The following is a 57,286-nucleotide window of genomic DNA, read 5'->3' as shown; positions in this document are numbered from 1 at the left end:
TTGACCGTCGCCATCGGTGCCGTGGTCTTTGCCGCGTCATCGCAGGCCGCGGGTCTGGCGCTGGGTGACCTGCCCAGCCTTCTGGAACAGCGCGAGCGCATGCCGGCGGAGTTCCGCGCGCATCTGTTCGGTAATCCGCTGACCGTGCGCGTTGAGCTCGATGGGCGCTACCTGGGCGATGCCGAGGTGTTGCTGCATGAAGACAATCGCATGCAGCTGATCGGCTTTGGCGAAAGCCATGACAGTCCCTGGCCACAGACCGAACGCGCACGCTGGACCGAACAGCTGTCCGAGCCGATGGCGCTGGGCGTATGCAGCGCCCACTGCCGCGGCCTGGCCGCGGTGCATTACAGCCTGTCCAATTCATTGCTTACCCTGCTGACCCCTGCGGGGACACGGCAGGACGCCCGCCATATCGCATTGCCCGCGCACGGCAGCCAGGGCCTGATCGTGCGTAACAGTCTGGCCGTGTACACCGGCCAGGACCAACCCACCAGTGCGCGCTACAGCGCCGAGCTGAATGGCAGCATCGGCCACTGGAGCACGGTCGGCAGCTACCAGTACTACGCGCAACCGGATCGCAGCGAGCACTACCTGAGCGCGTTGTACGCACAGCGCGAACTGGGCGACCACTTCGTGCGTGCCGGCTATTTCCTGCCCACCTTTGAAGGCATCATCCGCCAGCCGCGCGCGCCTGGCAGCCAGAACGAGACCGCGCTGGGCCTGATGCTGGGTTCATCGGATGTGCTGCTGGCCGATACCCGCAGCGCCAGCGCCTACCCGGTGTATGTCACTGCCAGCCGCGACGGCGTGGTGGAGATCCTTCGCGATGGCAACCTGCTGTCCACCCAGGCGGTCACCCCGGGTATCCAGGAAATCGATACACGGCGCCTGCCTGGCGGCATCTACGACGTGGAACTGCGCGTGCTCGAAGAGGGCCGCGAGGTGTCGCGCGAAACCGCCTCCATCCACAAGCCGAGCCGCTGGCGCGATCCCACGCGACGTTGGCGCTACAGCGCGTTCGCCGGCCAGCAGCGCGGGCTGCTTGACAGCGGAAGCGCACCCCAGGAAGGCAAGGTTGCCGCCGGTGCCGTAGTCAACTACCTGCTGCATCCGCGCGCGGTGGCCGGCGTTACCGTGCAGCAGATCGGCGAGCGCCGCGCTGCGGGGCTGTCGATGGACTGGCAGGCCAGCGATCGCTTGAATACCTACACCAACTTCTACACCTCCCGCGATGCCGGGCGCGGGGTCGATCTGCAGGCGCTGTATCGCTATCGCAGCGGATCGGTGGTAGCCAACCACGCGCGAAGCTGGGCCGAACAACGTCAGCGCGTCGTGCCTGGCGCGGGTGCAGCGCCGCAGTGGGAGACCCGGGGCGGTTGGCAGGACACCTCGGCCGTGTCCATCACCCACCGTTTCAGCCATCGCGACAACGCCAACCTGCGCGTGGCACGCAGTTCGGGATTCACCCGCGGCACCGGCATCGACGTGTCGTACGGTCGCCGCGAAACCCTGTTCGGCAAGCACGACGTCAACTGGCGGATCTCGGCCTACGACCGCCCCGGCAGCCGCTACACCCAGTATCGCCGCCAGCGCGGGATCGATCTGACCCTCAGCGTGTCGTTGGGCAGTGATCGCCGCAGCTACAGCGGTAGCCTGGGCAGCCGCACCGGCGACGGCGGCCAGCGCGAGACCTACGCGACTGCGACGGCCACCCAGCGTGTGGATGGGGCGCTTGTGCAGAGCGTGAACGGCACGGTCAGCGCCGAGCGCGGTGGCATCGGTGCCGGTGCCGGCGCCCATCTGCAGAGCCCGTTGCTGGAAGGCGACGTGCAGGTGTACCGGGATGCCGACAGCGGCAGGTTCAGTGGCACTGCCAATCTCGACAGTACGCTGGTGCTGGGGGCCGGGCACGCGGCGATGCTCGGCCAGGGTCGCAGTGGCGGCGTGGATACCGGCGTCATCGTGGATGTGCGCAGTGACTACCCGGATGTCGCACTCCGCGCCGATGACAATCACGGCGGTGGCGTCGTGCTGCGGCCGGGCCGCAACTTCGTCCCCACCACCGCCTATCGGGCGGGCCACATCCAGGTCGATTTCGAGGGGCGCCACGCGCCTGCCGCCACCCTGCAGCCGGCCACGCTCAGCTACCACCTCAACAAGGGCGGCGTCATGCATGCCACGGTGGACGTGCTGCGCACCTTCACTGTCATGGGCCAGGTACTGGATGCCGATGGCAACGGCGTACGCGGCGTGCAGGTGATCAACCACGCCGGGCGCAGCGTCAGCCAGGAAGATGGCTTCTTCACCCTGGAACTGAGCGCACGTGCGCCGGTCGTGGAGCTGCGTTACCCGAGTCTGGTCAGCTGCGTGCTGACCATGGAAGAAGCGCAGCACCCTCGCGAGGGCGATGTGCTGATGGTGGGCAGCATTGGGTGCCCGAGCCCGCTGGCGGGCCCGTGAACCGATTCCCAAGGAGATCCTGTGATCGCTATTGAACGCTCCACCGCCGGCTCCGGCGCATGCGGGCCCATCGTGTGGCTGCTGGCGCTGATGATGGGCGTGCTTGTGCCCGCGCAAGCGGCCGAGTTGAACATCACCGCCGAATTCCGTCCCTCTGCACTGGACCCCGCGCATAACCGGTTCGTCAATACAACGCCCCAGTCCGGTTTCTGTGGGTCGCATCCGCAGTACTGCAGGCCCGGTGATTTCACGATCAACACCGGGATGACCGTAGCCCAGCGGCGTCTGTTCGGGGGTGGGACTGATCCGCGCGAGAAATGGTACGTGGCGGCCGATGGGAACTGGCAGGATGTGACCGTCCGCAACGCGAACAATCACGAGCTGAAGGCGCGGATCCGGCTGTTCCTCGTGGGCCTGCAATGGAACGTGGGCAATGACGGCTCTAACCCCGGCAGCTATGGCGCCGCAAGCGGCGGCTGTCGGGGTCGAAGAGGTGTTGGTTCAAATACCCTCTATCGATACGCTTGGGACGTGGCGGAAAACAATGTCGTCTGCGTCCGCTCCCCCAGAGCGGCGACTGATCGCATGGCGCGGTTGACCTTTTCCATCGGCTATTACCTTGAAACACCCAACCCGCTGCAGGCGCAGGATGGCCAGTACACCGGCAGTGTCACCTACACCGTGGGCAATGGGCAGCAGATTGATCTGGGCCAGGGCGACTATTCGGATTCCGAACTGACGTTGCAGTTGCTGCTGAACGTGGTCCACGACTTCAGGGTACAGTTTCCGGCCGACTCGCCAAGCGTACAGCTGGCACCAGAGGGGGGCTGGTCGCGCTGGATCGACCATGGGCTGCCGCCCGCGCGCTTGCGTCAGGAACTGCCCTTCCATCTGACGACCTCGATGGACTTCAGCACGAAGCTGCTGTGCGAGCATCCGGCGGGCACCGGCTGTGGCATCCGCAACCACGCGGATAACGCGGTGGTGCCGGTGGATGTCGACGTGACCATTCCCGGCATGACCAACCTCCGCGATGGCCGTCCGGCGCAGTTCACCGCGCTGTCGTCGAACGACGCACAAGCACCGCGCTTCACCCCGGACGGCTACCTGATGCAGCGGCGGTCGACGCTGCGTTTTACCGCCGAACGCGGGGCGGTGACGGAGATGCTGCGGACGCCCGGCTCACACTGGTCCGGTGACATGACCGTGGTGTTCGACGCCAACCCCTGAGCGCAGCACGCGTCGCACACGCTGGGCGTGCCGCGCGCAGCGCGGGATTCATCGCCCACATCAACGCAGGTCCTTATGCGGGCGGCAGCACCTTGCCCGGGTTTAGGATGCCGTCCGGATCCAGCGCGTGCTTGATCGCCCGCATCGCCGCCAGCGTGGCCGGGGAGAAGGCCTGGGCCATGAAATCGCGCTTGGCCAATCCGATGCCATGCTCGCCGGACAACGTGCCGCCGAGCGCCAAGGTCAGTTCAAAGATCTTCGGCAGCGCGGCATGCGCGCGTGCGTTTTCGTCGGCGTCGTCGGGGTGGTACAGGATGTTGACGTGCAGGTTGCCGTTGCCGGCATGGCCGAAGGTGACGATGGTGAGCGTGTACTCGCGCGCCAGCGCCTGCACGCCGGCCACCAGGTCGGGGATGCGCGATACCGGCACCACCACGTCTTCGTTGATCTTGCCCGGGGCGATGCTGCGCAGCGCGGGCGACAGCGCCTTGCGCGCGGCCCACAGTTTCTCGCGTGCGGCCCCTTCCATCGCCACGTCCAGCGCCAGCAGGCCGTCGCCCTCGGCGGCGGTGGCCAGTGCCTGCAGCAGGTAGGGCAGCGTGTCGTGGTCGCCGTCGGCTTCCACCAGCAGCATCGCGCCGGCCTCGGGCACGTCGGCGCCATTGCGACGCAGCAGCGCCAGGCTGCGCGCGTCCATGAATTCCAGCCGCGTGGGCACCACCGGTTGTGCCATCAGGCGCGACACGGCTGCGGCGGCGGCATCGGCATCGCGGTACAGCACGCGCAGCCCGGCCTGGGCGACCGGCAGCGGGGTGAGCTTGAGCGTGGCTTCCACGATCAGCGCCAGCGTACCTTCGCTGCCCACCAGCAGGTGGGTGAGGTCGTAGCCGGTGGCGTCCTTGGTGTAGGCGCCGCCGCAGTGGATGAGGTCGCCTGCGCCGGTGACCGCCACCAGGCCGAGCACGTTGTCGCGGCTGGTGCCGTACTTCACCGCGCGCGGGCCGCCGGCATTGCACGCCAGGTTGCCGCCGATGCTGCAGATGTCGGCGCTGGACGGGTCCGGTGCCCAGAACAGGCCGTGCGGCATCAACGCCTGCTGCAGGTCGCCGTTGAGCACGCCCGGTTCGACCACCGCGCAGCGGTTGCCGGGCTGGATCTCGAGGATGCGCGCCATGCGCGCGAACGACAGCACGATGCTGCCGTTGACCGGCACCGCCGCGCCGGTGGTGCCGGTGCCCGCGCCGCGCGCCACCAGGGCGACGTGGTGCGTGCGGCAGGCGCGGACCAGCGCTACCACCTGCTCGCGGTCACGCGGAAACGCCACGCCGAGCGGCAACTGGTTGCGCCAGGAGTTGTCCTGCGCATGGGCGGCCAGCACCGCGTCATCGGTGCGCCACCCATCGTCGCCCAGCAGGGCATGCACGGTGGACAGGAAGGCAGTGGGCAGGGCGGGGGTGGTCGGCATCAGGCATTCCGGGAATTCACAGGGGCGCGTTGGATCAGCCGCCAGCCGATCACGGCGGCGGCCAGCGGCAACCACACCCAACGCAGTTCAGACACAACAGTGGCCAGCCCGCGCGCGCTGAAGAACTGCCCGGCGAACGGCGACACGCGGATCGGGCGCCACGGCGCGAACAACCGCTCGCCACTCCATGGCCACCACAGGGCAACCCCGAGACCGCCGGAGGTGAACGCGTCCAGCAGCGGGTGCGACAGCGCACTGATGCCAACAAACGCGGCGGCCTGCACCGCACTGGCGCGCAGGCGCGTATGCAGCAGGGCAGCGAGCACGGCCAGCACCGCGGCAAACACGATCGAATGACTGGCCCCACGGTGGCCGAAGCTGTCGGCATAGGGAATGTGCAGCGCGAAGGCCAGCACATCGGCATCGGGCAGCATCGCCGCGACCACGCCAGCGGCCAGCAACGGCGCGGAGATGCGACCGCGATCGGACGCACACCACAGCGCCAACGGAATCGCCGCATGCGTGAACACACTAGGCACGCGCCACGCCCCCGGCCGCTGGCCGGCGCAAGGCAATGCCGGAATCACCCCGCCGCCCCGTAGAGCCGGGCTCTGCCCGGCTGCACGCCATCCCGGAATCACCCACATCCCACCCACCCGTAGAGCCGGGCTCTGCCCGGCTGCACGCCATCCCAAAATCATCCACATCCCACCGATCCATCAGCAATCCTCCAGCCGGAATGCATCGCGCAGCCAGTTCAACTGCGGCGGTTCCCCCCAGGCATCGATCACATCGAACCGGCAAGGCCGCGTCGCCAGGGCCGGGTGAGACGACAGAAACAGCTGCGCGGCCAGCACCAGCTTGCGCCGTTTGCGCAGGTCCACCGATGCCGCGCCGCCGCCAAACCCGGCACTGGCGCGATACCGCACTTCCACGAATACGGTGGTGTCGCCATCGCGCATGACCAGGTCCAGCTCACCGCCGCGATAGCGCGCGTTGGCGCTGATCGGCTGCAACCCGGCGTTGCACAGGTACGCCTGCGCGGCAGCTTCCACCGCCGCGCCCCGCTGCGCCCGCGCGGTTGGCATGGGGCTTAGTTGGCGCTGGCGATCGGCATCGGCCGGCCGCCGCTGAAGGTCGACCAGGCCGGCACGCGCAGCACATTGCCGTTGCTGTCCAGGAACAGCGTGCCGGTGGCGCCGGGCAGGCCGCCTTCGTTGGCCATCTTGTCCAGGTAGGCGCTGATCTTCCACGCATCGAAGCCGAACGCGAACAGGCGGCCGGCCGCGCCACGCGCCGTGGGCAGGATCTGCCCGGCGGTGCTGGCCGACGGCAGGCTCGGCACGCCACGCACGTTCCACGCTTCGTTGGGATACACGATGCCGTCCAGGGCCATGTCTTCTTCGGCCTTGCCGGCGCCCACGGTCAGCTGCGAGGTGCCCACGCGGGTAGCGCCACCGGCGCCGGCCAGTGCCAGCTGCGGTGCCAATGCGCGCGCCTGCGGGGCCTTCACCGCCAGCAGCACGCCATCGACGGCGCCGGCATTGCGGATCTGCGCGTCGATGTTGCCCACGGTTTCGCCCACGCCGATGCTGGCCACCACCTGGCCGCCACGCTGGGCGAAGCGCTCGCGGAACGCGGCGGCGGCACGGCGGCCGTTGTCGTCATTGCTGTGCACCACCAGCACCTTGCTGCGCTCGCGGCCCCGCAGGTATTCGGCGGCAATGATGCCGTCGTCTTCCGGGGCCAGCGAGAAACCGGCGCTGCCGGCCGGCGGGCTGCTCTTGCCGCGGTTCAGCGCCAGCACCGGCACGGGCAGCTGGGCGCGGCCGAACACCGCGTCCACTTCGTCGCGGCCCAGCGGACCGACCACGAAATCAACCCCGGCATTGACCGCCTTGTCGTAGGCGGCCACGGCACCGGCGGCAGTGCCGGCGGTGTCGATGAACTGGATGTCCGGGCGGCGACGGTTTTCACCGTAGTAGCCACTGAGCAGGCCGTCGCGCACCGGCTGCGCAGCGGTGGCCAGGCGGCCGCTGAGCGGCAGCAGCACGGCCATCTTCACCGGCGGGCGGTAGCCATCGCTCATGGCCGGCGGGCGCTTGCTGGTGTCGAACTGCAGGGCCTGTTCGCGATCGAACGGACGCGGCAGCGGCAGGCCACGCGCGATCAGGGCGCGGCCGGCGAAGTTGTACAGCGGCTCGTTGGCAGGCAGCGCGGCGGCACGGGCGCGCAGGGTGGCATCGTCGAGCGTGCCCAGCACGCTGGCGATGGCCTGCTGGTTGTCGATGCGGGCCTGGCCGGTGAGCGCGGCATGCGCGCGGGCGCGTTCCTGCGCGGCACCGAACAGGTCGCCGGTGGCCTGCAGCGCGTTGGCGCGGGCCAGCTGCCAGCGGGTGCGCAGCTGCGGGGCGACGTTGTCGGCCGATTCCTTCAGCAGCGCCAGGGCCTGCGCCGGTTGCTTGTCGGCCAGGGCCAGTTCGGCGCTGGTGAGGTGGTAGCGCTGCAGACTGGCGCCGTTGAGCTGGCGCGGGGTGATCTGTGCCAGCAGGGTGCGTGCGCGGGCGGTGTCGCCGGCTTCGTGCCAGGCAAACGCGGCGTCGGCCAGTGCGGCCGCGCGGGCGGCGCCCTTGAGGGTGTTGGCCAGCGCTTCCAGCTGCACGGCGGCATCGCGCGGTTTGCCTTGATCGATCAATGCCAGCGCCTGGGCCTGGGCCGGCGATTCGGGCGCGCTGGTCAGGCTCGTCGTGGCGCAGCCGGCAAGCAGCAGCAGCGACAACGACAGGGCGGACATCCGTGCGACGGGCTTGTTCATGATCAGGTCCATTCGATGGGGGCAGCGGCCAGGGCCGGGGAACGGTACGATTCTACCCTTGACCCATGAGTGACGTTGCGATGAGTGCTGTCCCCACGCTGTATGTCGTTGCCACCCCGATCGGCAACCTGGCCGACCTGACGCCCCGCGCGCAGGACGTGCTGCGCTCGGTGGCGGCGATCTGCGCGGAGGACACCCGCCGCAGCGGCCAGCTGCTGGCCCACTTCGGCATCCAGCAACCGCTGGTGGCGCTGCACGACCACAATGAAGAAGCGTTGGCGCAGCGCATCGTGGCCCGCCTGCAGGCTGGCGAATCGCTGGCGCTGGTCAGCGATGCGGGCACCCCGCTGGTGAGCGACCCGGGCTACCGGCTGGTGCGCGCCGCCCGCGAGGCGGGCATCCGGGTGAGCCCGGTGCCGGGCGCCTGCGCGGCCATTGCCGCATTGAGCGTGGCCGGCCTGCCCAGCGACCGCTTCACCTTTGAAGGCTTCCTGCCGGCCAAGGGCTCGGGCCGCCGCGAGCGCCTGCAGGGCCTGGCCGCGGAAACCCGCACGCTGGTGTTCTACGAATCCTCGCACCGCATCACCGAATCGCTGGCCGACATGGTCGCCACCTTCGGCGCCGAGCGCCCCGCCGTGCTGGCGCGCGAACTGACCAAGCTGTTTGAAACCGTGCTCGACGGCACCCTGGCTTCGCTGCTGCAGCAGGTGGAAGCCGACGACAATCAGCGCAAGGGCGAGTTCGTGGTGATGGTGCAGGGCGCCGCCGACGACGAGCAGGCCCAGCTGGCCGCAGGCCGCCGCATGTACGCCAAACTCAGCGAACACCTCCCGCCGTCGACCGCAGCCAAGCTCGCCGCCGAGATAACCGGTGCCCCCAGAAAGGCGTTGTACGGCAGTTGATCGCCCCACGTGGGCGGGGTAGAACCACCCCACGGGTGGCTGCACGCGATGCCAAAACGTAAGGCAGCCACCCATGGGGTGGCTCTACCGGATGTGCAAGCCAAGCGCGCCGCGCAGGCGCGCGGTTCACAGCAGCCGGGCAGAGCCCGGCTCTACGGGCCGTCTTCGATCAAGGGCATGCATCTGCATGACGTCATGTAGCCCCCTTTAGTAAAGGGGGCGCGGCGTACAGCCGCGGGGAATTGGATGCTGGTGGCGCCCGGGGCCCACGGTTTGCGCCGCAAACCGTGGGGCTTCATTGCAGAATGCAATGAAAGGGCGGAGCCGGCCGATAAGCCGGGTTTTGTCGTGGACAGTCATTCCTCTAGGCGCTACGTCACCGCAGCGCTCAAGCAACCTACCCGGACCCGACGCGGGCCACGCCATTAGGTCCCTATTTGGTCTTGCTCCAGGTGGGGTTTGCCGTGCCGGTCTGTTGCCAGACTCGCGGTGCGCTCTTACCGCACCATTTCACCCTTACCGGCTTCCCGAAGGAAACGTAGGCGGTATCTTTCTGTTGCACTTTCCGTCGGCTTGCGCCGCCCAGGCGTTACCTGGCACCTTGCCCTATGGAGCCCGGACTTTCCTCGGCATCCGCAAGGGATGACGCGACTGTCTGGCCGACTCCGCCGCGCGCATTTTCGCACATCCGCCGCGTTACAGGGGCGCCGCAGGCAACACCGCCGCCGCCAACGCCGGCGCGTCCCCCGCGCCCACCGCCAGCCGGGTCTCACCGATGCAACTGCCGTCCGGCCCGAACCGGCGCTCGTGGATGAAGCCCTCGCCGTTGGCATCCAGTGCGATCAGCGTGCTGGCGCGGGTGCCGTACTCCGGGCTGCGGATGAACGCCGCGCTCAGCCAGCGCTCGCGTTCCAGGCCGATGCCGGTGTCGGGCAGGGCGCTGTCGTCGGCCCGGGTTTCATCGGCCAGCGCTGCCCACAGCGGGCCCAGGTCGTCGCTGCCGCTGGCGATCCAGCCCCGCAGGGCGGCGTTCAAGCGTTCCGTCTTGGGCCACGGGGCATCCAGCGGCCCGTTGGACATGCCGTGTACGCCGGGCGCCAACGCCTGCCGGCCCGCCGGGTGGTTGCCCAGGAACTGGCAGCTGTCGCGGTCGGCCAGCAGCAGGTTGAACGGGGCGAAGTCGGCGGCGCGGGCGGCCAGCCCATCGGCGAAGCGGGCGGCCGGGGCGGCGTCACGCAGGTAGTCGGCCACCAGGGCGCCGCGGGAGGGGCCGGTCTGGCGGGCGAGCGGGTCGCGCACGTTGGTCACCACCGCCATGCGGCCGCCGGGTCCGACACCGGCCCAGGTGCCGCCCGAGCGCAGGTCGCGCCCGGCCAGCAGCCCGTGGTCGGGCGCCGGCCAGGCCGCCAGCGCGGCGGTGGGGCGGGCGTGGAACTCGTCGCGGTTGCCGGCCATCAGCAGCTGCCAGCGGGGGTGGGTCTTCCAGGCAAGGGCGAGCAGGCACATGGCCGGCATTGTGCCGGGTTTGCGCAAGGCCCGGCCAATGGCGACGGGCCTTGGCATGAATACGCGCCTATGTTTCACGCCCTCTACACGGGCCTGAACTTCGCCCCAATCTCAAAAAATGAGACGAAACAGCAACTTGTGGATAAGCCTTGAACAAGTCTCTAAACATTGCTGCAAGCCCTTGATGTTCAAAGTGATTTCCCGCTCGCAAAGTTGTTGACAACCCAATCGGCACTGCTAAGGTGGGCAACAGAGGCAAAACCGGGTTTTTTGTGGTTTTTCGTGGTTCAATGTTTCATCCGGGCGAAGGAAAGGTGCACGCGTCGTGTTTCAGGGCGAGACGGCCATCACGGTTGACGATAAAGGACGCATGGCGGTTCCCACCGCGCATCGTGACCTTGTCGCGCGTGTGAGCAACAACCGCCTGGTCCTGACCTACAACCCCTTCGAGTCCGGCTGCCTGTGGCTGTATGCCGAAACCGAGTGGGAACGGGTCCGCGACGACGTCATGGCCAAACCCAACACACAGCGCGTCGTGCGTCTGCTGCAACAGAAGCTGGTCGGCTCGGCCGCGCATCTGGAGCTGGACGGCAACGGCCGCATCAGTATTCCTGCCAGCCACCGCGGTGCCGTTGGCATTGAAAAGAAGGCGGTTCTGCTCGGCATGGGCGACAAATTCGAATTGTGGAGCGAGCAGGCACATCGCGCGTTGATCCAGCAGACGTTGTCTGACGGGGATCTGGGCGATGGGTTGCTCGACCTGAAGTTGTGAGCCGGGGTGCCCGGATGCGCGGAGCAGCGCAGACCGGTCACCTTCCGGTGTCGCAGTCGCCGGCGGGGCACCTGCCGGTTCTGTACACACAGGTCCTGGACGGCCTGAGGGTGATCGAAAACGGTACGTATCTCGATGGCACGTTTGGTCGTGGCGGTCACGCCCGCGGCGTGCTCGAGCAACTCGGTCCCGGAGGCCGGCTGCTGGTCATGGACAAGGATCCCGAAGCGATTGCGGTAGCCGAGCGCGATTTCGCGCCGGACCCGCGCGTCTCGATCTTCCGGGGCAGCTTCGCCGACCTGCTGCATTGGGACGCCGCCGCCGACGGCCTGGACGGGGTGCTGTTCGACCTGGGCGTGTCCTCGCCGCAGCTGGACGTGGCCGAGCGTGGTTTCAGCTTCGGCAAGGACGGCCCGCTGGACATGCGCATGGACCCGGACAGCGGCGAAAGCGCGGCGCAGTGGCTCAACCGTGTTGAAGAGCGCGAGCTGATGGACGTGCTGTGGACCTACGGCGAAGAGCGCCAGGGCCGCCGCATCGCCAAGGCCATCGTGGCCCGCCGCGACAAGCAGCCCTTCACCCGCACCGCCGAACTGGCCGAGCTGATCGCCTCGGTGATGCCGCGTGGCAAGGACAAGATCCACCCGGCCACGCGCAGCTTCCAGGCCATCCGCATCCACATCAACCGCGAACTGGCCGACCTTGAAGCGGGCCTGGATGCGGCGATGGCGCGGCTCAAGCCGGGTGGCCGGCTGGCGGTGATCAGCTTCCATTCGCTGGAAGACCGCATCGTCAAGCAGTTCATGAACCGCCATGCCAAGGCCCCGCCGAGCAATCGCCGGCTGCCCGAGCTGGCCGCGTTCGTGCCGACCCTGGACCTGCACGGCGGCGCCATCAAGGCCGAGGACGACGAGCTGGCGGTCAACCCGCGCTCGCGCAGTGCCGTGCTGCGCGTGGCCGAAAAGCGCGAGGTGGCCGGGTGAGTCGCCTGCTGCTCATCGTGCTGCTGGCCTGCACCGTCGCCTCGGCGATCGGGGTGGTGTTCATGCGCCACCGCCACCGCCAGACCTTCATCGAGCTGTCCAAGGTCGAGCGTGCGCGCGATGAGCTCAATATCGAATTCGGCCGCCTGCAGCTGGAGCAGGCGACCCTGGCCGAGGCGACCCGGGTTGACCGGGTGGCCCGCGAGAAGCTGGGCATGAAGTTCCCGGAAGCGGCCGACGTGGTGGTGATCCGGCCATGAACAAATCCGGTCGCAACCGCACCCGCAACAGTTTCAACCTGCGCCAGCGCCTGAAGTGGGTGGGTCTGGCGCTTGGGCTGTGCTCGGTCTCGCTGGTCGGCCGTGCCGCCTACGTGCAGATCATCAACAGCGATTTCTACCAGCGCCAGGGCGAAGCCCGGTACCTGCGCGAGCTGCCGATCAACACCTCGCGCGGCATGATCACCGACCGCAACGGCGAGCCGGTGGCGGTGTCCACCCCGGTCGCCTCGATCTGGGTCAACCCGCAGGAACTGCTGCGCTCGCCCGACCGCATTCCGGAGCTGGCCACCGCGCTGGGCATGCCGCTGGACGAGCTGACCTCCAAGCTGTCGCAGAAGTCGGACAAGGAATTCATGTACCTGCGCCGCCGGATCAACCCGGACGACGCGGAGAAAGTGGTGGCGCTGAAGATCCCGGGCGTGGCCTCGCAGCGCGAGTTCCGCCGCTTCTACCCGCAGGGTGAGGCGATGGCGCACGTGCTGGGCTTCACCAACATCGACGACCGCGGCCAGGAAGGGCTGGAGCTGGCCTTCGACGAATGGCTGCGCGGCAAGGCCGGCGCCAAGCGGGTGATCCGCAACCGCAAGGGCGACACGGTGGAGAGCGATCTGCTGCGCGCCGCCGAGCCGGGCAAGGACCTCACCCTCAGCATCGACCGCCGCATCCAGTTCCTGGCCTTCAAGGAACTGCGCAACGCGCTGATCGCCAATAAGGCGGCCGGCGGCTCGATGGTGATCATGGACGTGGCCACCGGCGAAGTGCTGGCCATGGTCAACCTGCCCACCTACAACCCCAATTCGGTCGGCGGCGCCGCCCCGGACACCCGCCGCAACCGCGCGGTGACCGACCTGGTCGAGCCCGGCTCGACCATGAAGCCGTTGACCATCGCCTCGGCGCTGCAGTCCGGCGTGGTCACCAAGGACACCACGGTGGACACCAACCCGGGCTACATGGCCGTGGGCCGGTTCACCATCAAGGACGTGCCGCGCAACAACGGCGTGCTCAACGTCACCGGCGTGATCACCCGCAGCTCGAACATCGGCGCGGCCAAGATCGCGGCCAAGATGCCCGATCAGGTGTTCTACGACCACGTCCACAGCTTCGGCTATGGCGTTGCCCCGCACAGTGGTTTTCCCGGTGAATCGGCTGGCGTGCTGCCGCGCCCGGCGCGCTGGAGCGGTTCGTCCAAGACCACGATGTCCTACGGCTACGGCCTGAATGTCACCCCGTTGCAGATCGCTACCGCTTACTCGGCGCTGGGCAACGGCGGCCGTCTGATCGCGCCGACCTTCGTCAAGGGCCAGCGCAACGAAGGCAAGCAGATCATTGACGAGAACATCGCCAAGCAGGTGGTGGCGATGATGGAAACCGTGGTCACCCAGGGCGGCGCCAAGCAGGCGGCGGTGCTGGGTTACCACGTAGCCGGCAAGACCGGTACCGCACGCAAGGCCGGCCCCGGCGGCTATGAGCGCGGGCATTACAACGCCCTGTTCGCCGGCGTGGTGCCGGCGACCAACCCGCGCTTTGCCACGGTGATCGTGATCAACGACCCGCAGGCCGGCAAGTACTACGGCGGCCTGGTGTCGGCGCCGGTGTTCCACAACGTGATGGAAGGCGCGCTGCGCCTGATGGACGTGCCGCCGGACGACATCGAGTCGTGGCTGGCCGCCCAGCAGTCCGGAAAGCTGGGGCATACCGCCTCGTCGTTGCCGGTGCCGCCGCCGGAAACGGTGATCGCCCCGGATGCCGCCGCCGAATTCGATGCCGCGCTGCCCAGCGCGCACGCCACGGTGCCGCCCGCGCAGGGAGGCACCCAATGAGCCAGACGATGTTGCTTTCGCAGTTGATTCCCGATGTGGTGCTGAGCCACGACCCGTCCATCACCGGCCTGGTGCTGGACAGCCGCGCCGTGCGCCCGGGCAATGCCTTCGTGGCGATCGCCGGCTTCGGCGCGCATGGCCTGGGCTTCGTCGCACAGGCGCAGGCCAATGGCGCCGGCGCGATCCTGTTCGAGCCGCCAGCACCGGCCGAGCTGCCGGCCCCGGCCGACGCCATCGCCGTGCCCGGCCTGCGTACGCGCATGGGCGCGATGGCCGACCAGTTCCACGGCCATCCGTCGCGTGCGATGACGATGGTGGGCGTGACCGGCACCAACGGCAAAACCTCCACCGTGCAGCTGCTGGCCCAGGCCTGGCACCTGCTCGGCACCGCCAGTGGCAGTATCGGCACGCTGGGCGTGGGCCTGTATGGCCACGTGGTGCCGACCGGCTTCACCACGCCGCTGGTTTTGCAGATGCATGAAGTGCTGGCGCAGCTGCGCGACGACGGCGCACGCGCGGTGGCGATGGAAGTCAGCTCGCACGCGCTGGACCAGGGCCGCGTGGATGCCGTGCACTATGACGTGGCGGTGTTCACCAACCTCACCCGCGATCATCTCGATTACCACGGCGACATGGCGCAGTACGGCGCGGCCAAGGCCAAGCTGTTCCACCGCGATGGCCTCAAGGCCGCGGTGGTCAACCTGGACGACAGCTTCGGCAGCGAACTGCTGCGCACTGTCGATGCCTCGGTACGCCAGATCGGGCTGAGCTCGCGCGGTGCACAGCAGGCAACGCTGCGCGCCGATTCGCTGATGCTGGATGGCCGCGGCATCGCCTTCGATCTGGTGGTCGATGGCGCGCGCTACCCGGTGCAGTCGCCGCTGCTGGGTCGCTTCAATGTGGACAACCTGCTGGCCGTGGCCGGCGCCCTGTATGCGCTGGACAATGCGCCGGCGGACATCGCCGCGCTGCTGTCGCAGCTGCAGCCGATTGCCGGGCGCATGAACCGGCTCGGCGGCGAGCACGGCCTGCCCACCGTGGTGGTCGACTATGCCCACACCCCCGACGCGCTGGAACAGGCGCTGGCCAGCCTGCACGACCACCTGGCCGGGCGCCTGGTCTGCGTGTTCGGCTGCGGCGGCGAGCGTGATACCGGCAAACGGCCGCAGATGGCCGCCATTGCCGAGCGCGGCGCCACCGTGGTGATCGTCACCGACGACAATCCGCGCGGCGAAGACGGCGACGTGATCGTGGCCGACATCGTGGCCGGACTGGCCAATCCCGCCGCCGCCATCGTGCAGCGCGACCGCGCCGCCGCCATCGCCACGGCGATCGGCCTGGCCGGTGCCGGCGACATCGTGCTGATTGCCGGCAAGGGCCACGAGCCCTACCAGGAAGTGCACGGTATCCGGCACGTCTTCGACGACACCGAGGTGGCGGGCCGCGTGCTGGCCGCGCGTGCCGCGCAGGAGGTCGCAGAATGAAGCGCACCCCGCTGTCGCTGATCGCGCATTGGGCCGGTGGCGAGATCCATGGCGACGACACCGCCATCGACGCCATCAGCAAGGACACCCGCACGCTTGCCCCGGGCAGCCTGTACGTGGCGCTGCGTGGCGACCGCTTCGACGGCCATGATTTCGCCGCCGATGCCGTCGCGCGCGGAGCCTCGGCGATGCTGGTCGAGCGCCTGTTGGACGTGGCGCTGCCGCAGATCCTGGTCGCCGACACCCAGCACGCGCTGGGCCGCATTGCCCACGGAATGCAGCGCGACCGCGCCGCCGGTGTGTTCGCCATCACCGGCAGCAACGGCAAGACCAGCGTCAAGACGCTGCTGCTGGCGATCCTGCAGCAGGTGGCACGCGAAGAACACAAGGTGGTGTACGCCAACCCGGGCAATCTCAACAACGAGATCGGCCTGCCGCTGGCGGTGCTGGATGCCCCCGAAGACGCCGATTTCGCCGTCTACGAGATGGGCGCCGGCAAGCCGGGCGACATCGCCTACCTGACCGACATCGTGCGCCCGCGGTACGCGCTGGTGAACAACATCGCCCCGGCCCACCTGGAGCGGATGGGCAGCCTGCAGGGCGTGGCCACCACCAAGGGTGCGATCTACGCAGCGCTGCCGGCCGATGGCGTGGCGGTGATCAACGCCGACGACGCCTTCGGCATCTGGTTCGAGCAGCACATCGTGGGCCAGCCGCCGCGCTGCCGCGTGCTGCGCTACGGCCTGGACCACAGCGCCGACGTGAGCGCGCTGGCGATCCGCCCGAGCGCCACCGGCAGCCAGTTCCTGCTCACGAGTCCGACAGGGAGCGTGGAAATCGCGCTGGCCCTGCCGGGGCGCCACAACATCAGCAACGCGTTGGCCGCCGCCTCGCTGGCGCTGGCCGCCGGCATCGGCCTGGACCAGATCGCGCTGGGCCTGGCCCGCGCCGAACCGGTGCCGGGCCGCCAGGTTGCGCACCAGCTGCCCAACGGCGCGGTGCTGATCGATGACAGTTACAACGCCAACCCCGGCTCGCTGGCCGCGGCGATCGACGCGCTGGCCGGCGGCAAGGATGAAGGCTGGCTGGTGCTGGGCGACATGCGCGAACTGGGCCCGGACGGGCAGGCGCTGCATGCCCAGGCCGGTCGCCGCGCACGCGATGCCGGGATCAAGCGCCTGTACACGCTGGGGCCGCTGAGCGCCGCCGCATCGAGCGCCTTCGGCGACGGCGGCCGGCACTTCCAGGACCACGACACGCTGGCCGCCGCGCTTGCCTCCGACCTGCATGCTGGCGTGCGCTGCCTGGTCAAGGGCTCGCGCGGCAGCGCCATGGACAAAATTGTGAAAGCGCTGTTGGCGCGAGGAGAGGAAACCCCCCATGTTGCTTGAACTGGCCCGATGGTTGCAGCAATTGGAGAGCCTGTTCGGGCTGTTCGGCTATCTGACGCTGCGCGGCATTCTTGCCGCGTTGACCGCGCTGTTCCTGTCGCTGTGGCTGGGCCCGGCGATGATCCGCAAGCTGGCCCAGTTCAAGGGCGGCCAGCCGATCCGCAAGGACGGCCCGCAGACCCACTTCTCCAAGGCCGGCACGCCGACCATGGGTGGCTCGCTGATCCTGCTCACCATCACCTTGTCGGTGCTGCTGTGGGCCGACCTGCGCAACCGCTACGTGTGGGTGGTGCTGGCGGTGATGCTGTGCTTCGGCGCGATCGGCTGGTACGACGACTGGATCAAGATCGTGCGGCGCGACCCGAACGGCCTGAAGTCGCGCTGGAAGTACCTGCTGCAGTCCATCTTCGGCCTGGCCGCCGGCCTGTTCCTGTTCTACACCGCTGACGTCCCCGCCGCGCTGACCTTCTACATCCCGATGTTCAAGTCGGTGGCGCTGCCGCTGGCCGGGATCAGCTTCGTGGCCATTGCCTACTTCTGGATCGTCGGCTTCTCCAACGCGGTGAACCTGACCGACGGCCTGGACGGCCTGGCGATCATGCCGACCGTACTGGTGGCATGCGCGCTGGGCGTGTTCGCCTATGCCTCGGGCAACGTGGTGTTCTCCAACTACCTGCAGATTCCGCAGATTCCCGGGGCCGGTGAACTGGTCATCATCTGCGCGGCCATTGCCGGTGCGGGCCTGGGCTTCCTGTGGTTCAACACCTACCCGGCCATGGTGTTCATGGGCGACATCGGCGCGCTGGCGCTGGGTGCGGTGCTGGGCACCATCGCCGTGATCACCCGCCAGGAGCTGGTGCTGGTGATCATGGGCGGCGTGTTCGTGATTGAAACGCTGTCGGTGATGATCCAGGTCGCCTCATTCAAGCTGACCGGCAAGCGCGTGTTCAAGATGGCGCCCATCCACCACCACTTCGAACTGAAGGGCTGGCCGGAGCCGCGCGTGATCGTGCGCTTCTGGATCATCTCGGTGGTGCTGGTGCTGATCGGCCTGGCCACGTTGAAGGTCCGCTGATGAACGACCTGTCGCGCCAGGCAACCCGCCTTGAAGCCATCGGAGGTCACTTCGACAAGTGGCTGCTGGGCGCGATCATCGCGCTCACCGGGCTGGGCGTGGTGATGGTCGCGTCGAGCTCGATCGCCTTGATGAGCAGTCCGTTCTACTACCTCAACCGCCACCTGATCTTCCTGGCCATCGGCATCGTGCTGGCGGGCATCGCCATGCGCACCGAGCTCAAGAGCATCGAGCAGTACAACCAGGTGCTGCTGCTGGGCTGCTTCGCGCTGCTGGTGGTGGTGTTCGTGCCCGGCCTGGGCAGCAGCGTCAACGGCGCCCGGCGCTGGATCAACCTGGGCATCTCCAAGTTCCAGACGGTCGAAGCGGTCAAGGTGCTCTACATCGTGTGGCTGTCCAGCTACCTGGTGCGCTTCCGCGACGAGGTCAACGCCACCTGGCCGGCGATGCTCAAGCCGCTCGGCGTGGCCGGTGCGCTGGTGGTGCTGCTGCTGCTGCAGCCCGACTTCGGGTCGTCCACGCTGCTGCTGGCCATCACCGCCGGCATGCTGGTGCTGGGCGGGGTCAACATGCCGCGCATGTCCATGCCGGTGATCATCGGCATGGTGGGCATGAGCGCGCTGGCGATCATCGAACCCTACCGCATGCGCCGCATCACCTCCTTCCTGGACCCGTGGGCCGACCAGCAGGGCGACGGCTACCAGCTGTCCAACGCGCTGATGGCCGTGGGCCGCGGCGAGTGGACCGGCGTGGGCCTGGGCAACTCGGTGCAGAAGCTGTACTACCTGCCCGAAGCGCATACCGACTTCATCTTCTCGGTCACCGCCGAGGAGCTGGGCTTCATCGGCACCTGCCTGATCATCGCGCTGTACGCACTGCTGGTGGGTCGCACCTTCTGGCTGGGCATGCGCTGCGTGGAAATGAAGCGCCACTTCTCCGGCTACATCGCCTTCGGCATCGGCCTGTGGATCAGCATGCAGAGCTTCGTCTCGATCGGGGTCAACCTGGGCATCCTGCCGACCAAGGGCCTGACCCTGCCGCTGATTTCCTCCGGTGGCTCCAGCGTGCTGATGACCTGCGTGGCGATGGGGCTGCTGCTGCGCGTGTCCTATGAACTGGATCGCGCCGAGCGCCGCCAGGCGGTGCGCATGGGCGCGGCCGAAGGCGACGAACCGATGGACCCCGAGCCGGGCAGGGGCGCCAGTGCCTCGTCCGTGGCCGCCGCCATGCAGGACACCAAGGCCCATGACGGCAGCCCGCGTGATGGCCTGCCGCGTGACAGCGCCTCGCGTGGCACCAGCCGCATGCAGCAGCGCATCGAACCGACGTTGGGGAGGATGGGATGAACACCCAACCCGCTTCCTCCGAGCGCCCGGTGATGATCATGGCCGGCGGCACCGGCGGCCACATCTTCCCCGGCCTGGCCGTGGCCAAGGTGCTGCGTGCGCGCGGCATTCCGGTGACCTGGCTGGGCAGCGACGGCGGCATGGAAACGCGCCTGGTGCCGCAGCACGACATCCACATCGACACGCTGGCCATCAGCGGCCTGCGCGGCAAGGGCAAGCTGGCCCTGCTCGGCGCGCCGGGCCGCCTGCTGCGCGCGGTGCGCGCGGCCGGCTTCCTGATCCGCGACCGCCAGCCGCGTGCGGTGGTGTCCTTTGGCGGCTTTGCGTCCGGTCCCGGTGGCCTGGCCGCGCGCCTGCACGGGCTGCCGCTGCTGGTGCACGAGCAGAACCGGGCGCCGGGCCTGACCAACCGCGTGCTGTCGCGCTTCGCGCGCCGCGTGCTGACCGGCTTCCCGGGCAGCTTCGCCCAGCGCGAAGAAGCCGTGGGCAACCCGGTACGTGCCGAGATCGCCGCGATCACGCCGCCCGACGTGCGCCTGGCCAACCGCCAGGGGCCGCTGCGCCTGCTGGTGCTCGGCGGCAGTCAGGGCGCGCGCGTGCTCAACAACGCCGTGCCGAAGGCGCTGGCCGCACTGGGCAGCGCTGTCGCCATCGACGTGCGCCACCAGAGCGGCGAGAAGCTGCATGCCGAAGCCGTCAGCGCTTACCAGGCCGCCGGTGTCACCGCGCGCGTGGATGCGTTCATTGCCGACATGGCCGAGGCATTCGCCTGGGCCGATCTGGTGGTGTGCCGTGCCGGCGCCTCGACCCTGGCCGAGCTGTGCGCGGTGGGCGTGGGCAGCGTGCTGGTGCCCTTCGCCGCTGCCGTGGATGACCACCAGACCCGCAACGCGGAGTACCTGGTCGACCGTGGCGCGGCCGTGTTGCTGAAGCAGGATGAAACGCTGGCCACGCACCTGGAAGGCGTGCTGCGCGATTTGTCCGAAAATTCCGCCCGTCGCATGCAGATGGCCAATGCCGCGCGTGCCCTGGCCAAGGTCGATGCCGCAGAGCGCATCGCCGACATCATCCTCGAGGAATCCAAATGAAGACCGCCACGCGCCATCGCGCCTGCCCGACGCGGGGCCGCGCATGATCCGCCGCCTGCACGACACCAACGACCTGGTGCGCGCCTTCCCGCGCGTGCACTTCGTCGGCATCGGCGGCACCGGCATGAGCGGCATCGCCGAAGTGATGCTGACCCTGGGCTATGAAGTGTCCGGGTCGGACAACGCCGACAACACCGCCACCCGCCGCCTGGCCAGCCTGGGCGCGCGCGTGATGCGCGGCCATTCGGCCGCCAACGTGCTGGGCACCGATTGCGTGGTGGTGTCCAGCGCGATCCGCGACGACAACCCCGAGCTGATGGAAGCGCGCAGCCAGCGCATTCCGATCATGCCGCGCGCGGCGATGCTGGCCGAGCTGATGCGCTTCCGCCGCGGCATCGCGGTGGCCGGCACCCACGGCAAGACCACCACCACCAGCCTGACCGCGGCGGTGCTGAGCGAAGGCGGGCTGGACCCGACCTTCGTGATCGGCGGCCAGTTGCTGGCGGCCGGCGCGAACGCCAAGCTCGGCAGCGGCCAGTGGCTGGTGGCCGAAGCCGACGAAAGCGATGGCAGCTTCCTGCGGCTGAACCCGCTGGTCTCGGTGATCACCAACATCGATTCGGACCACCTGGAAAACTACGGCAACGATTTCGCCCGCGTCCAGGCCGCCTTCGCCGAATTCCTGCAGCGCCTGCCGTTCTACGGCCTGGCGGTGCTGTGCATCGACGATCCGGAAGTGGCCGCATTGGCTGCGCAGACGCCGCGCCATGTCATGAGCTACGGCATGAGCAGCAACGCCGACGTGCGCGCCGAGGACGTGGTCCAGGACGGCCCGCGCATGCGCTTCACCCTGCGCCTGCCCGAAGGCAGCAGCTACCCGGTCACGCTGGCCCTGCCGGGTGCGCACAACGTGCTCAACGCGTTGGCCGCCGCCGCCGTGGGCTGGCAGCTGGGCGTCGCCCCGGACGCCATCGCCCGCGCGCTGGAGAGCTTTGCCGGCATCGGCCGCCGCTTCAATGATCTGGGCATCGTCACCACCCACAGCGGTGCGCGGGTACGCCTGATCGACGACTACGGTCACCACCCGCGCGAGTTGGCGGCGGTGTTTGCCGCTGCCCGTGGCGGCTGGCCGGACCAGCGCCTGGTAGTGGCATTCCAGCCGCACCGCTACAGCCGTACCCGCGACCAGTTCGACGCCTTTGCCGCGGTGCTGTCCGAAGTGGATGCGCTGGTGCTGAGCGAGGTCTACCCGGCCGGCGAAGCGCCGATCCCGGGCGCCGACTCGCGTTCGCTGGCGCGCGCCATCCGCGCGCGCGGCCGCAGCGAGCCGGTCGTGGTGGGTCATACCGCCGAACTGTCGCACGTGCTGCCCGACGTGCTGCAGGACGGCGACCTGTTGTTGCTGATGGGTGCCGGCGATATCGGCCACGTGGCCCAGCTGATCGCAACCGAAGGCTTCACGGAGACCCCGGCAGCATGAACCCGATCTTCTTCCCGTCGCTGCGCGTCACCGACCCGGCCGTGTTCGGCCGCGTCGCGGTGCTGCTGGGCGGTACCTCCAGCGAACGCGAGGTGTCGCTCGACTCGGGCCGCAACGTGATCGCCGCGCTGCGCGCGCGCGGCGTCGACGCGGTGGCCGTGGACGGCATCCCGGCGCTGGCGCTGGCGCTGGTTGAAAAGCGTTTCGACCGCGTCTTCAACATCCTGCACGGCCACAACGGCGGCGGTGAGGACGGCATCGTGCAGGGGCTGATGGACGCCTTCGGCGTGCCGTACACCGGCTCCAAGGTGCTCGGCTCTGCGCTGAGCATGGACAAGATCCGCACCAAGCAGGTGTGGTTGTCGCTGGGCCTGCCCACGCCGCGCTACGTCAAGCTGGTGGAGGGCGTGGAAGTGCACGCCGCCGCCGCAGAGCTCGGCCTGCCGGTGGTGGTCAAGCCGGCCAACGAAGGCTCCAGCGTGGGCATCAGCCGGGTCAGCGATGACGCCGGCCTGGACGACGCCGTGGCCCTGGCCGCGCGCTACGACGGCCAGCTGCTGATGGAACAGATGGTGGTGGGCGACGAGCTCACCGTGGCGATCCTGGGCGACCAGGCGCTGCCGTCGATCCGCATCGTGCCCAAGGGCCAGTGGTACGACTACAACGCCAAGTACATCGCCGAGGACACCCAGTACCTGTGCCCCGGCCTGGACGGCGATGACGAAGCCGAGATCCGCCGCATCGCGCTGGCTGCCTTCCAGGCCGCCGGCTGCCACGGCTGGGGCCGGGTGGACGTCATGCGCGACCGCGACAGCGGCCGCTTCTACCTGCTGGAAGTGAACACCGCGCCGGGCATGACCAGTCATTCGCTGGTGCCCAAGGCCGCCGCGCAGGCCGGCATCGGCTTCGAGGAACTGGTCTGGCGCGTGCTGGAACAGACCTTGCCGATCAACCTGCAGGACCTGGACAGGGAGCGTGCCCACGCATGAACGCGGTGCTGCGCATCTTCGTCTGGTTGCTGGCCCTGTCGGTCGTAGCGCTGCCCGTGGTGGCGGTGCTCAACGGCTGGGTCGGTGCCGAACGCTGGCCGTTGGCCAAGCTGCGCGTGCACGCCGAGTTCAAGCGGGTGCCGGCCGAACAGCTGCAGCAGGTGGTGCTGCCGTACGCCAAGGCCGGGTTCTTCGCGGTCAAGCTGCAGGATGCGCAGGACGCCATCGAGCAGCTGCCGTGGGTGGAAAGCGCGCAGGTGCGCAAGCAGTGGCCCGACGTGCTGGAAATCAGCCTGGTCGAGCACAAACCGTTCGCGCGCTGGGGCAACGACCGCCTGCTGTCCGAGCAGGGCAAGCTGTTTGCGACGCCCAAGAAGCTGCAGGACCTGGCACTGCCCGACCTGGATGGTCCGGATAGCCAGACCGAGGAAGTGGTGGCGCTCTACAACGATGCACGGGCGCTGTTCGCGCCGGCCGGGGTGGACGTCAAGCGGGTCAGCATGGACGCACGTGGCAGCTGGTCGCTGCTGCTCAGCAATGGCACCGAAGTGGTGGTGGGCCGCGATGACGCACGTTCGCGCCTGCAGCGTTTCGTGCGCGTGCTGCCGCAGCTGAGCAACCAAGCGGCGCCGATCGAACGCGCCGACCTCCGATATACCAATGGTTTCACGCTGAGCTGGGGTACCCCGGCCGCAACCGCGCCAAAGCCGGCGCAGGACAGGACATGAATCGCAAGGGTGACAAATCACTGATCGTTGGCCTGGATATCGGCACCTCCAAGGTGGTGGCGCTGGTCGGCGAGTATTCGCCGGGCAATCCGATCGAGGTCATCGGCATCGGCTCGCACGAATCGCGCGGGCTCAAGCGCGGCGTGGTGGTGGACATCGAATCCACCGTGCAGTCGATCCAGCGCGCGGTGGAAGAGGCCGAGCTGATGGCCGGCTGCGAGATCCGCTCGGTGTATGCCTCGATCTCGGGCAACCACGTGCAGTGCAAGAACTCCCCCGGCATCGTGCCGATCCGCGACGGTGAAGTGACCTGGGGCGACCTGGACCGGGTACTCGACGCGGCCAAGGCGGTGGCGATCCCGGCCGACCAGAAGATCCTGCATGCGATCCCGCGCGAATACGTGCTGGACGATTCGCAGGAAGGCATCCGCAACCCGGTCGGCATGACCGGCGTGCGCCTGGAGGTGCATGCGCACCTGGTGGTGTGCGCGCAGTCGGCCGCGGCCAACATCTCCAAGTGCGTGCAGCGCTGCGGCCTGCAGGTGGACGACCTGGTGCTGTCTTCGCTGGCCTCCAGCGTCGCGGTGCTCACCGCCGACGAGCGCGAGCTCGGCGTGGTGCTGGTCGACATGGGCGCCGGCACCACCGACCTGGCCGTGTTCGTGCAGGGCGCGATCTGCCATACCGCCTCGCTGCCGATCGCCGGTGACCACGTCACCAACGACATCGCCCACATGCTGCGCACGCCCACCCCGGAAGCGGAGCAGATCAAGGTGCGTTACGCCTGCGCGCTGGCCCAGCTGGCCACCGCCGAGGAAAGCATCCAGGTACCCAGCGTCGGCGATCGTCCGCCGCGCCGGATGCCGCGCCACGCCCTGGCCCAGGCCGTGCAGGGCCGCTATGAAGAAATTTTCGAGATGGTGCAGGCCGAACTGCGTCGCTCCGGTTTCGAGGAACTGGTGCGCGCCGGCATGGTGCTCACCGGCGGTGCCTCGAAGATGGAAGGCGTGGTCGAACTGGCCGAGGAAATGCTGCAGATGCCGGTGCGCGTGGGCATTCCGCAGCACGTCACCGGCCTGGGCGAAGTGGTGGGCAATCCGGTGCACGCCACCGGCGTTGGCCTGCTGCTGATGGGCAGCCAGATCGAACACCCGCGCCGTCCGTCGCTGCCCACCGGGCGCGCGGGCAGCATGTTCAAAAAACTCAAAACCTGGTTCCGCGGCGAATTCTGACGCGGCCCGCGGTAGAGCCGACCGTTGGTCGGCTGCATCACCTGCACCCCCGCACCACTGCAACGCAACGCACCACCGCAACACGGCAGCACCGGCAACACACAACCCACACAGCCGCAACGGCAACATGACGCGCGAAAGGCAGGAGGCCTGACCGCCCATGCCACCGAAAGCGGATACAACGAGGACACGGACATGGCGCATTTCGAACTGATTGAAAAGATGGCACCCAATGCGGTGATCAAGGTGATCGGCGTGGGCGGCGGCGGCGGTAACGCCGTGGCGCACATGGTCAGCACCAGTGTGGACGGCGTGGAATTCATCACCGCCAACACCGACTCGCAGGCCATCAAGAATTGCGGTGCCAAGCTGCAGCTGCAGCTGGGTACCAACGTCACCAAGGGCCTGGGCGCAGGCGCGAACCCGGAAGTCGGCCGCCAGGCCGCGCTGGAAGACCGCGAACGCATCATGGACGCGCTGCAGGGTGCGGACATGGTGTTCATCACCGCCGGCATGGGCGGCGGCACCGGCACCGGTGCAGCACCGGTGGTGGCACAGCTGGCCAAGGAGATGGGCATCCTGACCGTCGCCGTGGTCACCAAGCCGTTCCCGTTCGAAGGCCGTCGCCGCATGCAGGTCGCGCTGAAGGGCATCGAGGAACTGAGCCAGCATTGCGATTCGCTGATCACCATTCCCAACGAAAAGCTGATCACCGTGCTGGGCCGCAACGCCACCATGATCCAGGCCTTCCGCGCCGCCAACGACGTGCTGCAGGGCGCCGTGCAGGGCATCGCCGACCTGATCGTGCGTCCGGGCCTGATCAACGTCGACTTCGCCGACGTGCGCACCGTCATGTCCGAAATGGGCCTGGCAATGATGGGTACCGGCACCGCACGTGGCGATGACCGCGCCCAGGCCGCTGCCGAAGCCGCCATCCAGAACCCGCTGCTGGACGATGTGAACCTGGCTGGTGCCAACGGCATCCTGGTCAACATCACCGCCGGCGCCGACTTCACCATGGCCGAGTTCGACGAGATCGGCCGCACCATCGATGGCTTCGCCTCCGAAGATGCCACCGTGGTCGTGGGTACGGTGCTGGACCCGGACATGCAGGACGAAGTCCGCGTGACCGTGGTGGCCACCGGCCTGAACCGTGTCGTGGCGTCCAAGACCCAGCGTCCGGGCGAGCGCGCACCGATCAAGCTGGTCCGCAACGCCACCACCGGCCAGCCGGAGTTCGGCGAGTTCGACACCGGCGGTGATGCGGTCTCCAAGGCGGTCGGCGGGATGGGCATGGGCATGGGCCTGCGTCGTCCGAGCGCCGATACCCCGGCGTCGTCGGCTCCGTCGTCGTCCGGCCCGGCGGCTGCTGAACTGCCCAACGATTACCTGGACATCCCGGCGTTCCTGCGCCGCCAGGCGGACTGAGGACTGCATGCCGGGGCCTTGTCCTCCCCGGTAGGCGCCTCCATGTCCCTTGCTGCCGGGCCCGGAGTGGCCCGGCAGTCTGCCGCCCGTCTTTCGGTTCAGAAAGGGGTGGTGGTACTGCGTGTTATTCTTGTTTGTCACCGTCGCGCTGACTGCGCGCTCTCCCGGTCCTGCTCCCCATGATTCCGCAACGCACCCTCAAGAACACGATCCGCGCCACCGGCGTTGGCCTGCACAGCGGTGACAAGGTCTACATGACCCTGCGCCCGGCCCCGGTCAACCATGGCATCGTGTTCCGTCGGGTCGATCTGGAGCCGGTCGTGGAAGTGCCCGCACGCGCGGACCTGGTCACCGAAGTCACCCTGTGCACCGGGCTGACCTACCACGAGGCCAAGATCCAGACCGTCGAACACCTGATGTCGGCCCTGGCCGGCCTGGGCGTGGACAACATCATCGTGGAGCTGTCCTCGGCCGAACTGCCGATCATGGATGGTTCCTCCGGGCCATTCGTGTTCCTGCTGCAATCGGCGGGCATCGCCGAACAGGACGCCCCCAAGCGCTTCATCCGCATTCTCAAGACGGTGGAAGTGACCGAAGGCGACAAGGTCGCCCGCTTCGAGCCCTACGAGGGCTACAAGCTCGGTTTCACCATCCAGTTCGATCATCCGATGATCCCGGCCAAGCAGTCGCGCGCCGAGATCGAGTTCTCCACGGCCGCCTACACCAAGGAAATCTCCCGCGCGCGCACCTTCGGGTTCATGCGTGACCTGGAGTACATGCGCGAGCGCAACCTGGGCCTGGGCGGCTCGATGGACAACGCCATCGTGCTCGACGAATTCCGCGTGCTCAACGACGACGGCCTGCGCTACGCCGACGAGTTCGTGCGCCACAAGATCCTCGACGCGATCGGCGACCTGTACCTGGCCGGTGGCCAGGTGCTGGGGGCCTACGAAGGCTTCAAGTCCGGCCATGCCCTCAACAACAAGCTGGTGCGCGCGCTGATGGCCGACGCCACGGCGTGGGAGTGGGTGAGCTATGACGCCGCGGCCGCTACGGCTCCGGTGGTTTATGGGGTGCCGGCTTACGCCTGATCTGGGCTTTACGTGGCAGCCACCCATGGGGTGGCTCTACCTGCCCGGTATCGCATTGATTTCATTGAAAACAGACGGCGCCCAGGGCGCCGTTTTGCGTTTTCAGGGTCACCGCGGGGTGATCTTGATGTCAATGAACCGTGGACGTGCACAGGTCACGGAATTGTGAACCTGATCGAGGTTCTTGCTGAATTTAACGCAATTTTAATAAAAGACTAACGACTGGGCGACGTTCCACGGCTACGATGCTGGCCGGTTCCCTGACAAGTTCACGTGCTCGTGACGCGTCGGGGAAGGGGCCGGATGCCCCGATGCCTTCAGGATTTGGTGAAATCCATGTCCTTCAGGCAGGCCAACGCGTCGCGTAGCCCTTTGTGCGTGGCGGCTGAAACTGCGTGGGGGCCATTCCTGTTATCGATCGCTGGGGAGCGTGGAGGAGGGGCAGCCGCAGTTTTGACGGTCACCTTGGTGACCTTCAGCCCGATGGACCGGGCCGCGTCGATCAACTGTGCTTCGGCAAGCCTCAACTTGGCGTGCCACACGGGGGAATCGACGAGAAAAACGAGGTGCTCGCCGTTTACATTCGCCAGCCGGCAACGGGTGGCCAGTGCAGGCGGTAAATGGGGGCGCAATTGACGGTCCAGTGCGTCCAGCCACAAGGCTCGGCGCAGCGGGTTACCGGCTTTGTCCGCCATCACCGCATCCAGCGCCGGCTTCGGCGTGGATGGGGATCGCGCACTGGATTTCGGCTCAGACATGAAAACTCACTGATGGCATTCAAAAAGATCGTAATCAAAACGCGTGAAGGAAAGGCCAAGACGCCCCTGGCGCGTTTGCGTTTCTACTTCGAAGATTCACCCCGGGCCCTGCTGGGCAGCGTGCTGGGGGTTGGCTGCCTGATCGGCTTCGGTGCCGGCATCGGCGGCAGCATGTTCAATGATTCCCGGCTCCACGCCAAGGTCGCCCAGCAGGAACGCGAGCTGGCGCAGGCCCAGAAAGACGCCCAGACCCAGGTGAACGCGCTGGCAGCGCGGATGGGTGAACTGCAGGCGCAGGCCACCCGTCTCAACGCCCTGGGCGAACGGCTGACCCAGATGGGCAAGCTGGAAGACGGCGAATTCGACTTCAACGAGACCCCCGGCCTCGGTGAAGGCGAGCCCGGCCCGACCCAGGACATCCCGGTCAGCGCGGTCAATGCCGACTTACAGGTGCTGGAGCAGCGCTTTGCTGCTTCAGGCCGCCAGTTGTCGGTGATGGAGTCACTGATGTTCGACCACCAGCTCGAACAGAACGCGGTGCCCGGCCGCATGCCGATCCGCAATACCTACATCACCTCCAACTTCGGCACCCGCAGCGATCCGTTCGGTCGCGGTGCGGCCACCCACAAGGGCATGGACTTCCACGCCAAGGTCGGTGACCCGGTGATGTCGGTGGCCGACGGCGTGGTCAGCTTCGCCGGCGTGAAGGGCGGGTACGGCAACGTGGTCGACGTGGACCACGGCAACGGCTATGTCACCCGCTACGCGCACAACTCGCGCCTGGTGGTGAAGCCGGGCGACCTGGTGCGCGCCGGCCAGGAAGTGGCCAAAGCCGGCTCCACCGGCCGTTCCACCGGTGCCCACGTGCACTTCGAGGTGTGGGAACGCGGCCAGGTGGTCAACCCGCGCAAGTTCCTCGGCGACGGCGGCAATACCCCGGTCGGGCGCGTTTCGCGCGGCTGAACCCGTCTGGTAGTGCCGGCCGCTGGCCGGCACTGCCTGCGAGGTGACCGAATGCGGTTTCCGGCCAGCGGCCGGCACTGCCGCCACGGGGTTGAAACCCCTGACGGCCGACCCAAGCTACAATGGGTATTGCCATAGACAGGGCGCAGTGCGCCCTGTTTCGTTTGCGGCCGACGCATCCCCCGGGGAGGGCGTGGCCGTTGGGGCGTCTCATTCCAACCGGTTCCTTCAATGATCAACAGCCTGCTTACCCGCGTCTTCGGCAGTCGTAATGAACGACAGCTGCGCCAGCTCAACCGCATCGTCGCCAAGGTCAATGCGTTGGAGCCGGAAATCGAAAAGCTCTCCGACGAGCAGCTCAAGGCCAAGACCCCGGAGTTCAAGCAGCGCATTGCTGACGGTGAAGCCCTGGACAAGGTGCTGCCGGAAGCCTTCGCGGTCTGCCGCGAGGCCAGCCGCCGCGTGCTGGGCATGCGCCACTACGACGTGCAGCTGATCGGCGGCATGGTGCTGCACCTGGGCAAGATCGCGGAAATGCGCACCGGTGAAGGCAAGACCCTGGTGGCGACGCTGCCGGTGTACCTCAACGCGCTGGAAGGCAAGGGCGTCCACGTGGTCACCGTGAACGACTACCTGGCTCGCCGTGACTCGGCGCAGATGGGCAAGCTGTACAACTGGCTGGGCCTGAGCGTGGGCGTGGTCTACCCGGGCATGCCGCACGGTGACAAGCGCGAGGCCTACGCCAGCGACATCACCTACGGCACCAACAACGAATTCGGTTTCGACTACCTGCGCGACAACATGGCGCTGTCGCGCGCGGACCGCTACCAGCGCGGCCTGCACTACGCCATCGTCGACGAAGTCGACTCCATCCTGATCGACGAAGCGCGTACCCCGCTGATCATCTCCGGTCCGGCCGACGATTCCCCGGAGCTGTACATCCGGGTCAACCGCGTGGTTCCGGGCCTGATCAAGCAGGAAGCCGAAGACGGCGAAGGCGATTTCTGGGTCGACGAGAAGGGCAAGCAGGTGCACCTGTCCGAAGCGGGCATGGAGCACGCCGAGGCGCTGCTGGTGGAAGCGGGCATCCTCAATGCCGAGACCGAAGGCCTGTACGCCGCGCAGAACCTGACCGTGGTCCATCACCTCAATGCCGCCCTGCGCGCGCATGCCATCTACCAGCGCGACGTGGATTACATCGTGCGCGACGGTGAAGTGGTGATCGTGGACGAATTCACCGGCCGTACCCTGGCCGGCCGCCGCTGGTCCGACGGCCTGCACCAGGCGGTGGAAGCGAAGGAAGGCGTGCCGGTCCAGCGCGAGAACCAGACCCTGGCAAGCATCACCTTCCAGAACCTGTTCCGCATGTACAAGAAGCTGTCCGGCATGACCGGTACGGCCGATACGGAAGCCTACGAATTCCAGAGCATCTACAACCTGGAAGTGGTGGTGATCCCGACCAACCGCCCGACCATCCGCAAGGACGGTTCGGACCAGGTGTTCCTCAACCGTACCGGCAAGTTCAACGCCGTGCTGGCCGACATCCAGGCCTGCAACGAGCGCGGCCAGCCGGTGCTGGTGGGTACCACGTCGATCGAAACCTCGGAGATGCTGTCCGAGCACCTGCGCAAGGCCGGCGTGCACCACGAAGTGCTCAACGCCAAGCAGCATGATCGCGAAGCCACCATCATCGCCAACGCCGGCATGCCCGGTGCGGTGACCATCGCCACCAACATGGCCGGTCGCGGTACCGACATCGTGCTCGGCGGTTCGCTGGAAGCGCAGCTGCACGAGCTGGGCGAAGACGCCACCGACGAACAGCGCGCCCAGGTCAAGGCCGAATGGCAGAAGCGCCATGACGCGGTCAAGGCCGCCGGCGGCCTGCACATCGTGGGCACCGAACGCCACGAATCGCGCCGTATCGATAACCAGCTGCGCGGTCGTTCCGGCCGCCAGGGTGATCCGGGTTCGTCCCGTTTCTACCTGTCGCTGGAAGACAACCTGATGCGCATCTTCGCCTCGGACTGGGTCCAGAAGGCGATGCGCATGATGGGCATGAAGGAAGACGACGTCATCGAAGACCGCCTGGTCAGCCGCCAGATCGAAAAGGCGCAGCGCAAGGTGGAAGCGCACAACTTCGACATCCGCAAGAACCTGCTCGACTTCGACGACGTCAACAACGACCAGCGCAAGGTGATCTACGCCCAGCGCGACGAGCTGCTGGACGCCGAGTCGGTGAAGGACAACGTGGACGGCATCCGCGGCGACGTGATCTACGACATCGTGGCCCGTTTCGTCCCGCCGAACTCGATCGACGAGCAGTGGGACCTGCCGGGCCTGGAAGCCACCCTGGCCGCCGACCTCGGCGTGCAGATGGACGTGGTGGGGCTGGTCAAGCTGCACGAAGAACTGGATGCCGAAGCCATCGCCGAGAAGGTGCAGGCGCGCATTGATGCGCACTTCGCCGAGAAGGAAACCGGCGTGGGCGAAGACACCATGCGCGCGCTGGAAAAGCACGTGATGCTGACCGTGCTCGACCAGAGCTGGAAGGAGCACCTGGCACGCATGGATTACCTGCGCCAGGGCATCTACCTGCGCGGTTACGCGCAGAAGCAGCCCAAGCAGGAATACAAGAAGGAAGCCTTCGAGCTGTTCTCGGAAATGCTCGAGAACGTCAAGCGCGAAGTGGTGACCCTGCTGGCGCGCGTGCGCATCCGCAGCGAAGAAGAAGTGGAAGCGCTGGAGCAGGCCGAGCGCCAGCAGGCCCAGGCGCGCCTGCTGCAGTCGCAGTTCCAGCACCAGGACGCCGGCAGCTACAGCGCCGACGAAGAGGCCGCAGAGGTGGAAGCGGCGCAGAACGGCGTGGCCCAGGTCAACCGCGACGAGCCCAAGGTGGGCCGCAACGACCCGTGCCCCTGCGGTAGTGGCAAGAAGTACAAGCACTGCCACGGTCAGCTCACCTGACCCCCGGACGCCCCGCCAAGTGCGGGGCGTCTGCTATCCGGGGTAGAGCCACGCCAGGCGTGGCTGCACCTCGGCCCGGCACCGGCCGATGCTTTCCGGGATTGCGCCAGCACCGCGGTATTGGGCATGCTCCCCCCATGCCATCCCCCAAACGATCGATCCACGTCGTGGCCGGCGTCATCACTGACGCCCGCGGCCGCATCCTGCTCAACCGTCGTACCGAAGACCGCGACATGGGCGGCCTCTGGGAGTTTCCCGGCGGCAAGCGCGAGCCCGGCGAAAGCTCCGAGCAGGCGCTGGTGCGCGAACTGCGCGAGGAACTGGGGATCGAAGCGGAGGTGGGCGAGTGGATCATGGACGTGCCGCAGATCTACCCCGACAAGCGGCTGCGGCTGGAAGTCCGCCGGATCAGCAGCTGGAAGGGCAGCCCGCGCGGGCGTGAGGGCCAGGCCATCACCTGGGTGACCCCGGACAAGCTGTCGCGCTATTCGATGCCGCCGGCCGACCTGCCGGTGGTGGCCGCGCTGCGCCAGCCCGACCGCTACCTGATCACCCCCGAGCCCGAGGCCGACCACGCCCAGGCCCACCACGAATGGCACCAGCGCCTGGCCCAGGCACTGGCCGCAGGGGTCAGCCGCATCCAGCTGCGCACCCCCGCCAGCCCGGCCCGGGTGGCGCTGGCCGAACAGGCCATCCAGAGCCACCGTGGCCGCGTGCAGTGGCTGCTCAACCGCGACATCGACCTGGCCCAGCGACTGGGCGTCGGCGTGCACCTGGGCAGCGAACAGCTGCTGCAGCTCGACACCCGCCCGCTGCCGGCCGACCAGCTGGTGGCCGCCTCCTGCCATGACCTGGAACAGCTGCAGGCCGCGCAACGGCTGGGCTGCGACTTCGCCGTGCTCGGCCCGGTCCAGCCCAGCGCCAGCCATCCCGGCGGCACGCCGCTGGGCTGGGACGCATTCGAAGCCCTGCGCGAGCAGGTCTCGCTGCCGCTGTATGCGCTCGGTGGCCTGCACCCGGACGACATCGACCAGGCCCGCCGACACGGCGCCCAGGGCATCGCCGCCATCCGCGCGCTCTGGCCCACCTGACCCCGCGGTAGTGCCGGCCGCTGGCCGGCAATTCATGCCACCGGGTAGAGCCCGGCACTTCATGCCGCCTGGCCGCCATGCCTGGCGATTCCCTCTGCCGGGCAGAGCCCGGCGCTACAGGGTGATCCAAAAACACCCGTATTGCCGCCGCAGCCCGAACACCGTGCGCGCCGGCGTCGCCGTGCTGCCCAGCGTCTGCTCCAGCCGCAGCCCCACCGGGCGCGGCCGGCGCGGCGCCACCTCCGCCATCGGCTGCCCATCGCTGCCCAGCACCGGCGCAGCGTCAGGCGCCACCACCGCACTCTCATCGCTGGCCGGATACACCGGCGCGATATCCACCAGCGGCCGCTGCACCACCGATTCCAGCCGCCCGATGATCTGGTTGGCGGTGGCATTGGAGACGTTGTTCCACAGGTAGATGGACGACAGCCGGTTCACGTCCTGCTGGCTGACCGCATCGCGGATCTGCCCGGTCAACTCGCTGAGCCGACGCGCGCATCCGGCGCGGTAGATGCCGGTGTTGCCCACGGTGGGCGTGCGGGCCGGCATCCGCTCGGTGGCGCCAAGCGCGTCGCAGCGGCGGTCGGTGAAGACGGTCTGGCCCTGCGCGTTGGTACACCGGTTCACGCGCTGCGCCTGCGCCGATGCCGGGGCAGGCAGGCACAGCGCGCACAGCAGGAGCGGCAGAAGCAGTTTCATCGCAGCAGAGTAGCCGCGCCGGCGTTATCTGCAAGCGATTTGCGCAGGTGTCAGCCCTTGAGCAGCTTCAACACCTGGGTGGTCGGCTTGGCCAGATTGAGGGTGTAGAAATGCAGCCCCGGCGCGCCGCCGGCCACCAGCCGTTCGCACAGACCGGCGACTACCTCGGCACCGAACGCGCGCACCGATTCGGCATCGTCGCCGTAGGCCTGCATCTTCTTGCCGATCCAACGCGGGATCTCCGCGCCACACTGTTCGGAGAAACGGCGCAGCTGGCTGAAGTTGGAGATCGGCATGATGCCCGGCACGATCGGCACGGTGACCCCGAGCGCGCGCACCGCATCGACGAAATGGAAATACGCATCGGCGTTGAAGAAGTACTGGGTGATCGCGGCATCGGCGCCGGCGTCGATCTTGGTCTTGAAGTGCTTCAGGTCCAGCAGCGCATCGTTGGCCTGCGGGTGCGTCTCCGGGTAGGCGCCCACTTCGATGCGGAACGCATCGCCGTGCTCGGCCCGGATGAAGCTGATCAGGTCCGACGCATAGCGCAGGTCGCCGGGGTGGCCCATGCCCGAGGGCAGGTCGCCGCGCAGGGCGACGATGCGGCGGCACCCGATGGCGCGGTACAGCTTGAGCAGTTCGCGGATTTCCTCGCGGCTGCCGCCCACGCAGGACAGGTGCGGGGCCGCCTCGAACCCGTGGTGCTGCTTGAGGTGGCGCACCGTTTCGGAGGTGTAGCTGAGGGTCGAGCCGCCGGCACCGAACGTACACGACACATACTCCGGCGCGAACGCCTTCAGCTTGGCGGCCGTGCGGTCGAGCTGGGCGCGCTGGTCATCGGTCTTGGGCGGGTAGAACTCGAAGCTGATGGCGGTCATGGGCGGCGGCGGCAGCGGGTGTACGGCCATCATATCGCTTCATCGCGATGAATGTAAAAGAGTGCTGCCGTAACCTGCACGCGATGTCGATTACAGTGCCTGTCCAGAGAGGGCGGAGTGAAGATGGACATCCTGATCACCGGCGGCACGGGTTTCATTGGCCGCCCACTGTGCGAACGTCTGCTGGAACAGGGCCACCGGGTCAGCGTGCTGACCCGCACCCCCGGCCGCACCCCGCCGCCGGGCGTGCAGTACGTGGGGCGGCTGGACGACGTGGGACCGGTACAGGCGGTGGTGAACCTGGCCGGCGAACCGCTGACCGAGGGCCGTTGGACCGACGCCCGCAAGCAGGCCTTCCACGCCTCGCGGATCGGCACCACGCGCACACTGCTGGCGTGGATGCAGGCATTGCCGACACCGCCGCAGGTGCTGGTATCCGGTTCGGCGATTGGCTACTACGGGCCGGGGGATGCCACCCCGCTGGACGAGGCCGCCTCGCCCGGGCACGACTTCGCCGCGATGCTGTGCCGGCAGTGGGAGGCCGAGGCGTTCAAGGCCGACGCGTTGGGCATCCGCACCTGCGTGGTGCGCACCGGCATCGTGCTCGATCGCGACGGTGGCGCGCTGGCGCGGATGCTGCCGCCGTTCCGGCTGGGGCTGGGCGGTCCGATGGGCGATGGCGACCAATGGATGAGCTGGATCCATCGTGAGGATCTGGTGGGATTGATCGTATGGTTGCTGACCCATGACACCGCCCGCGGCGCCTACAACGGCACGGCACCGGCGGCGGTGACCAATGCCGAATTCGCGCGCACCCTGGCCAAGGTGCTGGGCCGGCCTGCGGTGCTGACCACGCCGGCCTTCGCGCTGAAGCTGGCGTTCGGGGAAATGGCCGGGCTGCTGCTCACCGGGCAGAACGTGGTGCCGGCGCGCGCGCTGGAGGGCGGTTACGTGTTCAAGCACCCGAGGTTGGAACAGGCGCTGGAGGCGATCCTGGGCTGATGGCGTAGCGTGTCACGCAGACCGGGGCGGGACGATCACAGCTCCGCGCTGACCGGGCTGCGCAGGAAGCCCCACACCAGCTTGGCTGCCACCGCGGGTGACCGCGCCTGGGCGCGGGCGAACGCCAACAGGTCGTCCAGGTGTTTCCGGTCGTGCAATCGCCCGCCCATGAACACGGCTTGGATCCGGCGTGTATGGGCGATGTCTTCCAAGGGATTTGCATCGAGCAGAACCAAGTCGGCGAGCATGCCGACCTCCACCGAACCATGCTCGTGTTCCTTCCCCGCGTAGCGGGCGGCATCCAGTGTCGCCGCGCGCAGTACGTCGGCCGGCGACAGTCCGGCGCGCACCAGCAGCGCCATCTCGTCGTGGAAGCGGAAGCCCCCAATGGCCGTATCCGTACCGACCAGCACCGGTACGCCTGCGCGGTACGCCGCGGCGGTCAACGCCAGGCCGTGATCGAAGTAGCGGTTGAGTGCGGCGTGGCCACGTGGACCGGGGTATCGCGCGGCCGTCGCGGCCAGATCGTCCTTGTAGGCCCAGCGCGACAGCGGGTCGAGATAGGCCAGCCGTGGGTCGTCGAGGAACGAGGGATCCGTCGCGCGCGCATCCTCTTCCCGGGTGACGTGGGTGGGAACCCACCAGCTGCCTGCTGCGCGCATCGCATCGATGCCCCGCTGGCAGGCCGCCGCGTCATACCCGGCCACCATGCGTTCGGTCAGCTCGATGGGATCAAGCTGATCCAGCGCACCGCTGCGCCAGTGGTCTGCATCGCGGAAGCAGTGACGGGCGAGCAGATGGGCGTGTTCGAAGCTGTGTTGACCTTGCTGCAGGGCATCGTCCAGGCGAACTGCCTTGGGCAGGTGCCCGACCAAGGGCATGTCCAGGCGCCGCGCCTCGGCTGCCAGCCGCAGATAGGTGGCTGGGGCGACCTTGTTGTAGACCTTCAACGCGTCCACGCCCCTGGCCCGATAGACCGCCACACGCGCTGCCGCCTGCGCCGGGGTCATCGCGGGGTCCTCGAAGTAGAAGCTGGCCACTTCCACGAAGCGCGGTGCCGTCATGCGACCGGTGTCGGCCAGTCGGGTCCAACGGCGTTTGTCGGCCACGCAGGCGATCAGGCTGTCCCGGTCCTGCGGACAATCCATCATGTCGCGCGTTCCGGTGATGCCGTTGGCCACGGACACGGGGAAGTGCAGCTGGGGCGACAGTTGGAAGGCATGCGTGTGCATGTCCCAGAAGCCGGGCAGCAGGTAGCCTCCCGCGGCGTCGAACACCGGCACGCCTGCGCCGGCCTTCACCGCCGGTCCGACCTGCACGATTCGTCCTGCTTCCACGAGTACGTGGGTAGGCGAACCCGCGCTGCCAAGGCGCACGTCGATGATGCGCGCATTGACGATCAGGCGGCTGTTGGCAGCCTCCGGAAGCGGGGCCGACGGGCTGGGCCACCACAGGCAAAGGACGCACAGTGCGAGCCCGCCCGCTACGCAGATCATCCCTGCGCGCAGGGCAACGCGTAACCGGCGGCGCAACGCGGTGGTGGGTCCTGCTTCCTTTGCTGCAGGCATGGCACTTCATCCTTGGACAGGGTCGCGACGCAACCCGGTTGCCAGAGATTCCTACACATGCGCGCGTCTTTCCAGTGCCGCGGCCTTCACCGGTGGCGTGCGGAAAGCGCGTTGGCGTACACGCCCTGGGTTACCCTCTGCGCTTGCCAGCCATCGCGTGCCCCATGTCCATCGTCCTCACCGAATTCGCCCGTCCCCGCCTGTTCCCGCGCGTCCCACGCGGCAACACCATCCAGGACTGCACCGCCGAGCAGTTCCAGGCGCACCTCAATGCGCACGCGCCGTTCAAGGTGCTCGACGGCTACGCGCCGTTCTGCAAATTGTTCGTGTACGAGAACTGGACCAGCACGCGCTGCCTGACCGTGCCGATCACCGACGCCAACCGCCACCAGCTGCACAGCGCGTACGAAGCACGCAACCGCAACGAACTGCCGGTGCTGGTGCGCTGGTTCGAGGGTGTGGAATCGCCGCGCGCGAATTACCTGGTGGTGATCCTCTACAGCGCCGAACAGCTGGCCAAGGAAGGCTCGCCGATCGACGCCGACTGGGGCATCGTCGGCTGCATCTACACCGCCGAGCCGGACGAAGTGCCGATGGCGCCGATCACGATGATGCGCAACGCGTTGGGCGTGGACGAGGGCGGATCGGGCGTACCGCTGGACCGTGACGCCTATGCGCGTGCGGTGGCGTTCTGGGAGAGCAATGCCAACTGGCGGCCGTGATCGCATGATCGGGTAGATCCACGCCATGCGTGGCTGCGCCGTGTTCGGCGGTGCGGCGGCCACGCATGGCGTGGCCCTACCCCGTAGATAGGATCAGCCTTGCGGCAGCGCGCTCCACTCCCACCACGGCGCGTGATACTCGCGATCGGTGCAGCGCCACCCGCGGCCGCACACGGTGCAGGTGGCGTCCTGCGTATCGCCCCAGCCACCTTCGGCGACGCCGGTGGCGATGAGCACCACATGGCCGCTGGCGATCTCGCGACCGGGCTCGTAATGCATCCAGTGCGGATACAGCTGGCACAGGCAGCCATCGTGGTCACGCCAGTGGCGCAGCTTGCGCAGCACGAAGTCCAGTTCGTAGTGCTCGCGGATCCACTGCGGGTCGGTGGTGTAGCGTGCGCGGGCCGCCTCCACGTACGGCAGCTGCAACGCTAGGTCATCCAGCAAGGTCGCCTCGCGGCTGAGGGCGATGGTGGCCGCTGCGGTGCGCAGCAGGCCGTAGTCGCCACTGCCCAGCGCCCGCAGCAGGGCGGTGCCGGGGCGGCCTTCCTGCAGCGACGGCAGGGGCGTGCCGAACAGACGCTCGAATAGGCTGCCGATCATCGCGTCTTGCCGATCGGTGCATACGCACCGCCGGTGAGCTGCAGCAGGTCGGCCGGTGCCAGCGCCACTTCCAGCCCGCGCCGCCCGGCACTCACGTGCACCACCGGCAGCGCCTGTGCGCTGGCATCCAGGAAGGTGCGGTGCCGCTTCTTCTGTCCCAGCGGACTGATGCCGCCGACCAGATAGCCGGTGGCGCGCTGTGCCTGCTCCACGTCGGCCATCTCGCACTTCTTGCAGCCGGCGGCCTCGGCCAGCGCCTTCAGGTCGAGCGTGCCGCTCACCGGCACGATCGCCACCAGCAGTGCGTGCTTCTCGGTGCTGGCCAGCAGGGTCTTGAACACCTGCGCCGGATCCAGCCCGAGCTGCTGCACCGCTTCGCCGCCGTAGGAGGCAGCATCGGGATCGTGGGGGTAGGACAGCACGCTGTGGGCGATGCCGTGCTTCTTGAGCAGGTTGATGGCCGGGGTCATGGGTGCATCGTAGCGTGGTGCGTGGGGTGTCGGCTTGACCGAGGCTATCGGCACAGCGGTACCGACCAACGGTCGGTACCTACCGGCTTTGCGTACCGACCAACGGTCGGTACCTACCATCTTTGTGTACCGACCAACGGTCGGTAGATGCCGGCTTTGCGTACCGACCAACGGTCGGTACCTACCGGCGTTGCGTGCTGGCCGCCGGTAGATCACGACCGTTGGTCGTGATGGCTTTCCGCCACAAAAAACGGGCGCCTTTCGGCGCCCGTTCCATTTCAACGCAACAGGATCGGCAGGCCGATCAGTAGCGGTAATGATCCGGCTTGAACGGACCTTCCACCGGCACGCCGATGTAGTCGGCCTGTTCCTGGGTCAGGGTGGTCAGCTTCACGCCGATCTTCTCCAGGTGCAGACGGGCCACTTCTTCGTCCAGGTGCTTGGGCAGCAGGTACACCTTGTTCTCGTAGCTGTCCTTGTTCGCCCACAGGTCGATCTGGGCCAGGGTCTGGTTGGCGAACGAGTTGGACATCACGAAGCTCGGGTGGCCGGTGGCGCAGCCCAGGTTCACCAGGCGGCCTTCGGCCAGCAGGAAGATCGCGTTGCCGTTGGGGAAGATGTACTTGTCCACCTGCGGCTTGATGTTCACGTGCTGCACGCCCGGGAAGCCCACCAGCGCATCGACCTGGATCTCGTTGTCGAAGTGGCCGATGTTGCAGACGATGGCCTGGTCCTTCATCGCGCTCAGGTGCTCGATGCGGATGATGTCCTTGTTGCCGGTGGTGGTGACGTACAGGTCCGCACGGCCCAGGGTGGATTCGATGGTGTTGACCTCGAAGCCTTCCATCGCCGCCTGCAGGGCGCAGATCGGGTCGATCTCGGTGACCACCACGCGCGCGCCGTAGGCACGCAGCGACGCGGCGCAGCCCTTGCCCACGTCGCCGTAGCCGCAGACCACGGCGACCTTGCCGGCCAGCATCACGTCCATCGCGCGCTTCAGGCCGTCGGCCAGCGACTCGCGGCAGCCGTACAGGTTGTCGAACTTGCTCTTGGTGACCGAGTCGTTGACGTTGATCGCCGGGATCAGCAGGGTGCCGGCCTGGGCCAGCTGGTACAGGCGGTGCACGCCGGTGGTGGTCTCTTCGGAGACGCCCTTCCAGTCCTTGACCACGCGGGCCCAGTAGCCCGGACGCTCCTTGGCCACGCGCTTGAGCAGGTCCTTGATGACCTGTTCTTCGTGCGAGGCCGCCTTCTCGTTGACCCAGTCGCTGCCGTTCTCGAGCTCATAGCCTTTGTGGATCAGCAGGGTCACGTCGCCGCCGTCGTCCACCACCAGCTCCGGGCCGGTCAGGGTGCCGTCGGGCAGGGTGAAGGTCAGCGCGTCCAGCGTGCAGTCCCAGTATTCCTCCAGCGACTCGCCCTTCCAGGCGAACACCGGGGTGCCGGACTTGGCAATCGCGGCGGCGGCGTGGTCCTGGGTCGAGAAGATGTTGCAGGACGCCCAGCGCACGTCGGCGCCGATGTCCTTCAGGGTCTCGATCAGTACTGCGGTCTGGATGGTCATGTGCAGCGAACCGGTCACGCGCACGCCCTTCAGCGGCAGGGTGGCGGCGTGCTTGCGGCGGATCGACATCAGGCCCGGCATTTCATGCTCGGCGATGTCCAATTCCTTGCGACCCCAGTCGGCAAGGGTGATATCGGCAACCTTGTAATCACCTTCGGTGGAGAAGGTCTTGGCAACAGCATTCATTCGTAAGCTCCGGTAGTGACGAGCCATGCTCGTCAAGCGAGATGTCGGCAACCCGACAACCACATGACCAACACAACTCGCAATCGCCGGGCGCCGTTGGAACAATCCTGGCCACCGAGCCTGGCCGGCCGGACAGGGTCCGGAACGGTCGCAGCGCCCCTCGGTGGAGGGCCGCCCATTATATCGCGGCAGGGTGCGTTGGCATGAATCGGCGGCGGCCCCCAACCATCGGCAGGGGGGCGATCGGCGCCCGGCTGTTAAGGTCCAAGGTTTGCATCAGCACAGGGATCGAACATGACACGCAATGATCGTCGGCGCCGCGCGCGCTGGGGCAGCCTGGTGATGGGCATGGCCTTGCTGGCGGTAGCCCCGCTGGCGCTGGCCGCCCCGGCAGGCAAGACCTCCGCCCCGCCGGTGGCCAGCGCCAAGGGCGAGCAGGGCTATGCGCTGCCCTCGGCCGCGCTGCAGGCGGTGGTGGATGCGCCGCGTGCGCCCACGCTGAGCCTGTCCCCGCGCCGCGACATCGCCGCGATGCTGCAGACCCCGTCGCTGCCGTCCATTGCCGAGGTGGCCCAGCCCGAGCTGAAACTGGCCGGCCTGCGCATCAACCCGGCCACGCATGCCGCCAGCCGTTTCAGCTTCGGCAACAAGCTGTGGCTGCTGAACGTGGCCGACGGCAAGGAGCGCCAGATCACCGGCCTGCCGCAGCCGCTGTCGATCGCCGGCATGGCGTGGTCGCCGGACCAGCAGTACCTGGCCTTCAACCAGGTGCATGCGGCCAGCGGCGCCAACGAGCTGTGGATTGTCGATATCGCCGCCGGGTCGGCGCGGCGCCTGCTGTCGGATCTGAACACTGTGCTGGGCGATGGCTACACCTGGCTGCCCGACAGCCGCGGCCTGGTGGTCACCCAGCAGCTCAAGGGCCAGGGCCCGGCCCCGGCGGCCGGTGGCGTGCCGGCCGGTCCTGCGATCCAGCAGACCGAGGCCGATGCGGGTGTCCGTGCGATCCGGACCTACCAGGACCTGCTCAAGAACGAGGCCGATGCGCGCCTGTTCGATTACTACGCCAGCGCGCAGCCGGTGCGCGTCACGCTCAACGGCGTGACCACGCCGCTGTCCTCCAGCGGTGTCTACCTGGACCTGGACGTGTCGCCGGACGGCCGCTTCCTGCTGGCCGAGCGCGTGCAGCGCCCGTACTCCTACCTGGTGCCGGCCGACGATTTCCCGCGCCGCATCGAAGTGCTGTCGGCCGTGGACGGTACCTTGCAACACACCGTCAGTACGCTGCCGCTGGTGGAAGGGCTGCCGACCGGCAACGACGCGGTGCCCACCGGCGTGCGCAGCATCAGCTGGCGCGCCGACGCACCGGCCACGCTGGTGTGGGCCGAAGCGCAGGACGGGGGCGACCCCAACCGCGCGGCCAAGGTGCGCGACGCGGTGCTGATGCAGGCCGCCCCGTTCGACACCCCGCCGATCACCCTGGCCCAGCTGGGCAGCCGCTATGCCGGCATCCAGTGGGGGCGCGGCGACCTCGCGCTGCTCAACGAATCGTGGTGGAAAAGCCGCGAGGTGAAGCAGTGGCGCATCGCCCCGGACCAGGCCGAGCAGGCGCCGCAACTGCTGTCGTCGCGGTCCTCGCAGGACCGCTACAACGATCCGGGCCGGCCGGGCCTGGTGCGCGACGTCAACGGGCGCGCGCGCCTGCAGATCACCGCCGATGGCCGCAGCATCTTCCTGTACGGCCAGGGTGCCTCGCCGGAAGGCGACCGTCCGTTCGTCGATCGCTTCGATCTGGACAGCAAGCAGGCCACCCGCCTGTTCCATTCGCAGGCGCCCGGCTACGCCGCGCCGGTGGCGCTGCTCGATCAGGAGGGCACCTCGCTGCTGATCACGCGCGAGACGCCTGATGAGCCCACCAACGTGTACGTGCAGTCGCTGGCCGACGCCACCGCCGCCCCGCGCGCGCTGACCCACTTCGCCCACCCGCTGCCGCAGCTGCGTGGGGTGAGCAAGGAGCAGATCCGCTACAAGCGCAACGACGGCGTCGACCTGACCGCCACGCTGATGCTGCCGCCGGGCTACAACCCGAAGAAGGACGGCCCGCTGCCGCTGCTGATGTGGGCCTACCCGGGCGAGTACAAGACCGCTGCCGCCGCCAGCCAGGTGACCGATTCGCCGTACCGCTTCAACGCGATCAGCTACTGGGGCCCGCAGGCCTTCCTGGCCAAGGGTTATGCGGTACTGGTGAGCCCGTCGATGCCGATCATTGGCGAGGGCGACAAGGAACCCAACGACACCTACCTGCCGCAGCTGATCGCCAACGCCGAAGCGGCGGTGGACGAAGTGGTGCGGCGGGGCGTGACCGATCGCGACCACATCGCCATCGGCGGGCATTCCTACGGTGCGTTCATGACCGCCAACCTGCTCGCGCACACGCGCCTGTTCAAGGCCGGCATCGCCCGCAGCGGCGCGTACAACCGCACGCTGACCCCGTTCGGCTTCCAGGCCGAGGAGCGCAACTACTGGCAGGCCCAGGACGTGTACCAGAAGATGTCGCCGTTCAACTACGCCGACAAGATCAAGGACCCGATCCTCTTCATCCACGGCGTGGACGACAACAACTCCGGCACCTTCCCGATCCAGAGCGAGCGCATGTTCGCCGCGGTCAAGGGCCTGGGTGGCACGGCGCGACTGGTGATGCTGCCCAATGAATCGCATGCGTACCGCGCACGCGAATCGATCATGACCATGCTGGCCGAAAGCGAGCGCTGGCTGGAGCAGACAGTAGGCCCGGGCGCGCCGATCAAGAAGAAGCGCTGATCGGCCCTGGCCGGCACCCATCGCGATGGCGCCGGCCACGATCCGATGCGGATCCTGATCGTTGATGCCGGCGATTGGCCGGCACGGGAAATGACGGGTAGGTACCGGCCGTTGGCCGGTACGGGAAATGATGGGTAGGTACCGGCCGTTGGCCGGTACGGATAATGACGGGTAGGTACCGGCCGTTGGCCGGTACGGATAATGATCGGCAGGTACCGGCCAGCGGCCGGCACTACCAGATGTAACTATTTGCGCGACGCAGCATTGACCCGATTGTGGGTTAGGCTTGAGCGGATTCCGTTCCCGAGGCCAGTGCGTCGCAGATGAACGAGTACCGTAGCAGCATCGTCTTTGCCACTCCCGATATTCCCCTGCGCGACGACGTACGCCGACTTGGCGCACTGGTCGGCGACCTGCTTGCCGAGCAGGTGTCCACGCAGTTCTTCGATGATGTGGAACAGGTGCGCACGCGCGCCATCGCCCGCCGCGAAAGCGACGCCCCGCTGTCCGACCTCAACGATGCGCTGACCGGCCTGCCGCCCGAGCGCGCCGAAGCAATGGTGCGTGCGTTCAGCACCTACTTCCAGGTGGTCAACATCGCCGAGCGCGTGCATCGCATCCGACGTCGCCGCGACTACCAGCGCGCCGGCACCGCCGCGCCGCAGCCCGATGGCCTGCAGGATGCGCTGCTCAACCTCAAGGCGCAGGGCGTGACCCTGGCCGAGCTGGCGCAGTGGCTGCCACGCATCGACATCGAGCCGGTGTTCACCGCGCACCCGACCGAAGCGGTACGCCGCGCGCTGCTGGAAAAAGAGCAGCTGATGGTCGCCAGCCTGGTCGACAACCTCGACGGCCAACGCACCCCCGGTGAAGCCGCCGCCGACGCCGCGCGCTTCCGCATGGCGCTCACCGCCTCCTGGCAGACCACCGATTCCTCGCCGGTGCGGCCCACCGTCGACGACGAGCGCGAGCACGTCGGCTTCTACCTGGTGCAGGTGCTGTACCGGGTGATTCCGGTGCTGTACGAATCGCTGCAGCAGGCGCTGCTGGACACCTACGGCGAAGACCTGCCGCTGCCGCGCCTGCTGCGCTTCGGCACGTGGGTGGGCGGGGACATGGACGGCAACCCCAACGTCGACGCCGGCACCATCCGGCATACCCTGGACGCGCAGCGCCAGGCGGTGCTGGGCCGTTACCAGAAAGACCTGCTGCAGCTGGCCAGCCTGCTCAGCCAGTCCACCGAGCGGATCGCAGTGAGTGCCACGCTGCAGGCGCGCGTGGCGCACTACGAACAGCTGCTCCCCCAGGTGAAGTCACGGCCACGCCATGCCGACATGCCGTACCGCCTGCTCAACGACCGCATGCGCGCGCGCGTGCAGGCCACGCTGGACGATGCCGACGGCGCCTATGCGTCGCCGGGCGAGCTCGAGCACGACATCCAGTTGATCCTGGACAGCCTGCACGCCAACAAGGGCGACCATGCCGGCGGCTTCGCGGTGCGCCGCCTGCTGTGGCGGGTGCGCACCTTCGGCTTCCACCTGGCGCGGCTGGATGTGCGCCAGGAGTCGAGCGTGCACGGCCGCGCACTGGCCAGCGTGCTCGATGGCCAGGACGCCTGGGACGCGGCCGATGCGGTCACCCGCGCGGCCCGGCTGGCGCCGTTCGCCAGTGGCGAGCAGGCGCTGCCGCCGAGCACCGAGGAGGGCGGTCAACGCCTGGACGCGGTGTTTGCCGCACTGGCCGATGCACGCCGACGCCACGGTGCCGACGCGCTGGGCAGCTACATCATTTCCATGGCGCACGACCGCAGTGACGTGCTCGCCGTGCTGGCCCTGGCCCGCCGGGGCGGCCTGGTCGACGACGCCGGCGCGGTGCCGCTGGACATCGCCCCGTTGTTCGAAACGGTGGACGACCTCAAGCGCGGCACCGACACCCTGTGCGACCTGCTGGCCGACCCGGTCTACCGCACCCACCTGGCCGCGCGCGGGGATGTGCAGATGGTGATGCTGGGCTATTCGGACAGTGGCAAGGACGGCGGCATCGCCGCCTCGCGCTGGGGTCTGCAGCGGGCCCAGGTGGAACTGCTGGAGGTGGCCGCCGAGAACGGCATCCGCCTGACCTTCTTCCATGGCCGCGGCGGCTCGATCAGCCGCGGTGGTGGCAAGACCACCGATGCGGTGGACGCCTCGCCACGCGGCAGCATCGACGGCCGCCTGCGCGTGACCGAGCAGGGCGAAGTGATCCACCGCAAGTACGGCATCCGGGCGCTGGCGCTGCGCTCGCTGGAGCAGTCCACCGGTGCGGTGTTGCGTTCCAGCCTGCGCCCGCGTGCAGTGGAACCGCGCGAGGAACAGTGGCGCCCGGTGATGGATCGGGTGGCCCAGAAAAGCGCCGAGGCCTACCGCGCCTTCGTGGGCCAGAAGGACTTCATGCAGTACTTCCGCCAGGCCACGCCGATCGACGTGATCGAGCGGATGACGCTGGGCTCGCGCCCGTCGCGGCGACTGGGCGAGGATGCCGCGCTGTCCAACCTGCGCGCCATTCCGTGGGTGTTCGCCTGGAGCCAGGCGCGCGCGGTGATTCCCGGCTGGTATGGCGTGGGCAGCGGCCTGCAGGCCGCGATCGAGGCCGGCCACGCGGACACCCTGAAGGAGATGGCGCGCGACTGGCCGTTCTTCAGCACCTTCCTGGACGACATCGCGATGGTGCTGAGCAAGGGCGACATCACCATTGCCGAGCAGTTCTCGCAGTTGTCCGGGCCGTTGCACGGCACGTTCTTCCCGCAGATCCAACGCGAGCTGGACCTGACCGCGCAGCAGATCCTGGCGCTGACCGGGCAGGACGAACTACTGCAGCACGACCAGCGCCTGGCGTTGTCGATCCGCCTGCGCAACCCCTACATCGACCCGATCAGCGTGCTGCAGGTGGACCTGCTGCGCCGCTGGCGTGCCAGCGGCGGCGAGGACGACGATGTCCTGCGCGCGCTGGTGGCGTGCGTGAACGGCGTATCGCAGGGCGTGCAGAACACCGGGTGATTGTGAGCGATGCGTACCGACCAACGGTCGGTACCTACCGGGAATTCCATCGGTGCACGCGGTGGGCCACGACCGTTGGTCATGGCCCGCAATGCCCGACCCCGGTAGGCCACGACCGTTGGTCATGGCCCGCGATACCCGACCCCGGTAGGCCATGACCGTTGGCCATGGCGCGCAATGCACGACCCCGGTAAACCATGACCGTTGGTCATGGCCCGCAATGCCCGACCCCGGTAGGTCATGACCGTTGGTCATGGCCCGCAATGCCCGACCCCGGTAGGCCACGACCGTTGGTCATGGCACGCGAAGTCCGACCCCGGTAGGCCATGACCGTTGGTCATGGCACGCGATCCAGAACGGTGAGGGTGCCCCCATACCGACCAACACCCGTTACCCGTCGTGGGTTATTCCGGCGACGGCGGGTTGGACGCCAGCAACTCCAGATGGCGCTGCTCCATCTCTTCGCGCAGCTGCCGACGGATCAGCGCGGCGGCGTGGCGGCGGCGTTCGTCGCTGGTCTCCAGCTGCAACGGTGGCACCGCGGTGGGTTTGCCATCCTCGTCCACCGCCACCATGGTGAAGAAGCAGCTGTTGGCGTGGCGCACGCTGCGCTTGAGGATGTCCTCAGCCACTACCTTGACCCCGATCTCCATCGACGAGGTGCCGGTGTAGTTGACCGAGGCCAGGAAGGTGACCAGCTCGCCGACCGCGATCGGCTGGCGGAACATCACCTGGTCCACCGAAAGGGTGACCACATAACGGCCGGCATAACGGCTGGCGCAGGCATAGGCGACCTGGTCGAGCAGCCGCAGGATCGCGCCGCCGTGGACCTTGCCGGAGAAATTGGCCATCTCCGGTGACATCAACACCGTCATGGACAGCTGGTTGGATTTGAATTCGGGCATGGCGGCAGTGTAGCGCCGGTTGCCCGCCCGGTAGAGCCGACCGTTGGTCGGCTGGGCGGGGTGCCCGAACGACGACGGGCCGCTTTCGCGGCCGCGCCGCGATGGCATGGATGCGCCGGGGTGATGAACGCATCGCCATGCGCCTTGGTGCTGCCGCCCATACGACGACGGGCCGCTTTCGCGGCCCGTCGTTTTGTTTCGATCAAAGGCAGCCGACCAACGGTCGGCTCTACCGATTGATTATTTCAACTTCGCATCCGCACGCAGGGCGGCGGCGCGATCGGTCTTCTCCCAGGAGAAGGCGGTCGCGTTGACGGTTTCGCCAGCAGCGTTGAGGTAGCTGAAGTCCTTCGGCTTGCGGCCGAAGTGACCGTAGGCGGCGGTCTGCTGGTACATCGGGTGGATCAGGTCCAGCATCTTGATGATGCCGTACGGGCGCAGGTCGAAGTGCTTGCGGATCAGCTTCTCGATCTTGTCATCGCTGATCTTGCCGGTGCCGAAGGTGGTGACCGAGATCGAGGTTGGCTCGGCCACGCCGATGGCGTAGGAGACCTGCACTTCGCAACGGTCGGCCAGACCGGCGGCCACGACGTTCTTGGCGACGTAGCGGGCAGCGTAAGCGGCCGAACGGTCGACCTTGGACGGATCCTTGCCCGAGAACGCACCACCACCGTGACGGGCCCAGCCGCCGTAGGTGTCCACGATGATCTTGCGGCCGGTCAGGCCGCAGTCGCCCACCGGGCCGCCGATCTCGAACTTGCCGGTCGGGTTGATGTGGAACTTGGTGCCCTTGTGCAGCCACTTGGCCGGCAGCACCGGCTTGATGATCTCTTCGCGGACGGCCTCGATGAGGTCCTTCTGCTTCACGCCCGGGGCGTGCTGGGTGGACAGCACGACCGCGTCGATGGCCGAGACCACGCCGTTTTCATAGCGCAGGGTGACCTGGCTCTTGGCATCCGGGCGCAGCCAGGACAGCGGCGAGTTCTTCTTCTTGCGGATCTTGGCCTGCTGCTCGACCAGGCGGTGCGACAGGTGGATCGCGGCCGGCATGTAGCTGTCGGTCTCGTTGGTGGCATAGCCGAACATCAGGCCCTGGTCGCCAGCGCCCATTTCTTCGGGCTTCTTGCGGTCAACGCCCTGGGCGATGTGCGGGGACTGCTTGCCGATCAGGTTCAGCACGCCGCAGGTCGCGCCGTCGAAGCCGACGTCGGAGCTGTCGTAGCCGATGTCCAGGATCACCTTGCGGGTCAGGGCTTCCAGGTCGATCCAGGCGCTGGTGGTGATTTCACCGGCCACGATCGCAACGCCGGTCTTGACCATGGTCTCGCAGGCCACGCGGGCGCGCTGGTCCTGGGCAAGGATCGCGTCCAGCACCGCATCGGAGATCTGGTCGGCAATCTTGTCCGGATGGCCTTCGGAGACCGATTCGGAGGTGAACAGGTAGCTGGACATCAGGCGTAATATCCTTTGATTCGGATGGAAAGATGGGCGCGAATGATACACGGCAAGTCGCGCCGTTGCATTGTGCGCCACGGGGAGTTGCCGGTGGTTAAGCCCGCGTGCCCGGCGCAGGGGCCGTCAACACGCGATTGGGCCCCAGCGTCGTGGCCCAGTGTTCCACCAGCGTGACAGCCATCAAGCCGCCACGCCGACCTTCACACCCTATACCATCGGCCGATGGACTCCCTAAGCCAGATCGTACTGGGCGGCGCCGTTGCTGCCGCCATCGCCCCCGCCGGCCATCGCCGCGCCGCCCTGCTGGCCGGTGCCGCGTTGGGCACGTTGCCGGACCTGGATTCCCTGCTGCTGGCCTTCACCGCCGCCGACCCGGTGGCGCTGATGACCGAACATCGGAGCTATAGCCACTCGCTGCTGGTGCTGCCCTGGGTGGCCGCGCTGATCTGGTGGCTGTTCAAGCGCTTCGGCCATGGCCGGGTCGCGCAGGCACCGGGGCGCTGGTTCTGGGCGATCCTGCTGGCGCTGGTGACCCACCCGCTGCTGGACGCCTTCACCGTGTACGGCACCCAGCTGTGGTGGCCGTTCACCCCGGCGCCGACCATGTGGTCCAGCGTCTTCATCATCGACCCGCTGTACACCGTGTGGCTGCTGATCGGCTGCGCGGTGGCGTGGTTCGCCCGTGCGCGCCCGCTGGCGCAGAAGGCGCTGGTGGCCGGGCTGGTGCTCAGCTGCGGCTACCTGGGCTGGTCGCTGCTCGCCAAACACAGCGTCGAGCGCCAGGCCGACCGCGCGCTGGCGGCGATGGGCCTGGGCGATGCACCCCGCTTCTCGGTGGCCACCCCGTTCAACACGCTGCTCTGGCAGGTGGTGGCGATGACCCCCAGCGGCTACGTCATCGGCGAGCGCTCGCTGGTGGCCGACAACGGCCCGATGCACTTCCAGGGCTATCCCTCCAACGTGCAGGCGCTGCGCCAGGCCGAGGCGGCGGGCATTCCGGCGGTGCAGCGGCTGCAGTGGTTCAACCGCGGCTTCATGCGCGCCCAGGTGGTGGACGGCCGGTTGCAGCTCAGCGACCTGCGCATGGGCCTGGAGCCGGATTACACCTTCACCTTCGCGGTGGCGCGTGCGCAGGGCGATCAGTGGGCCGGCATCGTGCCCGAGCAGCTGCGCGCGGCCTACGAAGGCGAACAGGGCAGGGCACGGGTGAAACAGCGGTTCGCGCAGATGTGGGCGCGGATCTGGCAGGCACCGGCGGACAACGCTGCGACGGTGCCGCCTCCGGGCTCTCCCGCCGCAGGCGTCGCGGTCGGCCAGTAAACCATCGACCAGTGCCCGGGCCGGCCGCGGTCAGTAGACCGTGGCGCGTGCCTGCACGAACGAGAAAAAGAACACGGCGTTGGGGTCGTTCTGGACCAGGCTGAATTCCCGGCGCATGCCGTCCACGGTGTCCTGATCGACCAGCCCGGCCTCCAGCAGCGGGTCGGCCGCCGACAGCAGCAGCTGTTCCCAGAACGCGATCATGGTCTTGCGCCGCGCCGGCTCGCGGTTGTCCAGGTGGATGGTCTTGATCTCGGTGTGCACGTCGCGGAAGCCGCCGGCCAGCAGCAGGTTGCCGAGCTTGGCGCCCACGAACGGGTCACCCCCGTGGTCGTACTGGAAGTCATTGAAGGCCATCCAGTAGCGCCAGATGTGCGGCGAGTACGGGTCGAGCAGGAACGAGGCGTTCATTACTTCGGTGATGTACACCGGCGAGCCCGGGGCGAGCACGCGGCGCACTTCGCTGAGCACGCGCGCCGGTGACGGCACGTGTTCCAGCACCCAGCACAGGAACGCCGAATCGAACTGGCGCGCGCCGAACGGCAGGTCGCCGGCATCGGCCTGCTGCAGGGTGTAGCGCTCGCTGCACCACGGCGTCTTTTCCAGGTTGGCGCGTGCGGTGTCCAGCTGCGCCTGGCTCAGGTCCACCCCGGTGACGTGCAGGTCGGGAAAACGGCGCAGCAGGATCTCGGTCTGCGCGCCGACGCCGCTGCCCACTTCCAGCAGGCGCTGGGCATTGCTGTAGTCGATGCCGCTGAAGATGCTCGATTCGAACAGGCGGGCCTGGGTGACCAGGCGGTGCTGCTCGGTATCGGAGAAACCGTGCAGGTAGGTGGGGGCGGTGATCGGCGGGGTCATGGGAGCAGGGTCACATAGCGTCGAGCGTGGCTCGGCGGATCAAAGGGCAACAGCAACGTGCGCGTCGGCAGTGGCGTGGGCGTGCGGCAGGCCGGCGGCGAGCGCGTTGAAGTAGTCGGTGGTCAGCGCGATCTGGCTGGCCGCGTCGTCAGCGCGGTTGACCACCGCGCGGAAGGCGGCATTTTCCGGCCGGTCCTTGGCGTACCAGCCCAGGTGCTTGCGCGCGATGCGCACGCCCTGCGGCTCGCCATAGAAGTCGTGCAGCGCGTGCAGGTGGCCCAGCAGGATGTCGCGCACCTCGTCCAGCGACGGCGGGGCGAGCAGTTCACCGGTGGCCAGGTAATGCGCCACTTCGCGGAAGATCCAGGGCCGGCCCTGCGCGGCGCGGCCGATCATCACCGCGTCCACGCCGGTCACGGCCAGCACGTGGGCCGCCTTCTGCGGCGAATCGATATCGCCGTTGGCCAGCACCGGAATGCGCAGCGCGGCCTTGATCGCGGCGATGGTTTCGTACTCGGCCTGGCCGGTGTAGTGCTGGTCGCGCGTGCGCCCATGCACCGCCAGCGCGGCAATGCCGCTGTCTTCGGCGATATGCGCGATGCGCGGGCCGTTGCGATGGTCGCAGTCCCAGCCGGTGCGGATCTTCAGCGTCACCGGCACGTCCACCGCCTGCACCACGGCGGTGAGGATGCGCGCCACCAGGTCTTCATCGCGCATCAGCGCCGACCCGGCCCACGCGTTGCAGACCTTCTTGGCCGGGCAGCCCATGTTGATGTCGATGATCTGCGCGCCGTGGTCCACGTTGTAGCGCGCCGCGTCGGCCAGCTGCTGCGGCTCGGTGCCGGCGATCTGCACGCTGATCGGGTCCGGCTCGCCGGCATGGTCCATGCGGTGGAGCGACTTGCGGGTGGTCCAGAAGCGCGGGTCGGAAATGGTCATCTCCGAGGCGGCCAAGCCCGCGCCCAGCCGTTTGCACAGCAGGCGGAAGGGCTTGTCGGTGACACCGGCCATCGGCGCCAGCACCACGTTGGGCTGGATGTTGTAGGGGCCAATCTGCATGCGCGCATTGTAGAACGCCCCGGTCGTGCCGGCCGCGCGCGGGGGCTGCCTGTTCAGGCCGATCCGGAAGGGTCTGATGCGCTCCGGTCATGAGCATATGCTTGACCCTTGGTTCCGCCGTCCCCAGTGGACGGGGATGCTGGGGAGTTGGGTGCTGCGACGCCGGCGGTGGTCAAGGTGCCGGACCACACGCATAGGCCAACACGGCCAGATGCCGCTGCGGTTCGAGCCCGAGCAGGGCCAGTACGGCGGCATCGTCGAAGGAGCCGATCGCGCAGCCGGCGGCGTTCATCGCGGCCACTTGCTGCCCGAGCGCGCCCAACCAGACCCCGGCCTCGATCAACACGAAGCGGCCACCGCGCTCGCCGTACTTGGCCAGCGTGCCGGCCGGTTCGGCGATCAGGAACAGCACGGCGGCGGGCCGCTCCGGCCAATCCACGCCGAGCAGCCTGGCCAGCGCCGGCCATGCGGGGCAGGGCCCCACCGGCACCAGCGCATGCCCGATCGGGTCGTACCAATGGATGCCCGGCTCCGCGGCGATCGCATCGTCGGCGCCGTACAGCGCGGCATAGGCCTGGATCGGGTACTTGGCCCCACCGGACGGCAGGCGCCGGGTGTCACTGTCGCCGGGTCGGGCCCGTAGCGGGGCGAGCACGTGGCCCAGCTCCTGCGCGCCCCAGCGTGCGTCACCGAAGCGGCGGCCACTGTGGCGTTGTGCCAGGGCGTCACCGGGCTGCACCGGGTCCGGCAGGGCGATGCCGGCGGCCGCATGCACCGGGCGCGGTGGCGACCAGGGCCGTGCGGCATCTTCGGCGATGCGCGTGCGCATCACCTCGGCGCGCGCTGGATTGAGTTCGCCGTTGTGCCAGAACAGATGGAACAGCGGGGCATCGTGCCAGGGGGAGGGCGGTGACGGCATGCGGTCCTCGTGCATCAGCCCAATGGATGCGGGAAGGGAGAGGGGAACGCGCCGCTGTGCGGCACGCCGGGATACCGCCACGCCACGTCCTGGCACCGGCCGCCGAGGAACGGTGCGCGCTCGTCGGCATGCAGGCCACTGAGCTGCGGCGACAGCACCCGCATCACCCGCAGTCCGGCCGCGGCCACATCGGTCGTGGTCAACTCGCGGTAGTACAGCGCGATGCCGGCACTGCCGAGCCGACGCCGCAGCATGTCCAGCTCGGCAATCGCGCGCGGCGCGGCGGGCCGGACCGCGGCGCCCGGCGGGGGCAGCTTCAAGGTGCTGTCGTCCGCCTTCCCCAGCAGCGGCAGTTGCGGCCACAGCTCCGGGCGCAGGGTGTAGAAGGCGGCATGCTCGTCGAACCTGCGCAGGGCGGCGGGATCGCGCGGCAGCCGGGCGCTTTCGCGGCCACACAGATGCGCGGCAAAGGTCAGTGCCTGCTGCCATTCCAGCAGTGCTTTGTGCAGTGCCTCGCCCGGATCGGCGCGGCAGGCGATGCCGAGGACGTAGCGGGGGCGGCCTTCGAAGGGGATGCCGCCAGCGACCGCGATCACCGGGTGCGGATTCCAGTGCTGGGTCAGGTCGAACGCCTGCAGTTCACCGCCGCGCGCGTCTACATGGGCGTGCCAGTGCGCCGGCAGCGCGATGCGCCGGCCGGCGACGCCATTGAGCCAGGTCACCGCCAGCGCATCGCGCTCCAGCAGCTCCTGGGCCGCGCGCAGCAACGCCAGCCACGCGCCATCACGACCATCACGCCAGGCCGCCAGCCCACTGGACGTCGACGGCACGCGTGCCAGGCCACTGCGCGGCCCCAGGCCCACCAGTTCCTGCGGCACCCAGGCCTCGCGGTTGTCATCCAGCGCATGCACGGCTGCGAACAGATCGCCCTCGTGTTCGGGCATCGGCCACGGGAAGCCGGGGGTCGCACGTTGGCGTGCCGAGAACAAGGCGAAGGCCGATTCGTCCAGGCGTTGCGCGGGCGTCAGCGCATCCCGGCGGCGCACCTCGAATCCCGCCTGCGCCGCTGCCAGCCGCTCCAGTGCCTCGGCGATTGCGCCGTCAGCGGCCGCATCGGCATCCAGTGCGACCGCGCCTGACACGCCCTGCCAGGGGTTGGCCGGGTCGGCCGGGGTGGCCGCATTGTGCACGCGCCGACCCTCGAACAGCGGGCCGGGCCAATCGCAGGCGCTGGCGTCGATGGCCTGCGCCGGGCGCACCAGACCGCAGCGCGGACGCGCCGCGCCATGCAGCAGGTGCGAAGACAGCGTGGGCGTTCCGGGCTCCGCCGCATCGACGGCGGAGCGGCTCATTTCATCACGCTCAGCCAGAGCATCATCTCGAGTGCGCCGACCGCGAACAGGCCCAGCAGCAGGGCGATGCCAATGCCGATGCCGCGCCCGAACGATCGCCCCGAGCGCTCGTAGACGAAGGCGTACAGGCCGACATACAGCCCGACGGCGACGAACAGGCCGAAGATCGGGTTGGCGGTGCCCATGAAAATGCCGCCGCCGACAGCTGCCAGCGGCAAGGCGAACAGCCCCAGCAGTATCCGACCCGTGCGGCTCATCCCGACCACCGGCGCGGCCGATGTGGCGGGTGCGGTCAGGTCCGGATCCGGCGTGATGGCCGGTTGCTGCAGCGAGGGCGGTGGCGGGGTGTGGAGGTCGGTGTCCGTTGCGACGGTATCGACCGTGGCGCGTGCTTCGCTGCCAGCGACCGCGGGCGCGATCGGTTCCAAGCCGCCGAGTACCACCGCCGACAACACCGAGGTACCGAGCAGGGTCACGATGCAGGAACTGCAGGTGGTCGAGGTTGAGCCCCCGCCTGCGGCGGCAAGGTCCTGGCGCGAGGCACTGGCATCGAACTGGGTCGGCAGGCGATACATACGGTCACTCCATTGACCGAGGCGGAAACGCCCGGCGCGTAAGCCACATTATCACGGGCGCTGGAGGTCCCAGGGCAAGGACAGCGGCGCCGCCATTGCGGCTTCGCCGTCCTGGCAGGCGGGGCACCACGGCAGCCGCAGCACCCGGTCGCGCTCGCCGTGCAGGCGATGCAGGTCGAGCCAGACGCTGCGTTCGAGATAGCCCAGCAACAGGGCGGGCTGATCCAGCAGCGGCGCGACCAGCGCCGCGATGCGCGCCGGCTGCGCTGCGACCGCAGGCATCGCCGGCACGACGGCTTCGCCCCAGCGGCGCAGCACGCGGTTGCCCAGGCAATACACGCAGGCGGTCTGGCCGGGCACCACATAGGGACCGAGCGCGAGTGTGTGGTGATAGCTGATGTCCACCAGCAGATGCGGTTGTGCCGGCATCTGCGCGCGGTAGCGGGCCAAGGCCTGTTCCCAGCCGAGGCCATGCCGGACCAGCACCAGCAGGTCGGCCTCGGCGTGGGCATCGACGCGCTGCAGATCCGCGCCGGCATGCTGGTCGAAGGCGTCGGCCAACCCGGGCAGGGGCGTGCCGAGCCAATCGAGTGCATAGCGCTGCACCCGGCGCGCGGCCGCCAGCGGCACCAGCACGCCCAGGCGCATCAACTGGCGGATCGCCGGGCCGCACTCGGCGTCGTCCTGCACTGCCGCCAGGCTGTCGTTTTCCCAGTGGCCGAGGATGCGTTCGACGACGGTCGGCGTATCGGCCTCATCCACCACATACACCTCATCGGCGCCACCGGAGACCAGCAGCAGCTGGCGCTGCGCATGGGTCTGCGAAAACAGGGCCCAGGCCGGATTGCGCGTCCAGCGCGGTGCGTCCGCGTGCGGGCCTGCGTGTTCCTGACTGCCTGCTGCTGCCACTGCGTACAGTCCCTGTATCGGCCAAAGCGCAAGAATAGCGGCAAACAGGCGGGCCACGTTCTGCTACGGTGCGCGCGTGCCCCTACCGCCTGTTGCCACCGCTCCGGTTCCCCAGCCGCCCTGGCGCGAGGCGATGCTGTGGATGCTGCTGCTCGGCGCGATGTTCATCCATGGCTACAGTTGGACCAACCAATGGGCCGCCAGTCAGGCGCACACCTACAGCCTGCACGGGCGCTGGGACGATGCGGTCCCGTTCTGGGCGTGGACGATCTGGCCCTACCTGGCGCTGAATCTGCTGTACCCGCTGACGTTCTTCATCTTCCCGACCCGTTCGGCCCTGCGCCGCCATGCGCTGGCCATCGCGCTGGTGCAGGCCGCCTGCATGCTCGCGTTCGTGTGCTGGCCGACCGGCAATGTCCGTGCAGTGCCACAGCCGGATGGCGCGAGCGGGCTGTTGTTCGCACAACTCCGGGCCTTCGAAGCGCCGTTCAACATGGCGCCGTCGCTGCATGCGGCGGTCGGGGTGCTGGTGTGGCAGGCATGGCGGCGCTGGTTGCAGGCCGACGCGGCGCCCCTGCGTTGGCTGTGGCACGGCGCTTGTGGCCTGATCCTGGTCTCGACCGTCACCACCTGGCAGCACGATCTGCTGGACGTGCTTGCCGGACTGGTGCTTGGGGCGCTGGCGCTGTGGATCACGTGGGCCCCAGTTTTGCGGTAGGCATCGTGCATTCACCGCTCCACGATGAGTACCTGCTGGCTCTCGCGTATGGCCGTGTGTGCAGGCGCCGTTTGGTTCGGCGGGCGTCTCCGATCAGGCCGGTCGCTAGCGTGAGGGCCCCGTAGCCGCCGGTAGGCCCCTGGTGCAAATGTCCCCCGGCCGCGGGGCGGCCTCCTCCTTTATTTTGCCCAGGAGCCTACCGGCGGCTACGGGGCTCGGCTTGCGGTGCAAGCGAGAAGCCGTGCTCTTTTGGTGGCCGTTGGCGGGTCGGTCGCTGGGCCCCGATGCCCTTGGAGGCGAAATAAAGGAGGAGGGGGCGGCCGC

The 57,286-nt window shown here is 68.2% G+C and carries 47 protein-coding genes, 1 other RNA gene and 1 riboswitch (1 of these 49 cut by a window edge); of the genes, 27 read left to right on the top strand and 21 right to left on the bottom strand.

The genetic code is table 11. The features are described from left to right. Positions 1 to 2,463: the 3' portion of a TcfC E-set like domain-containing protein gene (locus tag AC1DCJ_RS17185; protein ID WP_478071482.1), read on the top strand. Its footprint begins 42 nt before the window's first position; 2,463 of the gene's 2,505 nt are visible here — the last part of the coding sequence; the start codon falls outside the window, past its left edge; the stop codon is at positions 2,461 to 2,463. A gap of 21 nt (positions 2,464 to 2,484) precedes the next feature. Continuing rightward, entirely contained in the window at positions 2,485 to 3,693 is a 1,209-nt protein-coding gene (locus tag AC1DCJ_RS17180; protein ID WP_478071481.1) for a hypothetical protein, read from the top strand. Positions 3,694 to 3,766: 73 nt separating this feature from the next. Here AC1DCJ_RS17180 and AC1DCJ_RS17175 read toward each other — a convergent pair whose 3' ends face one another. The 4 genes from AC1DCJ_RS17175 to AC1DCJ_RS17160 all read right to left on the bottom strand — a co-directional run bounded on the left by AC1DCJ_RS17175 (position 3,767) and on the right by AC1DCJ_RS17160 (position 7,973). Next, entirely contained in the window at positions 3,767 to 5,158 is a 1,392-nt protein-coding gene (locus tag AC1DCJ_RS17175; protein ID WP_478071480.1) for an FAD-binding oxidoreductase, read from the bottom strand. Beyond that, the gene (locus AC1DCJ_RS17170) at positions 5,158 to 5,697 is read right to left on the bottom strand and encodes a metal-dependent hydrolase (protein ID WP_313246832.1); all 540 of its coding nucleotides are present in this window, start codon (positions 5,695 to 5,697) and stop codon (positions 5,158 to 5,160) included. The genes AC1DCJ_RS17175 and AC1DCJ_RS17170 overlap by 1 nt, the downstream gene beginning before the upstream one ends. A 180-nt stretch (positions 5,698 to 5,877) precedes the next feature. Further along, entirely contained in the window at positions 5,878 to 6,246 is a 369-nt protein-coding gene (locus tag AC1DCJ_RS17165) for a YraN family protein (protein ID WP_038690515.1), read from the bottom strand. A 5-nt stretch (positions 6,247 to 6,251) separates the two neighbouring features. After that, entirely contained in the window at positions 6,252 to 7,973 is a 1,722-nt protein-coding gene (locus tag AC1DCJ_RS17160) for a penicillin-binding protein activator (RefSeq protein ID WP_478071479.1), read from the bottom strand. Positions 7,974 to 8,053: 80 nt separating this feature from the next. Here AC1DCJ_RS17160 and rsmI point away from each other — a divergent pair, with 80 nt between their 5' ends. Further along, on the top strand, positions 8,054 to 8,875 hold the full coding sequence (gene rsmI / locus AC1DCJ_RS17155) for a 16S rRNA (cytidine(1402)-2'-O)-methyltransferase (protein ID WP_313246829.1): 822 nt from the start codon (positions 8,054 to 8,056) through the stop codon (positions 8,873 to 8,875). A 316-nt stretch (positions 8,876 to 9,191) separates the two neighbouring features. Here the strand turns inward: rsmI and rnpB are convergent. Both rnpB and AC1DCJ_RS17145 read right to left on the bottom strand, forming a co-directional pair. Continuing rightward, an RNA gene (gene rnpB / locus AC1DCJ_RS17150) (RNase P RNA component class A) lies at positions 9,192 to 9,542 on the bottom strand. A 29-nt stretch (positions 9,543 to 9,571) separates the two neighbouring features. After that, the gene (locus AC1DCJ_RS17145) at positions 9,572 to 10,381 is read right to left on the bottom strand and encodes an NRDE family protein (protein ID WP_478071478.1); all 810 of its coding nucleotides are present in this window, start codon (positions 10,379 to 10,381) and stop codon (positions 9,572 to 9,574) included. 325 nt (positions 10,382 to 10,706) lie between these two features. Between AC1DCJ_RS17145 and AC1DCJ_RS17140 the strand changes: the two genes are divergently transcribed. The 15 genes from AC1DCJ_RS17140 (at position 10,707) to lpxC (ending at position 27,569) form a co-directional block, all read left to right on the top strand. After that, positions 10,707 to 11,153, top strand: coding sequence for a division/cell wall cluster transcriptional repressor MraZ (locus AC1DCJ_RS17140; RefSeq protein WP_038690512.1), 447 nt, complete (start codon positions 10,707 to 10,709; stop codon positions 11,151 to 11,153). Positions 11,154 to 11,167: 14 nt separating this feature from the next. Then, positions 11,168 to 12,136: a 16S rRNA (cytosine(1402)-N(4))-methyltransferase RsmH gene (gene rsmH / locus AC1DCJ_RS17135; RefSeq protein WP_478071477.1), complete on the top strand. Its 969-nt coding sequence runs from the start codon at positions 11,168 to 11,170 to the stop codon at positions 12,134 to 12,136. Beyond that, positions 12,133 to 12,396 carry a cell division protein FtsL gene (gene ftsL / locus AC1DCJ_RS17130; protein ID WP_038690510.1) on the top strand — a complete coding sequence of 88 codons (264 nt, stop codon included), beginning with the start codon at positions 12,133 to 12,135 and terminating at the stop codon, positions 12,394 to 12,396. Before rsmH ends, ftsL begins: the two co-directional genes overlap by 4 nt. Continuing rightward, positions 12,393 to 14,237, top strand: a complete 1,845-nt coding sequence (locus AC1DCJ_RS17125) for a peptidoglycan D,D-transpeptidase FtsI family protein (RefSeq protein WP_141059187.1) — start codon at positions 12,393 to 12,395, stop codon at positions 14,235 to 14,237. Before ftsL ends, AC1DCJ_RS17125 begins: the two co-directional genes overlap by 4 nt. Beyond that, positions 14,234 to 15,721 (top strand): UDP-N-acetylmuramoyl-L-alanyl-D-glutamate--2,6-diaminopimelate ligase, encoded by a 1,488-nt coding sequence (locus AC1DCJ_RS17120; protein ID WP_478071476.1) that lies wholly within the window; start codon positions 14,234 to 14,236, stop codon positions 15,719 to 15,721. The genes AC1DCJ_RS17125 and AC1DCJ_RS17120 overlap by 4 nt, the downstream gene beginning before the upstream one ends. Then, positions 15,718 to 17,112 carry a UDP-N-acetylmuramoyl-tripeptide--D-alanyl-D-alanine ligase gene (locus AC1DCJ_RS17115; protein ID WP_448135275.1) on the top strand — a complete coding sequence of 465 codons (1,395 nt, stop codon included), beginning with the start codon at positions 15,718 to 15,720 and terminating at the stop codon, positions 17,110 to 17,112. The genes AC1DCJ_RS17120 and AC1DCJ_RS17115 overlap by 4 nt, the downstream gene beginning before the upstream one ends. After that, a complete protein-coding gene (gene mraY / locus AC1DCJ_RS17110; protein WP_128097511.1) occupies positions 17,102 to 18,187 on the top strand; it encodes a phospho-N-acetylmuramoyl-pentapeptide-transferase in 1,086 nt (361 codons plus the stop codon). Before AC1DCJ_RS17115 ends, mraY begins: the two co-directional genes overlap by 11 nt. Beyond that, positions 18,187 to 19,533 (top strand): putative lipid II flippase FtsW, encoded by a 1,347-nt coding sequence (gene ftsW / locus AC1DCJ_RS17105; RefSeq protein ID WP_320491200.1) that lies wholly within the window; start codon positions 18,187 to 18,189, stop codon positions 19,531 to 19,533. Before mraY ends, ftsW begins: the two co-directional genes overlap by 1 nt. After that, on the top strand, positions 19,530 to 20,621 hold the full coding sequence (murG, locus tag AC1DCJ_RS17100) for an undecaprenyldiphospho-muramoylpentapeptide beta-N-acetylglucosaminyltransferase (RefSeq protein WP_478071475.1): 1,092 nt from the start codon (positions 19,530 to 19,532) through the stop codon (positions 20,619 to 20,621). The genes ftsW and murG overlap by 4 nt, the downstream gene beginning before the upstream one ends. A 43-nt stretch (positions 20,622 to 20,664) precedes the next feature. Further along, a complete protein-coding gene (gene murC, locus AC1DCJ_RS17095; RefSeq protein WP_137191040.1) occupies positions 20,665 to 22,101 on the top strand; it encodes a UDP-N-acetylmuramate--L-alanine ligase in 1,437 nt (478 codons plus the stop codon). Beyond that, positions 22,098 to 23,090 (top strand): D-alanine--D-alanine ligase, encoded by a 993-nt coding sequence (locus AC1DCJ_RS17090; protein WP_320491196.1) that lies wholly within the window; start codon positions 22,098 to 22,100, stop codon positions 23,088 to 23,090. The genes murC and AC1DCJ_RS17090 overlap by 4 nt, the downstream gene beginning before the upstream one ends. Then, positions 23,087 to 23,818, top strand: coding sequence for a cell division protein FtsQ/DivIB (locus AC1DCJ_RS17085; RefSeq protein WP_038690501.1), 732 nt, complete (start codon positions 23,087 to 23,089; stop codon positions 23,816 to 23,818). Before AC1DCJ_RS17090 ends, AC1DCJ_RS17085 begins: the two co-directional genes overlap by 4 nt. Then, entirely contained in the window at positions 23,815 to 25,050 is a 1,236-nt protein-coding gene (gene ftsA, locus AC1DCJ_RS17080; protein WP_017355446.1) for a cell division protein FtsA, read from the top strand. The genes AC1DCJ_RS17085 and ftsA overlap by 4 nt, the downstream gene beginning before the upstream one ends. 195 nt (positions 25,051 to 25,245) lie before the next feature. After that, the gene (gene ftsZ / locus AC1DCJ_RS17075) at positions 25,246 to 26,478 is read left to right on the top strand and encodes a cell division protein FtsZ (protein WP_038690500.1); all 1,233 of its coding nucleotides are present in this window, start codon (positions 25,246 to 25,248) and stop codon (positions 26,476 to 26,478) included. Between the two features lie 179 nt (positions 26,479 to 26,657). Next, the gene (gene lpxC, locus AC1DCJ_RS17070; RefSeq protein WP_038690499.1) at positions 26,658 to 27,569 is read left to right on the top strand and encodes a UDP-3-O-acyl-N-acetylglucosamine deacetylase; all 912 of its coding nucleotides are present in this window, start codon (positions 26,658 to 26,660) and stop codon (positions 27,567 to 27,569) included. 317 nt (positions 27,570 to 27,886) lie between these two features. On the opposite strand, the gene AC1DCJ_RS17065 is transcribed toward lpxC, so the two are convergent. Next, complete coding sequence (locus tag AC1DCJ_RS17065; protein ID WP_038690498.1) at positions 27,887 to 28,327, bottom strand: DciA family protein; 441 nt, start codon at positions 28,325 to 28,327, stop codon at positions 27,887 to 27,889. A 12-nt stretch (positions 28,328 to 28,339) separates the two neighbouring features. Here AC1DCJ_RS17065 and AC1DCJ_RS17060 point away from each other — a divergent pair, with 12 nt between their 5' ends. The 3 genes from AC1DCJ_RS17060 (at position 28,340) to AC1DCJ_RS17050 (ending at position 33,345) form a co-directional block, all read left to right on the top strand. Next, positions 28,340 to 29,290, top strand: coding sequence for a M23 family metallopeptidase (locus AC1DCJ_RS17060; protein ID WP_038690496.1), 951 nt, complete (start codon positions 28,340 to 28,342; stop codon positions 29,288 to 29,290). Between the two features lie 231 nt (positions 29,291 to 29,521). Then, positions 29,522 to 32,254: a preprotein translocase subunit SecA gene (gene secA, locus AC1DCJ_RS17055; protein WP_447591934.1), complete on the top strand. Its 2,733-nt coding sequence runs from the start codon at positions 29,522 to 29,524 to the stop codon at positions 32,252 to 32,254. 137 nt (positions 32,255 to 32,391) lie between these two features. After that, complete coding sequence (locus tag AC1DCJ_RS17050) at positions 32,392 to 33,345, top strand: Nudix family hydrolase (protein WP_478071474.1); 954 nt, start codon at positions 32,392 to 32,394, stop codon at positions 33,343 to 33,345. 114 nt (positions 33,346 to 33,459) lie between these two features. Here the strand turns inward: AC1DCJ_RS17050 and AC1DCJ_RS17045 are convergent, their stop codons facing one another. Together AC1DCJ_RS17045 and metF are read right to left on the bottom strand one after the other, a co-directional pair. Further along, entirely contained in the window at positions 33,460 to 34,044 is a 585-nt protein-coding gene (locus AC1DCJ_RS17045; protein WP_478071473.1) for a DUF4124 domain-containing protein, read from the bottom strand. A 50-nt stretch (positions 34,045 to 34,094) separates the two neighbouring features. Continuing rightward, complete coding sequence (gene metF / locus AC1DCJ_RS17040; protein WP_038692495.1) at positions 34,095 to 34,922, bottom strand: methylenetetrahydrofolate reductase [NAD(P)H]; 828 nt, start codon at positions 34,920 to 34,922, stop codon at positions 34,095 to 34,097. A gap of 123 nt (positions 34,923 to 35,045) precedes the next feature. Here metF and AC1DCJ_RS17035 point away from each other — a divergent pair, with 123 nt between their 5' ends. Beyond that, positions 35,046 to 35,924, top strand: a complete 879-nt coding sequence (locus AC1DCJ_RS17035) for a TIGR01777 family oxidoreductase (protein ID WP_478071472.1) — start codon at positions 35,046 to 35,048, stop codon at positions 35,922 to 35,924. A gap of 35 nt (positions 35,925 to 35,959) precedes the next feature. Here AC1DCJ_RS17035 and AC1DCJ_RS17030 read toward each other — a convergent pair whose 3' ends face one another. Beyond that, complete coding sequence (locus tag AC1DCJ_RS17030; RefSeq protein WP_478071471.1) at positions 35,960 to 37,492, bottom strand: amidohydrolase family protein; 1,533 nt, start codon at positions 37,490 to 37,492, stop codon at positions 35,960 to 35,962. A gap of 164 nt (positions 37,493 to 37,656) precedes the next feature. Between AC1DCJ_RS17030 and AC1DCJ_RS17025 the strand changes: the two genes are divergently transcribed. Then, the gene (locus tag AC1DCJ_RS17025) at positions 37,657 to 38,214 is read left to right on the top strand and encodes a DUF3228 family protein (protein WP_478071470.1); all 558 of its coding nucleotides are present in this window, start codon (positions 37,657 to 37,659) and stop codon (positions 38,212 to 38,214) included. 93 nt (positions 38,215 to 38,307) lie between these two features. Here AC1DCJ_RS17025 and AC1DCJ_RS17020 read toward each other — a convergent pair whose 3' ends face one another. From AC1DCJ_RS17020 to ahcY, 3 genes are all read right to left on the bottom strand, one after another. Beyond that, positions 38,308 to 38,817, bottom strand: a complete 510-nt coding sequence (locus AC1DCJ_RS17020) for a hypothetical protein (RefSeq protein ID WP_478071469.1) — start codon at positions 38,815 to 38,817, stop codon at positions 38,308 to 38,310. Beyond that, positions 38,814 to 39,287: a Cys-tRNA(Pro) deacylase gene (gene ybaK, locus AC1DCJ_RS17015; RefSeq protein ID WP_141059174.1), complete on the bottom strand. Its 474-nt coding sequence runs from the start codon at positions 39,285 to 39,287 to the stop codon at positions 38,814 to 38,816. The genes AC1DCJ_RS17020 and ybaK overlap by 4 nt, the downstream gene beginning before the upstream one ends. Before the next feature lie 304 nt (positions 39,288 to 39,591). Beyond that, positions 39,592 to 41,037, bottom strand: coding sequence for an adenosylhomocysteinase (ahcY, locus tag AC1DCJ_RS17010; protein WP_038690480.1), 1,446 nt, complete (start codon positions 41,035 to 41,037; stop codon positions 39,592 to 39,594). Between the two features lie 81 nt (positions 41,038 to 41,118). Beyond that, positions 41,119 to 41,205: riboswitch (S-adenosyl-L-homocysteine riboswitch) on the bottom strand. Positions 41,206 to 41,331: 126 nt separating this feature from the next. Between ahcY and AC1DCJ_RS17005 the strand changes: the two genes are divergently transcribed. Beyond that, positions 41,332 to 43,857 carry an alpha/beta hydrolase family protein gene (locus tag AC1DCJ_RS17005; RefSeq protein WP_137191029.1) on the top strand — a complete coding sequence of 842 codons (2,526 nt, stop codon included), beginning with the start codon at positions 41,332 to 41,334 and terminating at the stop codon, positions 43,855 to 43,857. 323 nt (positions 43,858 to 44,180) lie between these two features. After that, the gene (gene ppc / locus AC1DCJ_RS17000; RefSeq protein WP_478071468.1) at positions 44,181 to 46,892 is read left to right on the top strand and encodes a phosphoenolpyruvate carboxylase; all 2,712 of its coding nucleotides are present in this window, start codon (positions 44,181 to 44,183) and stop codon (positions 46,890 to 46,892) included. Positions 46,893 to 47,296: 404 nt separating this feature from the next. Here ppc and AC1DCJ_RS16995 read toward each other — a convergent pair whose 3' ends face one another. Both AC1DCJ_RS16995 and metK read right to left on the bottom strand, forming a co-directional pair. Beyond that, positions 47,297 to 47,797, bottom strand: a complete 501-nt coding sequence (locus AC1DCJ_RS16995) for an acyl-CoA thioesterase (protein ID WP_128097792.1) — start codon at positions 47,795 to 47,797, stop codon at positions 47,297 to 47,299. A 240-nt stretch (positions 47,798 to 48,037) separates the two neighbouring features. Beyond that, positions 48,038 to 49,249, bottom strand: a complete 1,212-nt coding sequence (metK, locus tag AC1DCJ_RS16990) for a methionine adenosyltransferase (RefSeq protein WP_141059170.1) — start codon at positions 49,247 to 49,249, stop codon at positions 48,038 to 48,040. A gap of 225 nt (positions 49,250 to 49,474) precedes the next feature. Here metK and AC1DCJ_RS16985 point away from each other — a divergent pair, with 225 nt between their 5' ends. Next, the gene (locus AC1DCJ_RS16985; RefSeq protein ID WP_478071467.1) at positions 49,475 to 50,572 is read left to right on the top strand and encodes a metal-dependent hydrolase; all 1,098 of its coding nucleotides are present in this window, start codon (positions 49,475 to 49,477) and stop codon (positions 50,570 to 50,572) included. A gap of 30 nt (positions 50,573 to 50,602) precedes the next feature. Here the strand turns inward: AC1DCJ_RS16985 and AC1DCJ_RS16980 are convergent, their stop codons facing one another. From AC1DCJ_RS16980 to AC1DCJ_RS16955, 6 genes are all read right to left on the bottom strand, one after another. Then, a complete protein-coding gene (locus tag AC1DCJ_RS16980; protein WP_137191026.1) occupies positions 50,603 to 51,430 on the bottom strand; it encodes a methyltransferase domain-containing protein in 828 nt (275 codons plus the stop codon). A gap of 39 nt (positions 51,431 to 51,469) precedes the next feature. Beyond that, on the bottom strand, positions 51,470 to 52,489 hold the full coding sequence (dusB, locus tag AC1DCJ_RS16975) for a tRNA dihydrouridine synthase DusB (protein WP_137191025.1): 1,020 nt from the start codon (positions 52,487 to 52,489) through the stop codon (positions 51,470 to 51,472). Between the two features lie 172 nt (positions 52,490 to 52,661). Beyond that, the gene (locus AC1DCJ_RS16970) at positions 52,662 to 53,408 is read right to left on the bottom strand and encodes a SagB/ThcOx family dehydrogenase (RefSeq protein ID WP_478071466.1); all 747 of its coding nucleotides are present in this window, start codon (positions 53,406 to 53,408) and stop codon (positions 52,662 to 52,664) included. Positions 53,409 to 53,422: 14 nt separating this feature from the next. Beyond that, a complete protein-coding gene (locus AC1DCJ_RS16965) occupies positions 53,423 to 54,760 on the bottom strand; it encodes a YcaO-like family protein (protein WP_478071465.1) in 1,338 nt (445 codons plus the stop codon). Beyond that, entirely contained in the window at positions 54,757 to 55,236 is a 480-nt protein-coding gene (locus AC1DCJ_RS16960; RefSeq protein ID WP_478071464.1) for an Asp23/Gls24 family envelope stress response protein, read from the bottom strand. The genes AC1DCJ_RS16965 and AC1DCJ_RS16960 overlap by 4 nt, the downstream gene beginning before the upstream one ends. A 150-nt stretch (positions 55,237 to 55,386) precedes the next feature. Further along, positions 55,387 to 56,244 (bottom strand): hypothetical protein, encoded by an 858-nt coding sequence (locus AC1DCJ_RS16955; RefSeq protein WP_478071463.1) that lies wholly within the window; start codon positions 56,242 to 56,244, stop codon positions 55,387 to 55,389. A gap of 142 nt (positions 56,245 to 56,386) precedes the next feature. Here AC1DCJ_RS16955 and AC1DCJ_RS16950 point away from each other — a divergent pair, with 142 nt between their 5' ends. Continuing rightward, a complete protein-coding gene (locus AC1DCJ_RS16950) occupies positions 56,387 to 56,962 on the top strand; it encodes a phosphatase PAP2 family protein (RefSeq protein ID WP_478071462.1) in 576 nt (191 codons plus the stop codon). Positions 56,963 to 57,286 lie beyond the last annotated feature (324 nt).

Source organism: Stenotrophomonas sp. 10N36 (genome assembly GCF_056395005.1).
The sequence above is the reverse complement of the archived record's forward strand: the minus strand, read 5'-3'. Positions and strand labels throughout refer to the sequence as shown.

Bases quoted from the DNA above. Each gene is read 5' to 3' on its own strand.
- ybaK (WP_141059174.1), bottom strand. From the start codon at position 39,287: ATGACCCCGGCCATCAACCTGCTCAAGAAGCACGGCATCGCCCACAGC.
- AC1DCJ_RS17120 (WP_478071476.1), top strand. From the start codon at position 14,234: ATGAGCCAGACGATGTTGCTTTCGCAGTTGATTCCCGATGTGGTGCTG.
- ftsZ (WP_038690500.1), top strand. From the start codon at position 25,246: ATGGCGCATTTCGAACTGATTGAAAAGATGGCACCCAATGCGGTGATC.
- AC1DCJ_RS17005 (WP_137191029.1), top strand. From the start codon at position 41,332: ATGACACGCAATGATCGTCGGCGCCGCGCGCGCTGGGGCAGCCTGGTG.
- dusB (WP_137191025.1), bottom strand. From the start codon at position 52,489: ATGCAGATTGGCCCCTACAACATCCAGCCCAACGTGGTGCTGGCGCCG.
- ftsA (WP_017355446.1), top strand. From the start codon at position 23,815: ATGAATCGCAAGGGTGACAAATCACTGATCGTTGGCCTGGATATCGGC.
- AC1DCJ_RS17065 (WP_038690498.1), bottom strand. From the start codon at position 28,327: ATGTCTGAGCCGAAATCCAGTGCGCGATCCCCATCCACGCCGAAGCCG.
- murG (WP_478071475.1), top strand. From the start codon at position 19,530: ATGAACACCCAACCCGCTTCCTCCGAGCGCCCGGTGATGATCATGGCC.
- ppc (WP_478071468.1), top strand. From the start codon at position 44,181: ATGAACGAGTACCGTAGCAGCATCGTCTTTGCCACTCCCGATATTCCC.
- metF (WP_038692495.1), bottom strand. From the start codon at position 34,922: ATGACCGCCATCAGCTTCGAGTTCTACCCGCCCAAGACCGATGACCAG.
- AC1DCJ_RS17020 (WP_478071469.1), bottom strand. From the start codon at position 38,817: ATGATCGGCAGCCTATTCGAGCGTCTGTTCGGCACGCCCCTGCCGTCG.
- rsmI (WP_313246829.1), top strand. From the start codon at position 8,054: ATGAGTGCTGTCCCCACGCTGTATGTCGTTGCCACCCCGATCGGCAAC.
- AC1DCJ_RS17050 (WP_478071474.1), top strand. From the start codon at position 32,392: ATGCCATCCCCCAAACGATCGATCCACGTCGTGGCCGGCGTCATCACT.
- AC1DCJ_RS16970 (WP_478071466.1), bottom strand. From the start codon at position 53,408: ATGCCGTCACCGCCCTCCCCCTGGCACGATGCCCCGCTGTTCCATCTG.
- AC1DCJ_RS17160 (WP_478071479.1), bottom strand. From the start codon at position 7,973: ATGAACAAGCCCGTCGCACGGATGTCCGCCCTGTCGTTGTCGCTGCTG.
- ftsW (WP_320491200.1), top strand. From the start codon at position 18,187: ATGAACGACCTGTCGCGCCAGGCAACCCGCCTTGAAGCCATCGGAGGT.
- ahcY (WP_038690480.1), bottom strand. From the start codon at position 41,037: ATGAATGCTGTTGCCAAGACCTTCTCCACCGAAGGTGATTACAAGGTT.
- AC1DCJ_RS17090 (WP_320491196.1), top strand. From the start codon at position 22,098: ATGAACCCGATCTTCTTCCCGTCGCTGCGCGTCACCGACCCGGCCGTG.
- AC1DCJ_RS17175 (WP_478071480.1), bottom strand. From the start codon at position 5,158: ATGCCGACCACCCCCGCCCTGCCCACTGCCTTCCTGTCCACCGTGCAT.
- AC1DCJ_RS17085 (WP_038690501.1), top strand. From the start codon at position 23,087: ATGAACGCGGTGCTGCGCATCTTCGTCTGGTTGCTGGCCCTGTCGGTC.
- AC1DCJ_RS16995 (WP_128097792.1), bottom strand. From the start codon at position 47,797: ATGCCCGAATTCAAATCCAACCAGCTGTCCATGACGGTGTTGATGTCA.
- AC1DCJ_RS17035 (WP_478071472.1), top strand. From the start codon at position 35,046: ATGGACATCCTGATCACCGGCGGCACGGGTTTCATTGGCCGCCCACTG.
- AC1DCJ_RS17125 (WP_141059187.1), top strand. From the start codon at position 12,393: ATGAACAAATCCGGTCGCAACCGCACCCGCAACAGTTTCAACCTGCGC.
- AC1DCJ_RS16980 (WP_137191026.1), bottom strand. From the start codon at position 51,430: ATGACCCCGCCGATCACCGCCCCCACCTACCTGCACGGTTTCTCCGAT.
- rsmH (WP_478071477.1), top strand. From the start codon at position 11,168: ATGCGCGGAGCAGCGCAGACCGGTCACCTTCCGGTGTCGCAGTCGCCG.
- AC1DCJ_RS17030 (WP_478071471.1), bottom strand. From the start codon at position 37,492: ATGCCTGCAGCAAAGGAAGCAGGACCCACCACCGCGTTGCGCCGCCGG.
- AC1DCJ_RS16965 (WP_478071465.1), bottom strand. From the start codon at position 54,760: ATGAGCCGCTCCGCCGTCGATGCGGCGGAGCCCGGAACGCCCACGCTG.
- secA (WP_447591934.1), top strand. From the start codon at position 29,522: ATGATCAACAGCCTGCTTACCCGCGTCTTCGGCAGTCGTAATGAACGA.
- AC1DCJ_RS17045 (WP_478071473.1), bottom strand. From the start codon at position 34,044: ATGAAACTGCTTCTGCCGCTCCTGCTGTGCGCGCTGTGCCTGCCTGCC.
- AC1DCJ_RS16950 (WP_478071462.1), top strand. From the start codon at position 56,387: ATGCTGCTGCTCGGCGCGATGTTCATCCATGGCTACAGTTGGACCAAC.
- AC1DCJ_RS17165 (WP_038690515.1), bottom strand. From the start codon at position 6,246: ATGCCAACCGCGCGGGCGCAGCGGGGCGCGGCGGTGGAAGCTGCCGCG.
- AC1DCJ_RS17025 (WP_478071470.1), top strand. From the start codon at position 37,657: ATGTCCATCGTCCTCACCGAATTCGCCCGTCCCCGCCTGTTCCCGCGC.
- AC1DCJ_RS16985 (WP_478071467.1), top strand. From the start codon at position 49,475: ATGGACTCCCTAAGCCAGATCGTACTGGGCGGCGCCGTTGCTGCCGCC.
- mraY (WP_128097511.1), top strand. From the start codon at position 17,102: ATGTTGCTTGAACTGGCCCGATGGTTGCAGCAATTGGAGAGCCTGTTC.
- AC1DCJ_RS17060 (WP_038690496.1), top strand. From the start codon at position 28,340: ATGGCATTCAAAAAGATCGTAATCAAAACGCGTGAAGGAAAGGCCAAG.
- AC1DCJ_RS17115 (WP_448135275.1), top strand. From the start codon at position 15,718: ATGAAGCGCACCCCGCTGTCGCTGATCGCGCATTGGGCCGGTGGCGAG.
- lpxC (WP_038690499.1), top strand. From the start codon at position 26,658: ATGATTCCGCAACGCACCCTCAAGAACACGATCCGCGCCACCGGCGTT.
- murC (WP_137191040.1), top strand. From the start codon at position 20,665: ATGATCCGCCGCCTGCACGACACCAACGACCTGGTGCGCGCCTTCCCG.
- AC1DCJ_RS17145 (WP_478071478.1), bottom strand. From the start codon at position 10,381: ATGTGCCTGCTCGCCCTTGCCTGGAAGACCCACCCCCGCTGGCAGCTG.
- metK (WP_141059170.1), bottom strand. From the start codon at position 49,249: ATGTCCAGCTACCTGTTCACCTCCGAATCGGTCTCCGAAGGCCATCCG.